58 protein-coding genes and 1 pseudogene (2 of these 59 running past the window's edge) are annotated in these 53,961 nt (G+C 65.9%); 22 read left to right on the forward strand and 37 right to left on the reverse strand.

Annotation, left to right across the window (positions count from 1 at the left end; all coding sequences use genetic code 11):
- Positions 1–314: the 3' portion of a uroporphyrinogen decarboxylase gene (gene hemE / locus NFG58_RS00490; RefSeq protein ID WP_348828108.1), read on the forward strand. It extends 763 nt beyond the left edge of the window; only the last 314 of its 1,077 coding nucleotides appear in the window; its start codon lies off the left edge, out of view; the stop codon is at positions 312–314.
- Entirely contained in the window at positions 292–681 is a 390-nt protein-coding gene (locus NFG58_RS00495; RefSeq protein WP_348827389.1) for a VanZ family protein, read from the forward strand. The genes hemE and NFG58_RS00495 overlap by 23 nt, the downstream gene beginning before the upstream one ends.
- Positions 682–846: 165 nt before the next feature.
- Here NFG58_RS00495 and NFG58_RS00500 read toward each other — a convergent pair whose 3' ends face one another.
- Complete coding sequence (locus NFG58_RS00500; protein ID WP_348827390.1) at positions 847–1,365, reverse strand: hypothetical protein; 519 nt, start codon at positions 1,363–1,365, stop codon at positions 847–849.
- A 290-nt stretch (positions 1,366–1,655) separates the two neighbouring features.
- On the opposite strand from NFG58_RS00500, the gene NFG58_RS00505 reads away from it, so the two are divergent.
- Positions 1,656–2,087, forward strand: coding sequence for a host attachment protein (locus NFG58_RS00505; protein ID WP_045993902.1), 432 nt, complete (start codon positions 1,656–1,658; stop codon positions 2,085–2,087).
- A gap of 58 nt (positions 2,088–2,145) precedes the next feature.
- Here the strand turns inward: NFG58_RS00505 and NFG58_RS00510 are convergent, their stop codons facing one another.
- Positions 2,146–3,072 (reverse strand): LysR family transcriptional regulator, encoded by a 927-nt coding sequence (locus tag NFG58_RS00510; protein ID WP_045993903.1) that lies wholly within the window; start codon positions 3,070–3,072, stop codon positions 2,146–2,148.
- A 187-nt stretch (positions 3,073–3,259) separates the two neighbouring features.
- Here NFG58_RS00510 and NFG58_RS00515 point away from each other — a divergent pair, with 187 nt between their 5' ends.
- The gene (locus NFG58_RS00515; protein WP_348827391.1) at positions 3,260–4,036 is read left to right on the forward strand and encodes a ferredoxin--NADP reductase; all 777 of its coding nucleotides are present in this window, start codon (positions 3,260–3,262) and stop codon (positions 4,034–4,036) included.
- Positions 4,037–4,139: 103 nt separating this feature from the next.
- Here the strand turns inward: NFG58_RS00515 and NFG58_RS00520 are convergent, their stop codons facing one another.
- On the reverse strand, positions 4,140–4,775 hold the full coding sequence (locus NFG58_RS00520; protein ID WP_287163608.1) for an SDR family oxidoreductase: 636 nt from the start codon (positions 4,773–4,775) through the stop codon (positions 4,140–4,142).
- Between the two features lie 156 nt (positions 4,776–4,931).
- On the opposite strand from NFG58_RS00520, the gene NFG58_RS00525 reads away from it, so the two are divergent.
- A complete protein-coding gene (locus NFG58_RS00525) occupies positions 4,932–5,147 on the forward strand; it encodes a DUF3820 family protein (RefSeq protein ID WP_045993906.1) in 216 nt (71 codons plus the stop codon).
- A gap of 88 nt (positions 5,148–5,235) precedes the next feature.
- On the opposite strand, the gene glnK is transcribed toward NFG58_RS00525, so the two are convergent.
- The 3 genes from glnK to NFG58_RS00540 all read right to left on the reverse strand — a co-directional run bounded on the left by glnK (position 5,236) and on the right by NFG58_RS00540 (position 7,403).
- Positions 5,236–5,574, reverse strand: a complete 339-nt coding sequence (gene glnK, locus NFG58_RS00530) for a P-II family nitrogen regulator (RefSeq protein WP_045993907.1) — start codon at positions 5,572–5,574, stop codon at positions 5,236–5,238.
- A gap of 190 nt (positions 5,575–5,764) precedes the next feature.
- Positions 5,765–7,015 carry an ammonium transporter gene (locus NFG58_RS00535; RefSeq protein WP_348827392.1) on the reverse strand — a complete coding sequence of 417 codons (1,251 nt, stop codon included), beginning with the start codon at positions 7,013–7,015 and terminating at the stop codon, positions 5,765–5,767.
- 49 nt (positions 7,016–7,064) lie between these two features.
- Positions 7,065–7,403: a P-II family nitrogen regulator gene (locus tag NFG58_RS00540; RefSeq protein WP_045993909.1), complete on the reverse strand. Its 339-nt coding sequence runs from the start codon at positions 7,401–7,403 to the stop codon at positions 7,065–7,067.
- 385 nt (positions 7,404–7,788) lie between these two features.
- Here NFG58_RS00540 and NFG58_RS00545 point away from each other — a divergent pair, with 385 nt between their 5' ends.
- Together NFG58_RS00545 and NFG58_RS00550 are read left to right on the forward strand one after the other, a co-directional pair.
- Positions 7,789–8,169, forward strand: a complete 381-nt coding sequence (locus tag NFG58_RS00545; protein ID WP_045993910.1) for an accessory factor UbiK family protein — start codon at positions 7,789–7,791, stop codon at positions 8,167–8,169.
- Between the two features lie 119 nt (positions 8,170–8,288).
- Positions 8,289–9,794: a YifB family Mg chelatase-like AAA ATPase gene (locus NFG58_RS00550; protein ID WP_348827393.1), complete on the forward strand. Its 1,506-nt coding sequence runs from the start codon at positions 8,289–8,291 to the stop codon at positions 9,792–9,794.
- A 108-nt stretch (positions 9,795–9,902) separates the two neighbouring features.
- Here NFG58_RS00550 and NFG58_RS00555 read toward each other — a convergent pair whose 3' ends face one another.
- Positions 9,903–10,439, reverse strand: coding sequence for a hypothetical protein (locus NFG58_RS00555; RefSeq protein WP_348815130.1), 537 nt, complete (start codon positions 10,437–10,439; stop codon positions 9,903–9,905).
- Positions 10,424–11,446: an alpha/beta hydrolase gene (locus NFG58_RS00560; RefSeq protein ID WP_052704447.1), complete on the reverse strand. Its 1,023-nt coding sequence runs from the start codon at positions 11,444–11,446 to the stop codon at positions 10,424–10,426. The genes NFG58_RS00555 and NFG58_RS00560 overlap by 16 nt, the downstream gene beginning before the upstream one ends.
- A gap of 473 nt (positions 11,447–11,919) precedes the next feature.
- Between NFG58_RS00560 and NFG58_RS00565 the strand changes: the two genes are divergently transcribed.
- Positions 11,920–14,106, forward strand: a complete 2,187-nt coding sequence (locus NFG58_RS00565) for a malate synthase G (protein ID WP_348827394.1) — start codon at positions 11,920–11,922, stop codon at positions 14,104–14,106.
- A 200-nt stretch (positions 14,107–14,306) separates the two neighbouring features.
- The gene (locus NFG58_RS00570; RefSeq protein WP_045993913.1) at positions 14,307–14,720 is read left to right on the forward strand and encodes a PaaI family thioesterase; all 414 of its coding nucleotides are present in this window, start codon (positions 14,307–14,309) and stop codon (positions 14,718–14,720) included.
- A 9-nt stretch (positions 14,721–14,729) separates the two neighbouring features.
- Here the strand turns inward: NFG58_RS00570 and NFG58_RS00575 are convergent, their stop codons facing one another.
- Positions 14,730–15,122 carry a DUF423 domain-containing protein gene (locus NFG58_RS00575; RefSeq protein WP_222568042.1) on the reverse strand — a complete coding sequence of 131 codons (393 nt, stop codon included), beginning with the start codon at positions 15,120–15,122 and terminating at the stop codon, positions 14,730–14,732.
- A 106-nt stretch (positions 15,123–15,228) separates the two neighbouring features.
- Here NFG58_RS00575 and thiS point away from each other — a divergent pair, with 106 nt between their 5' ends.
- The 3 genes from thiS (at position 15,229) to trmB (ending at position 17,142) form a co-directional block, all read left to right on the forward strand.
- Positions 15,229–15,429, forward strand: coding sequence for a sulfur carrier protein ThiS (thiS, locus tag NFG58_RS00580; RefSeq protein WP_181248714.1), 201 nt, complete (start codon positions 15,229–15,231; stop codon positions 15,427–15,429).
- Positions 15,430–15,515: 86 nt separating this feature from the next.
- Complete coding sequence (locus NFG58_RS00585; protein ID WP_045993915.1) at positions 15,516–16,310, forward strand: thiazole synthase; 795 nt, start codon at positions 15,516–15,518, stop codon at positions 16,308–16,310.
- An 85-nt stretch (positions 16,311–16,395) separates the two neighbouring features.
- On the forward strand, positions 16,396–17,142 hold the full coding sequence (gene trmB, locus NFG58_RS00590; protein ID WP_045993958.1) for a tRNA (guanosine(46)-N7)-methyltransferase TrmB: 747 nt from the start codon (positions 16,396–16,398) through the stop codon (positions 17,140–17,142).
- Between the two features lie 58 nt (positions 17,143–17,200).
- On the opposite strand, the pseudogene NFG58_RS00595 reads toward trmB, so the two are convergent.
- Positions 17,201–18,148, reverse strand: a pseudogene (locus NFG58_RS00595) (DMT family transporter); the annotation flags it as partial.
- A 168-nt stretch (positions 18,149–18,316) separates the two neighbouring features.
- Between NFG58_RS00595 and NFG58_RS00600 the strand changes: the two are divergent.
- Positions 18,317–19,246 (forward strand): LysR substrate-binding domain-containing protein, encoded by a 930-nt coding sequence (locus NFG58_RS00600; RefSeq protein WP_045993916.1) that lies wholly within the window; start codon positions 18,317–18,319, stop codon positions 19,244–19,246.
- 642 nt (positions 19,247–19,888) lie between these two features.
- On the opposite strand, the gene NFG58_RS00605 is transcribed toward NFG58_RS00600, so the two are convergent.
- Complete coding sequence (locus tag NFG58_RS00605) at positions 19,889–20,800, reverse strand: AEC family transporter (RefSeq protein WP_108131876.1); 912 nt, start codon at positions 20,798–20,800, stop codon at positions 19,889–19,891.
- 157 nt (positions 20,801–20,957) lie between these two features.
- On the opposite strand from NFG58_RS00605, the gene NFG58_RS00610 reads away from it, so the two are divergent.
- Positions 20,958–21,479, forward strand: coding sequence for a hypothetical protein (locus NFG58_RS00610; RefSeq protein ID WP_124805042.1), 522 nt, complete (start codon positions 20,958–20,960; stop codon positions 21,477–21,479).
- A complete protein-coding gene (locus tag NFG58_RS00615) occupies positions 21,476–22,102 on the forward strand; it encodes an SCO family protein (RefSeq protein ID WP_260425393.1) in 627 nt (208 codons plus the stop codon). Before NFG58_RS00610 ends, NFG58_RS00615 begins: the two co-directional genes overlap by 4 nt.
- Positions 22,103–22,164: 62 nt before the next feature.
- Here the strand turns inward: NFG58_RS00615 and NFG58_RS00620 are convergent, their stop codons facing one another.
- The 7 genes from NFG58_RS00620 to NFG58_RS00650 all read right to left on the reverse strand — a co-directional run bounded on the left by NFG58_RS00620 (position 22,165) and on the right by NFG58_RS00650 (position 28,413).
- On the reverse strand, positions 22,165–23,211 hold the full coding sequence (locus NFG58_RS00620; protein ID WP_348827395.1) for a PHB depolymerase family esterase: 1,047 nt from the start codon (positions 23,209–23,211) through the stop codon (positions 22,165–22,167).
- Between the two features lie 4 nt (positions 23,212–23,215).
- Positions 23,216–23,932 carry an FKBP-type peptidyl-prolyl cis-trans isomerase gene (locus NFG58_RS00625; RefSeq protein ID WP_045993921.1) on the reverse strand — a complete coding sequence of 239 codons (717 nt, stop codon included), beginning with the start codon at positions 23,930–23,932 and terminating at the stop codon, positions 23,216–23,218.
- A 169-nt stretch (positions 23,933–24,101) separates the two neighbouring features.
- Entirely contained in the window at positions 24,102–24,545 is a 444-nt protein-coding gene (locus NFG58_RS00630) for a universal stress protein (RefSeq protein WP_045993922.1), read from the reverse strand.
- A 45-nt stretch (positions 24,546–24,590) separates the two neighbouring features.
- Complete coding sequence (locus NFG58_RS00635) at positions 24,591–25,874, reverse strand: TRAP transporter large permease (protein ID WP_045993923.1); 1,284 nt, start codon at positions 25,872–25,874, stop codon at positions 24,591–24,593.
- A 34-nt stretch (positions 25,875–25,908) separates the two neighbouring features.
- Positions 25,909–26,487 (reverse strand): TRAP transporter small permease, encoded by a 579-nt coding sequence (locus NFG58_RS00640; RefSeq protein WP_348827396.1) that lies wholly within the window; start codon positions 26,485–26,487, stop codon positions 25,909–25,911.
- 217 nt (positions 26,488–26,704) lie between these two features.
- On the reverse strand, positions 26,705–27,727 hold the full coding sequence (gene dctP, locus NFG58_RS00645) for a TRAP transporter substrate-binding protein DctP (protein WP_108131873.1): 1,023 nt from the start codon (positions 27,725–27,727) through the stop codon (positions 26,705–26,707).
- Between the two features lie 158 nt (positions 27,728–27,885).
- A complete protein-coding gene (locus tag NFG58_RS00650; RefSeq protein ID WP_348827397.1) occupies positions 27,886–28,413 on the reverse strand; it encodes a TIGR02444 family protein in 528 nt (175 codons plus the stop codon).
- 71 nt (positions 28,414–28,484) lie between these two features.
- Between NFG58_RS00650 and NFG58_RS00655 the strand changes: the two genes are divergently transcribed.
- The gene (locus NFG58_RS00655; RefSeq protein ID WP_108131872.1) at positions 28,485–30,431 is read left to right on the forward strand and encodes an ATP-binding cassette domain-containing protein; all 1,947 of its coding nucleotides are present in this window, start codon (positions 28,485–28,487) and stop codon (positions 30,429–30,431) included.
- A gap of 73 nt (positions 30,432–30,504) precedes the next feature.
- On the opposite strand, the gene NFG58_RS00660 is transcribed toward NFG58_RS00655, so the two are convergent.
- From NFG58_RS00660 to thiD, 5 genes are all read right to left on the reverse strand, one after another.
- A complete protein-coding gene (locus tag NFG58_RS00660; protein WP_124805045.1) occupies positions 30,505–31,917 on the reverse strand; it encodes a solute carrier family 23 protein in 1,413 nt (470 codons plus the stop codon).
- A gap of 199 nt (positions 31,918–32,116) precedes the next feature.
- Positions 32,117–32,554, reverse strand: coding sequence for a D-aminoacyl-tRNA deacylase (gene dtd, locus NFG58_RS00665; protein WP_348827398.1), 438 nt, complete (start codon positions 32,552–32,554; stop codon positions 32,117–32,119).
- An 80-nt stretch (positions 32,555–32,634) separates the two neighbouring features.
- Positions 32,635–33,246: a chalcone isomerase family protein gene (locus NFG58_RS00670; RefSeq protein ID WP_348827399.1), complete on the reverse strand. Its 612-nt coding sequence runs from the start codon at positions 33,244–33,246 to the stop codon at positions 32,635–32,637.
- A gap of 86 nt (positions 33,247–33,332) precedes the next feature.
- The gene (locus NFG58_RS00675) at positions 33,333–34,178 is read right to left on the reverse strand and encodes a universal stress protein (protein ID WP_045993929.1); all 846 of its coding nucleotides are present in this window, start codon (positions 34,176–34,178) and stop codon (positions 33,333–33,335) included.
- A gap of 181 nt (positions 34,179–34,359) precedes the next feature.
- Entirely contained in the window at positions 34,360–35,190 is an 831-nt protein-coding gene (thiD, locus tag NFG58_RS00680) for a bifunctional hydroxymethylpyrimidine kinase/phosphomethylpyrimidine kinase (protein WP_124805046.1), read from the reverse strand.
- Positions 35,191–35,264: 74 nt separating this feature from the next.
- Between thiD and NFG58_RS00685 the strand changes: the two genes are divergently transcribed.
- Positions 35,265–35,690, forward strand: a complete 426-nt coding sequence (locus NFG58_RS00685) for a YqaA family protein (protein WP_045993931.1) — start codon at positions 35,265–35,267, stop codon at positions 35,688–35,690.
- Positions 35,691–35,828: 138 nt separating this feature from the next.
- Here the strand turns inward: NFG58_RS00685 and NFG58_RS00690 are convergent, their stop codons facing one another.
- The 6 genes from NFG58_RS00690 to NFG58_RS00715 all read right to left on the reverse strand — a co-directional run bounded on the left by NFG58_RS00690 (position 35,829) and on the right by NFG58_RS00715 (position 41,776).
- Entirely contained in the window at positions 35,829–36,932 is a 1,104-nt protein-coding gene (locus NFG58_RS00690) for a TRAP transporter substrate-binding protein (RefSeq protein WP_045993932.1), read from the reverse strand.
- Between the two features lie 266 nt (positions 36,933–37,198).
- A complete protein-coding gene (locus tag NFG58_RS00695) occupies positions 37,199–38,602 on the reverse strand; it encodes a TRAP transporter large permease subunit (protein ID WP_108131869.1) in 1,404 nt (467 codons plus the stop codon).
- Entirely contained in the window at positions 38,603–39,163 is a 561-nt protein-coding gene (locus NFG58_RS00700; protein ID WP_108131868.1) for a TRAP transporter small permease subunit, read from the reverse strand.
- Positions 39,164–39,478: 315 nt separating this feature from the next.
- Entirely contained in the window at positions 39,479–40,303 is an 825-nt protein-coding gene (locus tag NFG58_RS00705) for an endonuclease/exonuclease/phosphatase family protein (protein ID WP_108131867.1), read from the reverse strand.
- Complete coding sequence (locus NFG58_RS00710) at positions 40,300–40,941, reverse strand: thiol:disulfide interchange protein DsbA/DsbL (protein WP_045993936.1); 642 nt, start codon at positions 40,939–40,941, stop codon at positions 40,300–40,302. The genes NFG58_RS00705 and NFG58_RS00710 overlap by 4 nt, the downstream gene beginning before the upstream one ends.
- Positions 40,942–41,155: 214 nt before the next feature.
- Positions 41,156–41,776: a c-type cytochrome gene (locus tag NFG58_RS00715; RefSeq protein ID WP_045993937.1), complete on the reverse strand. Its 621-nt coding sequence runs from the start codon at positions 41,774–41,776 to the stop codon at positions 41,156–41,158.
- A gap of 232 nt (positions 41,777–42,008) precedes the next feature.
- Here NFG58_RS00715 and yihA point away from each other — a divergent pair, with 232 nt between their 5' ends.
- Positions 42,009–42,617, forward strand: a complete 609-nt coding sequence (gene yihA / locus NFG58_RS00720) for a ribosome biogenesis GTP-binding protein YihA/YsxC (RefSeq protein WP_108131866.1) — start codon at positions 42,009–42,011, stop codon at positions 42,615–42,617.
- Positions 42,618–42,657: 40 nt separating this feature from the next.
- Here the strand turns inward: yihA and NFG58_RS00725 are convergent, their stop codons facing one another.
- The 8 genes from NFG58_RS00725 to argH form a co-directional block, all read right to left on the reverse strand.
- Positions 42,658–43,635 carry a hypothetical protein gene (locus tag NFG58_RS00725; protein ID WP_348827400.1) on the reverse strand — a complete coding sequence of 326 codons (978 nt, stop codon included), beginning with the start codon at positions 43,633–43,635 and terminating at the stop codon, positions 42,658–42,660.
- A gap of 243 nt (positions 43,636–43,878) precedes the next feature.
- On the reverse strand, positions 43,879–44,637 hold the full coding sequence (locus tag NFG58_RS00730) for an HAD family hydrolase (RefSeq protein WP_348827401.1): 759 nt from the start codon (positions 44,635–44,637) through the stop codon (positions 43,879–43,881).
- A complete protein-coding gene (locus NFG58_RS00735; protein ID WP_348827402.1) occupies positions 44,634–45,617 on the reverse strand; it encodes a tyrosine recombinase XerC in 984 nt (327 codons plus the stop codon). The genes NFG58_RS00730 and NFG58_RS00735 overlap by 4 nt, the downstream gene beginning before the upstream one ends.
- The gene (locus NFG58_RS00740) at positions 45,607–46,326 is read right to left on the reverse strand and encodes a DUF484 family protein (protein ID WP_045993941.1); all 720 of its coding nucleotides are present in this window, start codon (positions 46,324–46,326) and stop codon (positions 45,607–45,609) included. The genes NFG58_RS00735 and NFG58_RS00740 overlap by 11 nt, the downstream gene beginning before the upstream one ends.
- Before the next feature lie 115 nt (positions 46,327–46,441).
- Positions 46,442–47,275: a diaminopimelate epimerase gene (dapF, locus tag NFG58_RS00745; RefSeq protein ID WP_045993942.1), complete on the reverse strand. Its 834-nt coding sequence runs from the start codon at positions 47,273–47,275 to the stop codon at positions 46,442–46,444.
- The gene (gene lysA, locus NFG58_RS00750; protein ID WP_045993943.1) at positions 47,275–48,582 is read right to left on the reverse strand and encodes a diaminopimelate decarboxylase; all 1,308 of its coding nucleotides are present in this window, start codon (positions 48,580–48,582) and stop codon (positions 47,275–47,277) included. Before lysA ends, dapF begins: the two co-directional genes overlap by 1 nt.
- 2 nt (positions 48,583–48,584) lie before the next feature.
- Entirely contained in the window at positions 48,585–48,800 is a 216-nt protein-coding gene (locus NFG58_RS00755) for a lipoprotein (protein WP_253028959.1), read from the reverse strand.
- Positions 48,797–50,212, reverse strand: a complete 1,416-nt coding sequence (argH, locus tag NFG58_RS00760; RefSeq protein ID WP_348827403.1) for an argininosuccinate lyase — start codon at positions 50,210–50,212, stop codon at positions 48,797–48,799. The genes NFG58_RS00755 and argH overlap by 4 nt, the downstream gene beginning before the upstream one ends.
- A 321-nt stretch (positions 50,213–50,533) precedes the next feature.
- Here argH and hemC point away from each other — a divergent pair, with 321 nt between their 5' ends.
- The 4 genes in view from hemC to NFG58_RS00780 are tightly spaced (at most 25 nt apart) and all read left to right on the forward strand, a layout consistent with a single transcriptional unit that may run on beyond the window.
- Positions 50,534–51,475: a hydroxymethylbilane synthase gene (gene hemC, locus NFG58_RS00765; protein ID WP_108131862.1), complete on the forward strand. Its 942-nt coding sequence runs from the start codon at positions 50,534–50,536 to the stop codon at positions 51,473–51,475.
- Complete coding sequence (locus NFG58_RS00770) at positions 51,475–52,239, forward strand: uroporphyrinogen-III synthase (protein WP_348827404.1); 765 nt, start codon at positions 51,475–51,477, stop codon at positions 52,237–52,239. The genes hemC and NFG58_RS00770 overlap by 1 nt, the downstream gene beginning before the upstream one ends.
- A 25-nt stretch (positions 52,240–52,264) precedes the next feature.
- Positions 52,265–53,863, forward strand: coding sequence for a uroporphyrinogen-III C-methyltransferase (locus NFG58_RS00775; RefSeq protein WP_348827405.1), 1,599 nt, complete (start codon positions 52,265–52,267; stop codon positions 53,861–53,863).
- A protein-coding gene (locus NFG58_RS00780; RefSeq protein ID WP_045993949.1) for a heme biosynthesis HemY N-terminal domain-containing protein crosses the window boundary here: on the forward strand, positions 53,860–53,961 show its beginning. 1,125 nt of this gene lie beyond the right edge of the window; 102 of the gene's 1,227 nt are visible here — the first part of the coding sequence; the start codon lies at positions 53,860–53,862; its stop codon lies beyond the right edge, outside the window. Before NFG58_RS00775 ends, NFG58_RS00780 begins: the two co-directional genes overlap by 4 nt.

Raw genomic sequence — 53,961 nt, forward strand, 5'->3', positions numbered from 1 at the left:
TCGAGGATCTGGCCGACACCGGCGCCGACGCCCTGGGGCTGGACTGGACCACTGAACTGTCCAGCGCGCGCAGCCGGGTGGGCCGCAAGGTGGCACTGCAGGGCAACATGGACCCCAATGTGCTGTTCGCCAGCCCTTCGGCGATTCGCGCCGAGGTCGGCCGTATCCTCGACAGCTACGGCCACGGCCCCGGCCACATCTTCAATCTCGGCCACGGCATCAGCCAGTTCACCGACCCCGACAACGTCACCGCCTTCATGGAGGCGCTGCACGAGTTGAGCCCGGCCTATCATGCCCAGATCGCCTCAGGCTGAAGTCTCGGGCAGGCGGTCTGCATTCGGGCGGTGGTGGTGGGGACTGGCCGCCACCGCCGCCCTGGTCATCGCCTGGGGCAGTCTGATGCCTGCCAGCGAATTGCCGGAAGACCTGCCCTGGGACAAGGCCAACCATCTGATCGCCTACGCCGGCCTGGCAACACTGCTGGCGTTGGCGAGCGGGCGCAGTGGGCTGTCCATGGGACTGGCGGTGGCCTACGGCGTCGCCATCGAGTTCGCCCAGATCCCGGTACCCGGGCGTCTTGGCGGCGATGTCTGGGACATCGTCGCCAATATCCTGGGGGCCGTACTCGGTGTCGGGGCGGTCTGGCTGTGGTGCCGATGGCGGCAGCGCGCTCGCCGCTGAAGCTCTGTCCTGAAAAAGCTCTGTGCTGGAGGTCGGCTGACTTTCGGCTAGCTCCCTTGAGCCTCAATGACGCCTGGAAAACGCCCTGAAAGCGTCCAGTCGCACAATGTCGGCCATGCCGGGACACCGAGCCGCGGCGTTATCTCGGTCAAGGCGACCACCGCGTCAGAGACTTGGCTCCTGGCGACTCGGCTTCTGGACCCTTTGTGGCTCGGGCTCGCCGGTAGACGAACGGTTCAGGTCGAGGCCGGGCTCGCGATGTCCGCGTTTGCTCAGCGGTTCGGCCTTGCGCGTCACCCGAGCATCGCCGACCACCGCGTCGTCGTCCTCCAGCGGCCGGGCCTGGGAGGTCCAGGCCTTGTCGTCATCATGCACCGCCGGACGACGATCGTAGGAGCGGGTGACCACCGCGCCGGGGGCGAAGCCGGGCCGTTGACTGCCCAGGTGATGGGGCAGCAACCACAGCTCGGCCAGCAGGCGTAGTGCGACCATGGTCAGCAGGGTGAGGCCGGCGCCCAGCGCCAGTGGAGGCCAGCTCTCACTCCAGGTGGTCATGGCGACCCAGGGGGTGCGGGGGATCAGCCACCACAGACCGGCGGTGAGAACGCCGAGCTGTGCAATGAAATGACAGCTCAGCAGGGTGCGCCGGGCCAGTGGGGCGCGGGGAAAGAAGAACTGGCGCATGGTCGAGGTCCTCCAGCAGGGGAACTCGCAGGGCGCCAGGATGGGCGGCCCGCGAGTATCAGCGGTGCGGCGCAGGCAAAGGCGATAACCGGACAGGGCCGCAGGCCGCCGGGGCGTGTAACAGATGCCTGCATGCTACCCCAAAGGAGGCAGGGCTCGTCAGTGTCCGTGGAGGGCGACGCCGGTGTCGCCAATAACCACCAGTTGACGCTGCCGGGGTCCGTTGCCATGGTGACTTTGTACCGGTCATTGTGCCGGGAAGTCTGAACACAGGGAGGCGAGGACCGACCATGACGACGACTTATATCGTGGTAGCCGATGCGTCGCGTGCGCGAATCTTCACTCGGACAGGACGCAAGCTGAATGAAGTCGAGAGCCTGGTGCACGCCGAAGGGCGGCTCCACGAAGGCGATCTGGTGACCGACAAGGGCGGTGACGTACATGAATCCAGTGCTACCGCCTCGCGTCAGGCTGGCGGCGAGGAGGTGGCGACCCAGCACCATGAAGTCATCTTTGCCCGAGAGGTAGCCGATCGACTGTATCGTGCCCGTGTCGACAACAGCATGGAAAAGCTGATCATGGTGGCGCCGCCGCGCTTTCTTGGCCACCTGCGCGACAAGCTCGATGCTCCCACCGCCAAACTGGTCATCCACTCCCTCTCCAAGGATCTGACCAAGGCCGACTGCGACAAGATCACCGACGCCGTCGACGATCTGCGCTGATCTGTGCCGCCCGCCGTCCGCGGCGGGCTCTCTCCTGCATAGCGCTAGTCGTTTCCGTTCAGGGCACCTGCGGCAGATCGATCTCGTCGCTGCGCTGGATCCCCTCCGTCATCTGCCGGCACTGGCGTAGAAATTCGCGCATGCCTGCGGTGAGGTACTTGTGACGGTGCCAGATAAAGGTGAACTGTCGACTCAGGTCCAGTTCCGGCGTGGGCAGTGGGGTCAGGCTGCCACGCCGAAAGGCGTCGCGCAGCGCCAGGCGTGAGACACAGCCGATTCCCAGCCCCGACTCCACCGCACGCTTGATGCCCTCGGTATGCTCCAGTTCGAGCAGGATATTGAAGCGACCACGCCGATGGCGGGCTGCCTGTTCGAGGGTCAGGCGCGTGCCTGAGCCCTCCTCTCGCATGATCCAGTCTTCACGCAGCAGGCGGTCGAGCTCCACCGGCCCGCGGTTGGCCAGCGGGTGACGGGGCGAACAGAACACCACCAGGTCGTCTTCGACCCAGGGCTGGGTGATGACCTCGTCCTCCTCGCACTGCCCCTCGATCAGCCCCAGGTCGAGCTGGTGATGGCGAACCGCATCGATGATCGAGCGAGTGTTGCGGACCTGCAGCCTTACCCGGCTGCCGGGGTGGCGCTGCATGAAGTCGCTGATCAACAGCGTCGCCAGATAGTTGCCGATGGTCAGGGTGGCGCCGACATCCAGATTGCCGATGCCTTGCTGGCCTCTGAGCAGTTCTTCCACTTCTTCGGCCCGATCGAGCAGGGCGACCGCCTTGGGCAGCAGCTGGAAGCCCAGTGCATTGAGCTTGAGGCGCTTGCCGATGCGATCGAGCAGCTGGCAGTCGAACTGGCGCTCGAGTTCGGACAGCGCGGTACTGGCCGCCGACTGCGACAGGGCCAGGGCGCGCGCCGCCTTGGACACGCTCTCGTGCTGGGCGACCGCAACAAAGACTTCCAGCTGTCGAAGGGTGTAGCGCATGGCACGGGCTCTCCGGCGCGATAGGGGTAAAGACGTCGGCGATGGACATCTATATCAATGAATTGGATAAGCGTTATCCATACAATCCATTTAACAGATAATATGGCCGGTCTTAGAATTATCCGCAAGACTTGATATCGGGCTTTATTCACTTCAGGAATAAGCCCACGCATTTTAAGGAGTTGGCATGAGCAAGTTTGCCCTGGAAGAAGTGCTGAGCGTTCATCACTGGAACGACTCCCTGTTCGCCTTCCGCACGACCCGTGAGCGTAGCCTGCGTTTCAAGAACGGCCAGTTCGTGATGATCGGTCTCGAGGTCAACGGCAAGCCGCTGATGCGTGCCTACTCCGTGGCCAGCCCCAACTACGAGGACCACCTCGAGTTCTTCAGCATCAAGGTGCCCGATGGTCCCCTGACCTCTCGCCTGCAGCACCTGCAGGTGGGTGATCAGATCATGGTCAGCCGCAAGCCTACCGGTACCCTGGTATGTGACGACCTGCTGCCTGGGCGCAATCTCTACATGCTGTCCACCGGCACCGGTCTGGCGCCCTTCCTCAGCCTGATCCAGGACCCCGAGGTCTACGAGCGCTTCGAAAAGGTAGTGCTGGTGCACGGCGTGCGCCACGTCAACGAGCTGGCCTACGCCGACTTCATCACCAAGGAGTTGCCGGCGCACGAGTACCTGGGCGAGGAGATCAGCGAGAAGCTGGTCTACTACCCCACCGTGACCCGTGAAGACTTCCACACCATGGGCCGCCTGACCGATCACATCCGCACCGGCAAGCTGACCGACGACAAGGGCCTGCCGCCCATTGATCCCAAGCAGGACCGGGCCATGATCTGCGGCAGCCCGGCCATGCTCGACGACACCAGCGCACTGCTCGACGAGCTCGGCTTCAATATTTCCCCGCGCATGGGCGAGCCCGGCGACTACGTCATCGAGCGTGCCTTCGTGGAGAAGTAAGACCCCACGACAGGACGCCGCAAACGACGACGCCGATGGCCACTTGCCATCGGCGTCGTCGTTGGTGCTGGCGGATTGAGTCGCCTGGCCGGTGTGGCGGTGGTCAGTCGCCGAGAGCCTCGGCGATCTCGCGTTCGCCGTCCAGGAGCACCGTCTCGTGATTACGGATCTTTCGTTGCCCCAATAGATAGACCAGGGCCTGGGCCACGTTGGCTCTGGAGATCTGGTTGTTGCCCCCGGTCTCGTCCAGCGACGTGGCCACACGGCCGGTGGCGTCGTCGTCGGTGAGCCGGCCTGGCTTGACGATGACATGGTCCACCTTGCTGCTGCGCAGGTAGGCATCGGCAGCGAACTTGGCGGCCATGTAGGGCCTGAGCTTCTCCGGCGCCTGCAGCGGCTGCTCGGCGCGCATGGCGCTGACCATCAGCATGCGATCCAGCCCCTGGCGGCTGGCCTCGTCCGCCACCCGCGTAGCGGCGTAGAGGTCGATCAACAGCGTCTTGTCGGGCCCGGTGTTCGGGCCGGAGCCGGCGGTGAACAGCACCTGTTCGCAACCTTCGAAGGCGGAGGCGAAGTCGCCCTCCAGGTCGGCGACGACCGTCTCGATACCTTGTTGCTCGAACCAGTCGCGTTGCTCGGCGCTACGGATCATGGCGCGAATCGGATGTCCCTGGCGGTGGGCGATGGCGCAGACCTGGCGGCCGATCTGGCCGTTGGCACCTATCACGAGTGTGGTCATGTCGGCCTCCTTGTCGATACCTGGAAATAACCATGGCGTCGATGGGGAAGACTTTCAACGGGGGAGACTTTCAATGGGGAGGCGAATCGATGGCGACGCCGCCCGCAGGCCAGTACCCTGTGCGTCTTTCCCTCACCCACCCGCTCAGGAGCAGCGATGAATCCTCAGGACCTGGAACGCCTGGTTACCTTGCCGATGCCTTTCGGCAAGCATCAAGGCACCTTGATCGCCGATCTGCCCGGGCCTTACCTGGCGTGGTTTGCCCGGGTCGGGTTTCCCCCCGGAGAGATCGGACGCCTGCTGGCGCTGATGCACGAGATCGACCACAACGGCCTGAGCGACCTGCTGGAGCCGTTGCGACGCCGCGGCTGAGCGGCGCCACCTGGCGGGGAGAACCGGTCGCCGTCGTCAGACAGCGTCCTTGTCGGTCGAGGTCAGACAGCATCCTTGTCGGTCGAGGTCAGACAGCATCCTTGTCGGTCTCGCCGGTACGGATACGAATGACTTGTTCAAGGGGAGTGACGAAGATCTTGCCATCACCGATCTTGCCAGTGTTGGCGACCTGGACGATGGCTTCGATGACCTGCTCGGTCATGCCGTCGTCGACCGCCACCTCAAGCTTCACCTTGGGCAGAAAGTCGACCACGTACTCGGCTCCCCGGTACAGCTCGGTGTGGCCCTTCTGACGGCCAAAGCCCTTCACTTCAGTGACGGTGATGCCCTGAACACCGATCTCGGAGAGCGACTCGCGGACGTCGTCGAGCTTGAATGGCTTGATAATCGCGGTCACCAGTTTCATGGCGGGTTCCTCATCCTGTCCGTGTGGGGGCGGCGTCGGTCGTGCCTGGCGCCAACCCGTTGGCGGCGCGCCGTTGCGCCTGTCCTGACTAGTGTGACAAAGCATACCCCTGGCGAACAGCAATAAAAAAGGCCCCCGAAGGGGCCAGGAGGAGCACGCCAGCTCACTGGTGTCGCGGGTAAGCTCAGGCTTACTTCTTGGCGACGTTAAACTCGGGGTAGGCTTCGAGACCACATTCGGCCAGGTCGACGCCTTCGTATTCTTCTTCTTCGCTGACACGCACACCCATGATTGCCTTGATGATCAGCCACACGACCAGGCTAGCGATGAAGACCCAGGCGAAGATGCCGATGATGCCGAGCATCTGGGCGCCGAAGGTGGCGTCGGCGTTGTTCAGCGGGACCGCCAGGACACCCCAGATACCGGCCACACCGTGGGCGGAGATGGCACCGACCGGATCGTCCAGGCGCAGCTTGTCGAGGACCACGATGGCGACCACCACCAGGACACCGCCGACTGCACCGATCAGGGTGGCGCCGAGGGCCGTGGAGGACAGCGGGTCGGCGGTGATGGAGACCAGGCCAGCGATGGCGCCGTTCAGGGCCATGGTCAGGTCAGCCTTGCGGAACCAGATCTTGGCCAGGATCAGCGCGGCGATGACACCCCCGGCGGCGGCAGCGTTGGTGTTCACCAGCACCTGGGCCATGTTGTTGGCGGAAGACACGTCGGAGAGCTTGAGCTCGGAGCCGCCGTTGAAGCCGAACCATCCCAGCCACAGGACGAAGGTACCCAGGGTCGCCAGCGGCATGTTGGCACCGGGAATGGCGTAGATGGCGCCGTTCTTGCCGTACTTGCCCTTGCGCGGACCGAGCACCAGCACACCGGCCAGGGCTGCAGCGGCACCCGCCATGTGGACAATGCCGGAACCTGCGTAGTCGGAGAAGCCTGCTTCGGACAACCAGCCGCCGCCCCAGGTCCAGTAGCCGGAGACCGGATAGATCACGGCGGTCATGACCACGGCGAAGGCCAGGAAGGCCCACAGCTTCATGCGCTCGGCGACAGCGCCGGAGACGATCGACATGGCGGTGGCCACGAACACGACCTGGAAGAAGAAGTCGGCGCGGGCCGAGTAGTAGGGTGCGTCTTCACCACCTGCCAGCACCGCATCGACGCTGTTTTCGGCGCCGATCAAGAAGCCGAGGTTGGGGATGAAGCCGCCGGCGTCGGAGGAGTACATCAGGGCGTAGCCCACCAGCAGATACATGGTGCAGGCGACCGCGAACAGCACGATGTTCTTGGTCAGAATCTCGGCGGTGTTCTTGGCCCGGACCAGGCCGGCCTCGAGCATGGCAAAACCGGCGGCCATCCACATGACCAGGGCGCCGCAGATAAGGAAGTAGAAGGTGTCCAGCGCGTAGCTGAGTTCACTGATATCGACCATGGAAGTGTCTCGCTATATTTTTATCGGAAGTCGGGTCAGGGGACGGGGATCAGACCGCGTCGGAGCCGCGCTCGCCGGTGCGAATGCGGATGACGTCTTCCAGCGGCGTGACGAACACCTTGCCGTCACCGATCTTGCCGCTGTTGGCCGCGTTGCAGATGGCTTCCAGCACGCTGTCCAGTCGGGCCTCGTCGATCGCAACCTCGACTTTCACCTTGGGCAGAAAGTCGACGACATACTCGGCGCCGCGGTATAGCTCGGTGTGGCCCTTCTGGCGGCCGAAGCCCTTGACCTCGGTCACGGTGATGCCCTGGACGCCGTTGTCGGCCAGCGCCTCGCGGACGTCGTCCAGCTTGAAGGGCTTGATGATGGCGGTGATCAGTTTCATGGCATGGCTCCCTACGTGCATAAGGTGGCGGCTTGTTTCCGCTCGGTGCATGGATATCTATGCATAGCGATATACGTGCCATAAATTTGGCAAAAGCTTTGTTTACAATGGCTTGTGGTTGTTTTGGAAAGCAAGAGACGAAAAACACCCGCGAGTTTGCGGCACTGCATCAAAGTTAATGCACTGTTTTGGTGCTGGCGCGCATTGGTGGTGCGTCATTGGCGAGCATGCTGTGTCGGGTCGCGTGCCGGGGCGCGTGTAGGTATCAGGGAGTCGCCAATGCGCCGGGCGCCAATGGGCAAGGGCCACGAAGCATGCGTTGGGCGCCCGGCTTGCGTATCCTGTCGGCAACGGAGTTCCCATCGACGTTTCAAGGAGAGCCATCATGGTCAGTCAGGATCGCATCAGCCGTTTGGCACAGCAGATCGGCGAGCGCTTGCAGGGCGCCTCCCAGGCCCCGGAAGACATCCAGAAGGGGGTCCAGCAGGTGGTGCGTGGCGCCTTCGATCGTCTCGAACTGGTGTCACGCGAGGATTTCGACATCCTCATGGACGTATTGCAGCGCACCCGCTCCCGGGTCGAGGCGCTGGAAAAGCAGGTAGCGGCGCTGGAGAGCCTGGTCGAGGAACGTGCAGCGCCCGCTGGCGAAGCGACCGCGGCGCCTGCCGTGGCCGAGGAAGCCGCCGAGGTACCGGTGCCGCCGGTGCCGGAACAGGGCAAGCAGGACGAGGCGTCGAGCGGTTCAGCCGACAAGCCCTCCGCCTGAGGCTTCGGACGCAGAGCGTCACAAGATATGCCGGCCCGCCCTGGCGGGGGGCTGGCATGGGGCGCCGGTGAGGTGGGCGTGCTCTACTGGTCATGAGCCTTCCGTCAGGCAGGGAGCCCATGACGCTTGCCATCATTGCCACCCGTGCGGGACTGGGGCTGGACGCCCCCGAGGTGCAGGTCGAGGTACACCTGGCCAACGGCCTGCCGGGCATGACCCTGGTCGGCCTGCCCGAGACCGCAGTGCGCGAAAGCCGCGAACGGGTGCGCAGCGCCCTCGCCACCTGCGGCCTCGACTACCCGCTACGCCGCATTACCCTGAATCTTGCTCCCGCCGATCTGCCCAAGGAGGGTGGACGCTTCGATTTGCCCATCGCGTTGGGTCTGCTGGTGGCTTCCGGCCAGTTGCCCGCCGCCGCACTGGAGGGTGTCGAGTGTGCCGGCGAACTGGCCCTCGATGGCCGGTTGCGGCCGGTAGCCGGCATGCTGCCCTTCGCCATGGCCACCCGTCAGGCTGGGCGGCGCCTGATCCTGCCCGAGGCCAACGCCGATGAGGCGGCCCTGGTCAATGGACTGGAGGTGCTGCCGGCGGCGCACCTGCTCGACGTCGTCGCCCACCTGGTCGGGCGCATTCCCCTCGTTGCTCACCTACCCGTCGCACCGCCGCAAGACGGGCCTGCGGCGCTGGATCTGTGCGATGTGCGTGGCCAGTATCAGGCCCGGCGAGCGCTGGAGGTGGCGGCGGCGGGTGGGCACAACCTGCTGTTTGCCGGGCCGCCCGGCACCGGCAAGACGTTGCTGGCCAGCCGACTGCCCGGGCTCTTGCCGCCGCTTGGCGATGACGAGGCGCTGGAGGTAGCGGCGATTCGCTCGGTGTGCGCGCTTCCCCTGTCCGATGGCTTTGGCCGTCGTCCGTTTCGCTCGCCTCACCACACCGCCAGCGCGGTCTCGCTGGTCGGTGGCGGCTCGCGTCCGCGGCCCGGCGAGATCTCGCTGGCCCATCGCGGCGTGCTGTTTCTCGACGAGCTGCCGGAGTTCAGTCGCCAGGTGCTGGAGGTGTTGCGCGAGCCGCTGGAAAGCGGCGAGATCCATATCGCCAGGGCCAGCCACGAGCGACGATTTCCTGCTCGTTTTCAACTCGTTGCCGCAATGAATCCTTGCCCCTGCGGCCATCTGGGGGATCCGCGTCAGGACTGTGTATGCACCGCGTCCCAGATCCAGCGCTATCAGGCGCGCCTGTCCGGCCCCCTGCTCGATCGCATCGACCTGCAGGTGGAGGTGCCGGCGCTGCCGGTGGAACAGTTGACGTCGCATCAGCCGGGGGAAAGCACCGAGATGGTGCGCCGACGCGTGATGGCGGCGCGTCAGCGTCAGCAGCAGAGGGGAGTGCTCAACGCCCAGCTCGCCGGGGCCGCGCTGGAGCGAGCCTGCGCCCTGGAGGTGGCCGAGCGCACCTGGCTGGCGCAGTCGCTTGAGCGCCTGCGGCTGTCCGCCCGGGCCTACCACCGGGTACTGCGGGTGGCGCTGACCCTGGCCGACCTGGCCGGGCGCGAGCGTCCGTGCCGTGACGACCTGATCGAGGCCATCGGCTATCGACAGCTGGATCGGCTGTTGCGCAAGGGCTGACGGGCGCCGCACGGTCGCTCCATGCACCCGTTATCGCCAGGCATAGCGCCTGCCCGGGTCCAGGCTTCGCCCGAGAAGTTGACGAGCGCAGGCACTTTTCAGCAAGCCCTAGAGCGCGTCGGCGTCGAAGGCGCCGCTGATGACCGTGGACCACAGCGCGGCACCGTCGCCGGGGCGGCGCAGGCGGAGTTCGAAGCGGTAGGGCAGAAGCTCCCGGTCAGACAGCGTCAGGCGTGGGCCATCGGCGATCAGTCGGCTGTCGACCAGCCATTGATTGGTATCGGCGGCGGGGGTATCACCGGGCTGCCAGTCCAGCACCTGGGGGCCGTCGTCGATCGCCAGCAGGCCACGGGTCAGGCTCTCCTGGACGCGGCCGACGCCAAGCTCCAGCCTTTCGTCGACCTTGGGCGGGGACAGCAGCAGCACCTGATCGGCCAGGGTTTCCCCTGCCAGGGCCGGCGCCTCGGCGACCCGCTCGGCCGCCTGTTGGCCAAGGCCCAGCAGCGCCTGGCGCAGCGTCTCGGGGCGCTCGGGGGCGCTGGCACAGCCGGCCAGCCAGACCAGCAGCACCAGCGCCAGCCAGGGCAGCAAGGAGGAGTGGCTGCCGGCGCGGTGTACCGTCTGTCGGGTCAAGCGTCTGGGCATTGAGATGACATCCTTTTCGGTAGAGGCCCTTCACTGAGCTGTTGTTCCAGAAATTGGCGCACTTCGGCGAAAAGGTCCAGGCGGATGGCCTCGGCCTCGTTGACCAGATGGTGGCGGGCTTGCGGGTGACAGCAGATGTGCGCGCCGGGAAACTTCTTGCCGAGTACCGCCAGATTCCAGGGCCCGTCCACCGTCAGGTCCTTCTCGCCTTGCAGGATCAGGGTCGGTAGCTGGCACGGGGGCAGCTGCATCAGGCGGGGCATCCAGCGGCGCATGGCGCTGACCCAGCCGGTGGGCAGGCGCACGGGCTGGAGCGGGTCCTGTTCGCGCAGAAAGGTGGCGAAGTCGTCATCATTGGTGTTCGCCCGAAACTTGCGCGGCACGCTGGAGACAAAGGGGCTGACCAGGCGATGGACCCAGGCTGCTCGGGTCCAGCCCCAGGGTCTGACCAGGGGCGCCAGCAACACCAGCGCCGACCAGTGGCCGTCATCGCCCCGGCTCAGGGCATCGGTGGCCAGGATGGCGCCGCCGGTGCTCTGACCGACGCCGACCCAAGGTCCCTGGGCCAGGCCGGCTTCGCTCAGGTGCTGCTGCAGCGTACGCAGGCAGTCGCCGTAGTCGGCAAAGTCGTCGATGTCGGCACGATCCCCACTGGACAGCCCGTGTCCCGGCAGATCCCACAGCACCACCGTGAGCTCGAGTTCCAGCAGCAGCTCGAGCAGGTGGCGGTACAGGCCCAGGTGGTCGTAGTAGCCGTGAACCACCACCGCGGTGCCCCGAGGGCGGGGCGGGCGCCATACCTGAGTCCACAGGCGGAAGCGTGGCGTCTCGATATTACCCGCGTGCAGCGTTACCCCTTCGGTGAGCAGGACATCGAGCCGATAGTGCGCCAGATAGCGTTCAAGGGTCGTTGCCATGGCCGGGGCGGCTGTCGCCACCAAGCCTTCGCCTTGTCTTGCCACCGGGGTCAGCCGTTCGATGGTCTCAAGGGGCGTGTAGTCGGTCATAGCGTCCTCCGCTGGGAAGGGGCGGTGGCGTGCGTTGCTCGGCACTCGGTTGTGCTGGGACGGCCAGATGGCGTGGAGGGTAGCGTCATCACCCTGCGCCTGGTTGCACCCTGACCGATCGTTGGCCACCTGCTTCTTCTGACACCGTCCGGAGGCCGTCGTTGCTCACCTGTGCCATGGAGGTATGGCCTTCGGCGTCAGATGAGGGAGTCGCCAGCACACGTCAACACCTTCCTGTCTGGGCTTCCTTGCCTGTTCCATGCTAGCGACCCAGCGAGTTCGGCACCACTGTTTCCCAATCGACAAGGCCCTCGACAGCTCATCATTTGGTCTAGCCTTGAGCGGTAGAGCGGGGTTTTCGGTTTACAAATGGAATGATTTTCCACAAAATAATTCTGGAGCAGTCACCTTTTCCCCTGTCCGGCTGGAAGGTGCCAGGGGGGCACCCAAGGCCCAACGAGGAGCTAGACCCAATGACGCAACGCATTTCTCGCCATCGCCTGCAGGTGGCCGCCGAGCTGGACCAGTTCATCACCGAACAGGCGCTGCCTGGCACGGGGATCGATGCCGATGCCTTCTGGAAGGGCGTCGATGCCATCTTCCACGACCTGACGCCGACCAACCAGGCCCTGCTGGCCGAGCGCGACGCGCTGCAGCAGAAACTCTCGGCCTGGCACAGTGAGCACCCGGGGCCGGTCAACGACATGGCCGCTTACCAGGCCTTCCTCAAGGAAATCGGCTATCTGGTCGATCCGCCGGCCAAGGTCGAGGTGACCACCGAAAACGTGGATCGCGAGATCGCTTCCCAGGCGGGCCCCCAGCTGGTGGTGCCGGTGAACAACGCACGCTACTCGCTGAACGCCGCCAACGCGCGTTGGGGTAGCCTCTACGACGCTCTGTACGGTACCGACGTGATCAGCGAAGAGGATGGCTGCGAGAAGGGCTCGAGCTTCAACCCCAAGCGCGGCGAGAAGGTCGTGGCCTACGCCCGCAATGTGCTGGACCAGGCGGCACCGCTGGCGACCGGCTCCCACCGTGACGCGGTCAAGTACTTCCTGCGCGATGGCCACCTGGTGGTGTCTCTGGACGGCGGCCGCGAGACCGGCCTGAAGGATCCGGGCAAGCTGGTGGGCTACCAGGGCGACGCCTCCGCGCCGAGTGCCGTGCTGCTGTCCCACCATGGCCTGCATCTGGAAATCCAGGTCGATGACAGCCACCCCATCGGCAAGACCGACCCGGCCCACGTCAAGGACGTGGTGGTGGAAGCCGCGCTGACCTCCATCATGGACTGCGAAGACTCCGTGGCGGCGGTGGATGCCGAGGACAAGGTGGGCGTCTACGCCAGCTGGCTGGGCCTGATGAAGGGTGACCTCACCGCCGAGGTGGCCAAGGGCGGCAGTTCCTTCACCCGTCGCCTGAATCCGGATCGTGACTACGTCACGCCGGATGGTTCCGAGTTGACCCTGCCGGGACGCTCGTTGCTGTTCGTGCGCAACGTGGGTCACCTGATGACCAACCCGGCGGTGCTCGACGCCGACGGCAACGAAATGCCCGAGGGCATTCTCGACGCCATCATGACGTCGCTGATCGCCCTGCATGACCTCAACAAGGGTGACGATCAGCCGCGTAACTCTCGCACCGGCTCCGTCTATATCGTCAAGCCGAAGATGCACGGTCCCAAGGAAGTGGCCTTCGCCAACACCCTGTTCGGGCGTGTCGAAGACCTGCTGGGCATGGCCCGCAATACCCTCAAGATGGGCATCATGGACGAGGAGCGCCGCACCTCGGTCAACCTCAAGGCCTGCATCAACGAGGCCACCAGCCGGGTGGTGTTCATCAACACCGGCTTCCTCGATCGCACCGGTGACGAGATGCACACCGCCATGGAGGCGGGCCCCATGCTGCGCAAGGGCGACATGAAGGGTGCCGACTGGATTCAGGCCTACGAGCGCAGCAACGTGCTGGTCGGACTGGCCTGTGGCCTGCGCGGACGCGCCCAGATCGGCAAGGGCATGTGGGCCATGCCGGACCTGATGGCGGCGATGATCGAGCAGAAGATCGGCCACCCCAAGTCGGGCGCCAACACCGCCTGGGTGCCGTCTCCCACCGCTGCAGCGCTGCATGCCCTGCACTACCACCAGATCGACGTGGCCCAGGTCCAGCGCGAACTCGAGGAGCTGGACGAAAGCGAGCAGCGCGATGATCTGCTCAAGGCGCTGCTGACCGTGCCGGTGGTCGCCTCCGCCGACTGGAGCGACGACGAGATCCAGCAGGAGCTCGACAACAACTGTCAGGGCATCCTCGGCTACGTGGTGCGCTGGGTCGAGCAGGGCGTCGGCGCCTCCAAGGTGCCTGACATCCACGACGTGGGCCTGATGGAAGACCGCGCTACCCTGCGGATCTCCAGCCAGCACATTGCCAACTGGCTGTACCACGGCGTAGTCGACGCGGCGCGTGTGGAAGAGACGCTCAAGCGCATGGCCAAGGTGGTGGACGGTCAGAACGAAGGCGACCCGGCCTACACCCCGATGAGCCCTGACTTCGACAAGTCCACCGCCTTCCAGGCGGCCAGCGACCTGATCTTCAAGGGGCGTGAGCAGCCGGCCGGCTACACTGAGCCGCTGCTGCACCACTGGCGTCAGGTCCACAAGGCGAAGTAACACACTCGGGACGCCACCGAGTACGCCAAGCAAACGCCGCGATCCAGGCGGCGTTTCCCTGGACACACCCCCGGGACTCCCCGGGGGTGTGTCGTTGTGTCGAGGGGAAAGCCCACAGCAGCGAGGGCGTTGAGGCGTCGTATCCGGGCTTGAGTTATGGTGAAGCTATCACGAGCCGGATTGCCTTCAGGGAGAGAACCATGACCGTGATGACCGCCGCCGCCATCGAGGATTTTCTGGACGACGTCTTTCCCCAGCGCATGGGCACCATCGAAGCCGTCTCGGAGATGCGGGCCACCATGAGCCTGGCCATCGAGGATGAACACTTGCGGCCCGGCGCCAGCGTCTCCGGCCCGACCATGATGGGACTGGCGGACGTCTGCCTGTACGTGGCCATCCTGGCCCAGATCGGGCCGGAGCCCATGGCGGTCACCAGCAACCTCAACTGCCACTTTCTACGGCGCGCCCGGGGTGATCGCGATCTGATCGCCAACGCCCGCTTGATCAAGCTGGGACGCCGCCTGGCGGTGGGTGAGGTGGAGCTGTTCTCCGACGGAGACGAAGCGCCGGTGGCGCACGTGACGGCGACCTACGTACTGCCCGATAACGACTGAGAGGCTATCTCACACGCGGGCTCGCCATAGTCCCCAGGCTAGCGCCAGCCAGCCAAGCAGCAACAGCACGCCGCCGAGCGGTGTGATCAGCCCCAGTGGGCCGAGCCCGACGCCGTAGAGCCCGGCCAGGGCCATGGCGTACAGCGAACCCGAGAACAGCAGGATACCTGCCGACCACAGCCTCAGTGCCGTCAGCTGGGCGGCCAGCGGCTGCTGGGCCCGCCAGGCCAGCAGCGCCAGGCCTGCCAGGGTGTGCCAGGCCTGGTAGCGTACCCCGGTGGTAAAGGCGGCGGTCAGACGCTCAGGCAGGCGTCCGTCGAGGCCATGGGCGGCGAAGGCGCCGAGCGCCACCACCATGGCGCCGGACAGGGCGAGGGTGATCCACCAGTGACGATCCGGCATCGAGGCTCCTTGACGACGAGAGAGAGGAATCTGCCCTCAACCGTACCCCGCGGCGGCCCGAGCCGCTACAATGTTGCCCCCGCGACATCTTGATAATGAGGTGGCCATGCAGATTCAGCTAAATGGTGAGCCCCACGCCCTCGACCGTGAGCAGACCGTGGCGGAGTTGATCGACGCCCTGGGTCTGGGCGGGCGCCGCATCGCCGTCGAGCTCAACGAGGACATCCTGCCGCGCAGCCAGCACGGCGAGACCCGCCTGGCGGATGGCGATCGCATCGAGATCGTCCATGCCATCGGCGGCGGCTGAGGCGAACCACCCGCCAGTAGATACCGACGACTTTAGAGGTGCCGCTCGATGGCGGCCTGGTTCCGTTTCGTGAGAAGGACTTGAGCATGACCGACATCTTTCAGGACAGCCCGCTGCGGGTCGCCGACCACGCCTTTTCCTCGCGTCTCTTGGTGGGCACCGGCAAGTACAAGGACTTCGACGAGACCGGCGAGGCGATCGCCGCCAGTGGCGCCGATGTCGTGACCTTCGCGGTGCGTCGCACCAACCTGGGTCAGGAGGCCGGTGAGCCCAACCTGCTCGACGTGGTGCCGCCGGAGCGCTATACCCTGCTGCCCAATACCGCCGGTTGCTACAACGCCAAGGATGCCGTGCGCACCTGTCGGCTGGCGCGGGAACTGCTCGACGGCCACAAGCTGGTCAAGCTCGAGGTGCTGGGGGACGACAACACCCTCTATCCCAATGTGGTGGAGACCCTCAAGGCCGCCGAGACGCTGGTCGCCGATGGCTTCGACGTGATGGTCTACACCAGTGATGACCCCATCGTCGCCAGGGAACTCGAGGCCATCGGCTGCTGCGCGGTGATGCCGCTGGGCTCGCTGATCGGCTCCGGCCACGGCATCCAGAATCCGCACAATGTGCGCCTGATCATCGAGCAGGCCAAGGTCCCGGTGCTGATCGATGCCGGGATCGGCACCGCCTCCGAGGCAGCCCTGGCCATGGAGCTCGGTTGTGACGGCGTGCTGATGAACTCCGCCATCGCCCACGCGCGCCAGCCGGTGCTGATGGCCGAGGCCATGAAGCATGCCGTGCAGGCGGGACGCCAGGCGTTTCTCGCCGGTCGCATGCCGCGTCGCGGCGCCGAGGCGTCATCGCCGTTCGCCGGCCGCATCAACGCCTGAAGCCCGCAGGAGCGGCAAGGCCCAGCCTGCCGCTCCTGCTCAGCTTCCTCGCCCTGACACTTTCACCACGCCCCCAGACATCATCATGACCGACCAAGATCGCCCCGACGAGGGCAAGACCACCGGCCCGGAAGGACCGGACGCACCGCTGCATCGCCGTGGTATCAAGAGCTATGTGCTGCGGGCCGGGCGCATGACCCAGGCGCAGACCCGTGGGCTCGAGGAAGTCTGGCCGCGGCTGGGACTGACCCTCGCCCAGGGGCGCCAGGACCTCGATGCGCTGTTCGGCCGCCAGGCGCCCAGGGTGGTCGAGATCGGCTTCGGCATGGGAGCCTCGCTGATCGAGCAGGCCGAGACCCACCCGGACACCGACTTCATCGGGATCGAGGTACACGCCCCGGGCGTCGGCAAGTTGCTCGACGAAGCCGACAAGCGTGGGCTGACCAACCTGCGGGTCTACCGCGAGGATGCCCTGGCGGTGCTGGAGCAGTGCCTGCCCGAGGGCAGCCTGACCACCCTGCAGCTGTTCTTCCCCGACCCCTGGCCGAAGAAGAAGCATCACAAGCGGCGCATCGTCCAGCCGGCGTTCGTCGAGCTGGTGCGGACTCGCCTGGCCAGCGGTGGAACCCTGCACATGGCCACCGACTGGGAAGCCTACGCCGAATGGATGGCCGAGGTGATGGAGGCAGCCCCGGGCTACCTCAATACCGCGACCCCGGAGACGGCGCCCTATGTGCCGCGTCCCGACTTTCGTCCGCTGACCAAGTTCGAGGCGCGGGGCGAACGGCTCGGTCACGGTGTCTGGGACCTGATCTTCCGCCGCGTCGACTGACGCCGGCATCGGCGGCGCGGCCCTGGCCGCGTCGCCCGGCCGCCAGCGCCCACAGGGCGCCACCCAGCGACAGCACCAGTCCCGCCAGGCCCAGCCCATCCGGGCGCTCGCCGAACAGCGAAAGCGTCATCAACAGCGTCACCGCCGGGGTCAGCGCGATCAGCGCCGAGGTCGGGGTCACCCCGAAGCGCCCCAGACACGCCACGAAGAAGCCGTAGCCACCGAAGGTGGCCAGCACCACCAGCCAGCCAATGGTCAGCCAGGCGTCCAGCGTCGCCGGAGGTAGCGCCGGCAGGCCTGGTTCGAGCATCACCGCCGCCAGCATGAACACCAGCGTTGCCGCGCTCAGCTGCAGCGCCAGGCGGGTGATCAGTGACAGCGACACCACACCGCCATTCTCCTCGCCGGGCCTGGCGGTCGCCGGCGGCGTCAGGATGCTGCCGATCGATACCGCGGCGACCGCGACCAGCGGCAGCAGGTAGGCCCACCAGGGGGCGCCGCCGACGCTGCGCATGTCGCCAGCGATCATCGCCATGGCGCCGAGCGTCGCTACCCCCATGCCCCACCATTGTGCGCTGTCGCTGCGCTCCTTGAGCAGGTGCCGTGCCAGTAGCGCCGCCGCCAGCGGCTGCAGCGCGCCGATCAGCGCCGCCACCGAGGCGCTCACACCTTCGGCCACCGCCACCAGCATCGTCAGCAGGTAGACGCCCACGGTCAAACCACCGGTGAGCAACTCGTGGCCTGCCTGGCGCCAGCTCGGGCGATGCCCCGGATGGCCCAGACGACAGACCACCAGCATCCAGGCCAGCAGGGTTGCCAGGGCAAAGCGCCAGGCATAGAGCCCCATCACCGGCACGTCCAGGTCCACCGCCATGCGACTGCCGACGAAACCGCTGCTCCAGCAGACCACGAAGCCCGTGGCGACCATCAGGGCACCCGAGTGCTTGCCCAGCTGCCGGGGAAGCTGGTGGAGCAGGGGGATCAGGCGGGGTAGCAGCGTCTGCATGGGGCCTCCTTGAGCACGGGTGGATGACGGCAGCGCTGGATAGATGAAGCGCTGGATGAGCAGTCTGCCGTGGTGCTAGCCTTTCGAGTAGCGAAACGTTTTTCACGCTGACTTCAATAATGTTGAAGTCTTCGGGTAGGGTGGTCTGGCGCCATAGGGGGAGCAACGATGACCGAGAACACGGGAGCGGCGCTGGATCTGGAGGCGCTGCGCAGCTTTGTGACGGTGGCCCAGCAGGGCAGTCTGGCGGCGGCGGCGGAGTTGCGACACCGAACCGTCAGTGCCTTGAGCATGCAGATCAAGCGCCTCGAGCAGCGTCTCGATGCGCGCCTGCTGATCCGTGGGCCGCGCGGAGTGTCGCCGTCGCCGGCCGGCGAGGCCTTGCTGCAGGAGGCGCGTGAGCTGCTGCGCCAGCACGACGGCCTGGTGGCGCGACTGACCGGACAGGGACTCAGCGGGCGGGTGCGCTTCGGCATGCCGGAGGGCTACGCCCCGCATCTGGTCGAGCAGGTGCTGCCTGACTTTCTGGCCAGCCACCCCAATGTGCTGCTCGAGGCGGTCACGGCGCCCAGCGGAGAGCTGGCCCGGCGCCTGGAGCGCGGTGAGCTGTCGCTGGCGGTGGCGCTGGACCGTCCGCATCAGCTGACCAATGGCGAAACGCTGTGGCAGACCTCGCCGGTGTGGGCGGCGTCCCGTGAGTTTCGCGTCGCCGACGAGGCGCCGTTACCGCTGGCGCTCCATCCGCTGGACTGCCCATTCCGCTCTCTCGGGGTCGAGGCCCTGGAGAGTCAGGGGCGCGACTGGTACGCGGTCTTCACCAGTACCAGCATCCATGCGGTGGAAAAGGCCGTGGAAGTCGGCCTGGCCGTGAGCATCCTCGATCGACAACGGCTGACGCCGCGCATGCGCGTGCTGGATGAGGCCGAGGGCCTGCCCCACCTGGGTACCAGTGACGCCTGCCTGTACTTCAGCCGGCGCATCGCCGCCGCCTCATGGCCGGCGGTGGAAGCCCTGGCTGGGCTCTTGCGCCAGCGTCTGAGCGGTGCAGGCCCCTGGGCTGCGAATAGCCGCGAGGCCAGGCCGCTGGCACTGGGGTGAGATGAACGAGAGCGGTGAGACGCAGGGAGCGGTGCGACGAACAGGAGCCAACGCCTTGGGGCAAGGTTGACCAGAAGCCTCGATGGCCAGAAAAAAGAAAACCGCTCCCGGGGGAGCGGTGAAAGGACCGTGACTAGCAATGAGGAGGAGAAACCAGATAGCGACTGGCAATGTCTGGTATCTGGCGCCGGCGACTCATCAACGCCGACAACCTCAGCGTAAATCATTCTCATTTTCTTCGTCAAGCGTAACGAGAATATTTTTTATTAAGGCAGTGTGTCCGCTCACACTCGCTGGCTTTCTGCCAAGGGAGACGCATGCGAGGGGCGGCGCCAAGACAGCAGGCGAAACCGGGCAGAGGCTCGGGATGGCGGAATCAAGCGGTGGTAGGACGTCTTGAGCAACGAGGCGAAGGAGCGCTGGCCGCGGGACTGAACCAAGCGGCCATGAAAAAGCCGCTTCCAGAGGGAAGCGGCGCAAGGACCGTGACTAGCAATGAGGAGGAGAAACCAGATAGCGACTGGCAATGTCTGGTATCTGGCGCCGGCGACTCATCAACGCCGACAACCTCAGCGTAAATCATTCTCATTTGTTTCGTCAACACAAACGAGAATCTTTTTTAATAAAGCCTCGCCTGGCCCCTCAGGTCAGCTGCATCCACAGCGGCAGGCTGATCATCGCCGCCAGGGTCTGGGCGGTGATCAGTCCGGCCATCAGCTCAGCGTCACCGCCCAGCTGGCGTGCCAGAATATAGGCGGAGGTGGCGGTGGGCAGGGCGGCGTACAGCAGCGCCACATCCTGGCTGACAGGGTCGAGGCCCAGCAACCACGCCAGCACCAGCACCAGCGCCGGCATCAGCACCAGCTTGACCAGGCTCGAGACCCACAGGCCAAGATCGCGCCTCAGCAGGGCCTGGGGTCGCAGTGCCACCCCTACGGCCACCAGCCCCAGCGGCAGCGCCGCGCGTCCCAGCAGCTCCAGGGTTCCCGCCGACCAGCCCGGCAGGCCGATACCCGAGAGATTGAGCCCGATGCCGATCAGGCAGGCGAGGATCAGCGGGTTCTGGGCCAGGGCGAGCAGTGAGCGCCATAGACCCGAGCGACCTAGGGTGCCCGCGGCGATAAAGGTCAGCACGCACAGCACATTGACCGTGGGAATCATCAGCGCCAGGGCCACCGCTGCCACCGTGGCGCCCTGGGGACCGTGCAGCGCAGCGGCGCCGGCGACGCCGACATAGGTGTTGAAGCGCACCGCGCCCTGGAAGACAGAGGTAAAGGCGGCGGCGTCGAGATTCAGGCGGGGCTTGAGCCACCACAGCAGAGCGGAGAGCACCAGCATGGTGCCCAGCAGCACCAGGGCGAGCCTGGCCACCGGTACCTGGCTGATGTCCGCCCTGGCCAGGGTCGCCACCAGCATGGCGGGAAACAGCAGAAAGTAGATCAGGCGCTCCATGCGCGCCCAGAAGTCCCCGCCTGGGATGCGTCCGACACCCAGCACGGCGCCAAGCAGGATAAGCAGAAAAAGCGGGCCCAGGGCCGCAGTGATGGAGGCCATGTACGTTCCTTGTCCGGGCGAGGCCGGTGGCAGAATAGTGCGCCGTCGAGCGTGAGTAAGCGCGCGTTGACGGCTGCGACATTGTCGCGCAGGGGGCGTCGGAGTTTTGCTGATAAGCTTACCCTACGCCCATTCCCTTTGGAGGCAGCCCTCCGACATGCATTCGCGCCAGTCCCCAGCCTCGCGCGGCGCCCGTCGTCCTCGGCTTCGCCTGCTGATCACGGTGACCGTGGTCACCTTGCTGATCGCCCTATGGTACCTGCTGCGCTACGAGCTTGGCGATCACCAGGAGACGACCTGGTATCCGGCCGCGCCCGGCTGCGATCTGCACCAGGGGCCCTGCGGCGTCGGCCTCGAGGAGGATGAGCGGCTGACCCTGGCGATCCCGGTGGAGGGTGACATTCGCCCGCTGGAGTCGTTGCCCCTCGAAGTGCGCGTCGACGGCGTGGAAGCGCAGAACGTACGGGTGGTGTTCGAAGGGGTCGGCATGGACATGGGCGAGCATCGCTTCCACCTCGACGCCGTGCAAGGCGGCGAACCGGGCCGCTTTCAGGGGGTGGGACAGCTCGGCATCTGCACCCGTGAGCGCATGACCTGGCGTGCCCGGGTCAGCTTCGATGCGCCGCGTGGGCGTCTCGGAAGTACCTTCGATCTGGACGTGGAGCGAAGCCTGCCATGACTCGACGGCAACGACAGCAGCAACGACGACACGGCTTCGATCGACGGACCCTGGGGCTGGTCCTGGCGGCGGTGGTGATGCTGGCGGCGGCCCTGTTGTGGACCTTCAAGCCCTGGCAGCCCGCCGAGCAGGACGGGCTGGTCGCTGGTGAGATACGCCTGGCGTCGACCGTGGGCGACTTTGCGCTGAGTGATCTCGATGATGACCAGCTGGCGGTGATCTTCTTCGGCTACACCTGGTGTCCCGACGTCTGCCCCATGAGCCTGGCGGTGGTGCGCCAGGCGCGCCAGGCACTGCCCGAAGAGCAGCGTCGGCGGGTGGTGCCGTTGATGATTTCGGTGGACCCCGAGCGTGACACCCTGGAGCGGTTGTCGGAGTACCTTGAGGCCTTCGGCGACGACTTCATCGGCGCCACCGGTAGCCAGGCCGAGCTTGCCGATATCGGCGAGCGCTACGGCGTCGTCTGGCGCAAGGTCGAGACGCCGGAATCCGCCGTGGAGTATCTGGTGGATCACTCGGCCTCGCTCTATCTGGTGGACGCCAGCGGCGAAATCATCGAACGGGTATTGCACGCGCCGACCCCGGGGCCGCTTTCGGCGGCGCTGGATCGGGCGTTGAACTAACTTCCTGCAGTCTGTCGACCATTTGCCTCAGGGCGCTTCCTGCAGTCTGTCGACCATTTGCCTCAGGGCGCTTCCTGCAGTCTATCGACCATTTGCATCAGGGCGCTGACCTGACGGCCGTCCCGGCTGTCGTGCAAAGGGTCGCGCTGCCACGTGCTCTCGCTGAACCCCCACCAGTCCCAGCATCCCTTGGGATTGGCCAGGCTTGCCTCGGCCTGGGGGTAGAGCACCACCAGGTCGTTGCTCTTGGCGTAACGGTTCAGGCCGCTTGCCCGGGTGAATGGCGTCGCTGCGCCTTCATCGTCGTCCACGCCCATCTGGCAGCCATGCAGCGCCACCACCAGTGCGCAGTCGCCGCTTTCGCACTGCTTCGGCAGATAGACAAAGCCGGTGTCGGCGAGTCCCTTGGCGTCGAACTCGCTCTGGTCGAAGGCCAGCAGGCACTGGTCGTCGGCCTCGCCGGCAGGCGCCAGATCGTCCCACCACCAGCGCAGCGCCTCGCCGGCAAGGTCCAGGCCGCAGTCGAGCAGGAAAGGCGCACCGCCCTCTTCGCAGTCGGCCAGGCCCGCCTCGCCAGCGGCGTCCAGCGCCGGCCAGCCGTGCCCCGCGCCGTCCTGAAACACCGTCTTCAGTTGATCATCGTCGGCGAGCCAGTCACGCCATTGTCGAGCGGCGGCGTGTCCGACGTCGGGATCGATGGTGCCATCGTCCTCACCGTGCCAGAGATACACCTTGAGGTCGTCGAGCGATTCAGCGCTACCCGCGCGATCGAGCTCGCGGTAGTCCGCAAGGCGGCTGTCGATCGCCGCCAGGTCGGGGTCGCCAAGGCGAGTGAACATGCACTGACCCAGCGCCACTCCCAGCTCGCCCCGGGCACAGCCCCAGGGGCCGGCGGCGACCAGCCCGAGTGCATCGAAGCGCTCGGGCCAGGCCACCGCCAGCTGCGCGGCCATGTAGCCGCCGGACGAGACGCCGATGGTGGCCAGACGGTCCTTCGAGAGACCCAGCGCGGGCAGGGCGTCGGGGGAGTCGGCCGTGGCCTGAGGTGCCAGCACGAAAAACGCCAGCCCCGCGAGGAGGCTGGCGTTGGCACGACTAAGGTGAGTCATCGACTCAGCCTTCGTCGCTGGGGTTCACGTCAAGCAGCTCGACCTTGAAGATCAGGGTCTCGTTGGGGCCGATGGGGCCCTGGCCACGCGCGCCGTAGCCCAGCTCCGGCGGAATCACGACTTCCCAGGTGTCGCCCACGTTCATCATCTTCAGGGCTTCCTGCCAGCCCTCGATGACCTGGCCCACCTGGAAGGATACCGGCTCGCCGCGCTCGTAGGAGCTGTCGAACACGGTGCCGTCGATCAGCTTGCCTTCGTAGTTGACCTGCACGGTGTCGCCGGCCTCGGGGGAGGCGCCGTCACCTTCCTCGAGCTCCTTGTACTGCAGTCCGGAGTCGGTAGTGGTAACGCCGTCCTTGTCGGCGTTTTCGGCCATGTAGGCCTCGCCTTCCTGCTTGTTGGCGTCCGCCTGCTGGGCCATCTCTTCGGCACGTTGCTGCTGTTCTTCAGCGCGCTTGGCCATGGCCTCTTCCTGGAACTTGGTCAGGGCGGCGGCGATCTCCTCGTCGGTCATGTCGAGGCCGTCGTCGGCGAACACGTCCTTGATCGCCTCGCTGAAGGCATCCGTGTCGAGGTCTTCCACGTCTTGCTTGATGCTCTGGCCCAGGGTCACACCCAGGCTGTAGCTAAGCTTTTCCTGGTCGCTCTCGGGGGCGGAGAAGGCCATGGGAGCGGCGCCCAGCAGGGCGATCAGGGAGGCGGAAGTCAGCAGTGTCTTCATGGAAATCCTTGGCTGGCGCGTTGGCCGTAGTGTGAGTGTCGTTGTTGTGACTGTAACAGGGGCAAAAGGGTTCCGCACCCGCCGCGCGTTACCCCCTACGAGGCAGGCCCGGGCATGACCCGGGCCTGTGGTTGCGGCTGCGTCTGTGCTAGCCGTGATGAATGTGGCGCTAGACCACCAGGGTCGGACACTGCGCCGACCCCGACACCCGCTGGGCGACACTGCCCAGGATCAGGCTGGCGTCGCCGTTGGTGCCCTGGGCGCCGATCACGATCAGGTCGCACTCGCGCTTGCGGGCGAAGCGTACGATAGTGCGCGAGGGGCGGCCTCCCTTGACGAAGGCGCGCACCTTTTCCAGCGGTACCCCCAGTTCCACCGCGTGGTTCTTGGCATGCACGGCGATCTCCGAGGCGTACTCCTTGAGGGCATCGTCGGGCAGGTCCAGCTTGTCCGGGCGAACCATCGACAGGGAGGCCTCGAGCAGACTGTGGTGTTTGAACACGCACAGGATGTAGAGCTCGGCGCCGGTCAGGTACTGCAGCCCAACGGCCTTCTCCAGCGCCTTGAGGGCGCCCTTGGAGCCGTCCACCGCCACCAGGATTCGATTGAACATCGGTCTCTCCTCAAGCTTGGTCTCCGCGCATCCGATAGACGCCGCCTAGCGGAAGGCGACGTCGCGCAGGAACAACGCAATCTGCGGGAACATGATCAGCAGGGCCGCGGCCAGGATCAGCAGGAACACGAACGGAGGTGTGCCCTTGATCACGTCCAGATAGGGCCGCTTGAAGATCGCGATGGCGGTGAAGATGTCGCAGCCGAAGGGTGGCGTCGCCGAGCCGATGGCCACTTGCAGAGTGATCAGGATACCCACCAGCACCGGGTCGAGTCCGGTGGCCTCGATGGCCGGCGCGAAGATCGGCGTCAGCACCAGGATGACCACGATCGGGTCGACGAACATGCAGGCGACGAAGAAGGCGATGCAGATGGCGATCAGCACACCCGTGGGACCCGCTTCGTTGATCCCGGCCGCCTCGAGCATGGCCTGCGGAATCTGGGCGAAGGAGATGATCCACGAGAAGCCGTTGCCCACGGCGACCAGGATGAACACCACCGCGGTGATCAGGCCGGTGGACTTGGCGATGGCGTAGATGTCGTTCATCTTCAGCGATCGGAACACCACGAACTCCAGCAGCACCGCGTACAGCACGCAGGCCGCGGCGGCCTCGGTGGGGCTGAAGATGCCGCCGTAGATGCCGCCGACGATGATCACCGGGAAGCCCAGCGGCCACAGCGCCTGACGCACCGCGGAGAGACGCTCGCTCCAGGACGCCTTGGGCTCGGTGGGGACGTCGCGGATCACCGCGTAGAGCACGCAGTAGATGGAGAACATCAGCAGGATCAGCAGGCCTGGCCCGATGCCGGCGATGAACAGCTCGCCGATGGAGGTGCCCGAGATCACGCCATAGATGATCATGCCGATGCTGGGCGGGATCAGAAAGGCGATGTCACTCGAGTTGATGATCAACGCCAGGGTGAAGGAGTCGGAGTAGCCGGCCTTGAGCATGCGCGGGCGCAGCGGCGAGCCCACCGCTACCACGGTGGCCTGGGTCGAGCCGGACACGGCGCCGAACAGGGTGCAGGAGGCCGCGGTGGATACCGCCAGGCCGCCCTTCACGTGGCCGATGAAGGCCATGACCATGTTGATCAGGCGCTCTGCCGACTGGCCGCGGGTCATGATGTCGGCGGCGAGGATGAACATCGGCACGGCGATCAGCGAGGCCGGCCGGATGCCCGCCATCATCTGCTGGATCAGCGTGTCCATCTGGTCCAGGCCGTTGAACATCATGAAGAAACCGATGACCGCCGCGGTGATCAACGGGATCATCATGGGGAAGCCCAGCAACAGCAGGGCGATCATGGTGGTGACCATTATGGTTGTCATTGGGGCTGTCCTCCTGCTGCCGCCGTCGCGTCACTCATACTTCAGTCTCCGTATCCTTGTAGCCATCCAGCACGCCGGTCGACAGGTAGACGTCGCGGGAGGTCAGGTTCTTGATGGCGGTGAGCAGGTACTGGATACCGGTGATCAGAAAGCCCAGCGGTACCCACAGGTAGATCCAGAAGATCGGGATGCCAAGGGCGGGCAGAATGCGCCCCTTGTCATACAGGTCGACGATGTAGATCACCGAGTAGTACAGCAGGAAGAACATCACCAGAGAGGTAAACAGGGAAATGAAGATCATCAATGCCTTGCGGCCACCCACCGGCAGGGCATCGTAGATCGCCGACATGCGAATATGGCGCCCGTGGCGCGCCGCATAGCCGATACCGGCAAAGGTGATCATGATGATCAGAATGCGGTTGATCTCGCCGCTGAAGAAGATGCTCTCGCCGAGCACGAAGCGGCCAATGACGTTGGCGATGGTATTGGCCGCCATCAGCAGCACGCCCACGGCAAGAATGATGGCTTCCAGCTTGCTGATCCACGTATCGATGGTGCCCAGAAAACCAGGCAACCCCGAGTGGTAGTGCTGTTCGGATTCTTCTTCGGTCATGATGGGATCCTTGGTCGGGAATTCCGGGAGAAACGCACGTACCTGTATCGCAGCGTACGCCCTCTGGGTCGCGGTTCGCAGCCATCTGGTCAACGCTGGATGCACGCAGCGCGCCTGGCGTGGCGGCGACTGTCGGGTCGCTATTCAGGGCTCTGGAAACACAAAAGGGGCAGCCGGGTAGGGCTGCCCCTTTCGGGAGCGATGGCTCAGACGAGGATTACTCCTCGCCGGACTGAACCGCTTCCAGGTCAGCCTTGAACTGGTCGAGCAGTTCCTGACCGCCTTCACCGGTCATCTCGATGAACTTCTCCTCGACCTGCGGAGCGCGATCCTTGAAGGCCTGGATCTGTTCGTCGTCCAGGCGAGTCACGGTGACCTCGTCAGACGCTTCCTGGATCTTGCCGAGGGCTTCTTCGGCGAGGCCCTGGATGTGCTCGATGGTGGTGTCGTAGGCGGAGTCGGTGGCGTCCTGGACGAGTTGCTTGTCCTCGTCGGACAGGCCGTCATAGAAGTCCTGGTTGGCCATCATGGCGGTGGTGAACCAGCCGTGGCCGGTGAAGGTCAGGTTCGGGGAGACCTCGTACAGACCGCCGGACTCGATCCAGAAGATCGGGTTTTCCTGACCGTCGATGATGCCGGTCTGCAGACCGCCGTAGACCTCGCCCCAGGGCAGCGGCGTGGGGGTCGCGCCGAAGGCGTCGTAGGTCTCCGCCAGCAGCGGGTTGGTCATGGTGCGGATCTTCTTGTTGTCGAAGTCCTCCGGCGAGGTGATCGGCTCGTCGGCGGTGACCACCATTTCCCCTTCCGGGTACATCTGCATCAGCTTCAGCCCGTGCTCGGCGTAGAGCTCGGGGAACATCTCGTTGATCGCCTTGCTCTCGTCGAAGAACTTCAGCACGGTTTCTTCGTCGGTGGGCAGCAGGTAGGGAATGAAGAAGATCTGGGCTTCGGGAATCAGCGCGCCGGTGAAGCCGGGAGACTGGTTGACGAACTGCAGGATGCCGTTCTGGGTCTGCTCCATGATGTCGTCGGATTCGCCCAGTTCGCCGAAGCGGTAGACCTGGACGGAATGGTCGGAATTCTCCTCGACGTACTGCTTGAACGCCTGGGCAAAGACGTCCTGGACATCGCCCTCGTACTCTTCGTGGGCGTAGCGCCAGTTGTCGGCCATGGCGGTGGAGGAAAGACCCAGCATCAGGGCGCCGATGCTGGCGGTGGTCAGCAGCTGTGTTGCCTTCATTCTTGTGGTTCCTCTGCAGGTGTTGGAGCTATGGGCGGATCGCGCTCGCCTGTTGTATTGCTTCGTGTCTCGCTTCGGAATCTCGGACCTTGTGCTATTGGCGTGAACAAGATCGATCATGCAAAAAATGCAGGAATTCTCATGCAGTTAACGTCAGGCTAGCGCGCTGCCGGAAGAGGGTCAAGCTGGCTTTCCACGCTTCTTATGGCCATAAGTTGCGTTTTTTTCTGCCGTTGTTGGCTAGAAAGCAGCACATTTTCTAGACCTTGGAGTCTGGCGGGTATCGGCGAGAAAGCCAGTTCGTTCAGGCTAATTTTCATGAGCATCTGCAGGCATTGTTGCTCGGCTTCGAGCTCCGCCTGCTTGATCCGCGAGCGAACGCTCGCCACCTGCGAGTCGGCTTGCGCCTGGGGCTTCAGATCCCTGCGCAGTCGGCGCAGCGGTTGGGTGACCTCGCGCTGCCAGGCGGTGACCTGCGACGGCAGTGCACCAGCCTGGGCGCCCTGTTGATACAGCCAGCAACGCCACAGCAGTTCACACACGTCCCAGCCGTGCTCATCCTGCAGCGTCAGGCAGGCTTGCTCGACGCCTGGCCGGGCATAGATTGCCAGGGCGAAGTCCCATAGCGGTGACGCTGCCAGGCGAGGGCGCAGGCGGGCGGTGAATTCGGTAGAATCGGGGTCCAAGACGATATCCTTCTTTTATTAGAGAAGCTCGCGGGTGCCCGGCCCGGCGGGCTCATCCCGATGGAGCCGTGATGATTGCACTGCGCCAAGTAACCCTGCAACGCGGCGCCGAGCCGTTGTTCGAGGGTGCCGACCTGACCCTGCACGCCGGCCACAAGGCCGGTATCGTGGGCCCCAATGGCGCCGGCAAGTCCAGTCTGTTCGGCCTGATCCTCGGCGAGATCGGCGCCGACAAGGGCGCGGTCGAGATGAGTGGCGGCCAGCGCATTGCCCATATGGCGCAGGAAGTCGAGGCGCTGTCTCGCCCCATCATCGAGTACGTGCTCGACGGGGACGCGGAACTAAGGCGCACCGAGGCAGCCCTCGCCTCTGCCCAGGCCGACGGCGACCACCACCGCGAGGCCGAACTTCACGGCGCCATCGAGGCGCTGGACGGCTACAGCGCGCCAGCCCGCGCGGCCCAGTTGCTGGTCGGGCTGGGCTTCGCCCAGCACGATCTGGACAAGCCGCTGTCGGCGTTCTCCGGTGGTTGGCGCATGCGAGCCAACCTGGCGCGTACCCTGTTCATGCCCTCCGACGTGCTGCTGCTCGACGAGCCGACCAACCACCTGGATCTGGACGCGCTGCTGTGGCTAGAGCAGTGGCTGACGCGCTATCCCGGCACCCTGTTGCTGATCTCCCACGACCGCGACTTTCTCGATGCGGTGTGTGACCACATCGTGCACTTCGATCGTCGCAGCCTGGTGCTCTATCGGGGCAACTACACCACCTTCGAGCGGACCCGCGCCGAGAAGCTGGCGCTGCAGCAGGCCCAGGCCGAGAAGCAGCAGGCGCGTCGCGAGGAAATCGAGAAGTTTGTCGCCCGCTTTCGCTACAAGGCGACCAAGGCGCGCCAGGCCCAGAGCCGACTGAAGATGCTCGAGCGCATGGGCGACATCGCCCTGGCCCACGTCGATTCCCCCTTTCACTTTACCTTGCCGGCGGCGGACAAGACGTCTCATCCGCTGCTGGTGATCGATGATGCCAGCCTGGGCTATCGTCGTGAGGACGGCAGCGAGCGCACCCAGCTGTCCGACGTGAAGCTGACCCTGCTGCCGGGACAGCGCATCGGACTGCTCGGTCCCAATGGCGCGGGCAAGTCGACCCTGATCAAGTCGCTCACCGGCGATCTGCCGTTGCTCTCTGGCCGTCGGGTGCCCGGCGAGCACCTGGCGGTGGGCTACTTCGCCCAGCACCAGCTCGAAGGGCTCGATCTCAAGGCGACCCCCTTCACCCATGTTCAACGCCTGTCGCCCCAGGCCGCCGACAGCGATATCCGCAACTTCCTGGGTGGCTTCGGCTTTCCGGGAGACGACGTGTTTGCCCGGGTCGAGCTGTTCTCCGGCGGCGAGAAGGCACGCCTGGCGCTGGCCCTGATTGCCTGGCAGAAGCCCAACCTGCTGCTGCTCGACGAGCCGACCAACCACCTGGACCTGGAGATGCGCGAGGCGCTGACCGAGGCGTTGGCGTCGTTCGAAGGAACGGTGATCGTGGTATCCCACGACCGCCACCTGCTCAAGGCCACCGTGGACGAGTTCTGGAAGGTCGCCGACCATCGGGTCGAACCCTTCGATGGCGATCTGGAGGATTACCGGGCCTGGCTCAAGTCACGCCTGGAAAGCGACCGTCGCGCGGCCAGGGAAGACAAGGCCGACAGGGCCGAGGCTGGCCAGGCCGCCCCGCGGGAGGATCGCAAGGCCTCGCGCCGCGCCGCCGCCGAGCTGCGCGAGAAGCTCAGGCCCTTGAAGCGCGAGCGGGACAAGGCCGAAAAGGCCATGGAGAAGGTCCAGGCTGAACTCGGCGAGGTGGAAGCGCAGCTCGGCGACGCCGAGCTCTACACCGACGCGGCGCGCAAGCAGGAACTGACCGACTGTCTGGCGCGCCAGGGCGAGCTCAAGGCGCGCCTCGAGGAGCTGGAGGCCGACTGGCTCGCCGCCGAAGAGGCGCTCGAGGAAATGAACGAGGCGCTCTCGGGCTGAGCCACGCTCGGTTCGATAGCGCCTCGGGTCGCCGGGTCGCCCGATAGCCGGGGCGAGTGGGCGTGGCGAACGGCTATTGCGAGTCGCACCGGGATGAGGCGGGCACGCTTGCGGGAGCCGTGTCGCTGGCTTCCATGCGCGCGGCCAGCCGCTCGCGCTCGGCCTGCTCATCGGCCAGGCTCTTGTGAGGCAGCAGCAGATTGAGCAGCACGGCGGTGAGCGCCGCCACCACCACGGGTGATCCACCGATCGCCATCTCGATCGTGTCCGGCAGCGCGGCGATGGCCTGCGGCGCCGCGGCGAGCCCGAGGCCCAGCGCCAGCGCCAGGCTGGCGATGGTCATGTTGCGCCCGGACAGCTCGTCGCGGGTCAGCAGCTGGATACCGGTCATGGTGATCATGCCGAACACCGTGATGGTGGCGCCACCGAGCACCGGATAGGGAATGGTGGTCATCAGCGCGCCGAACTTCGGCATCAGTCCCGCCGCCAGCAGAAACAGCGCCGCCAGTGCCAGCACCGAACGACTGATGACCTTGGTCATGGCGACGATACCGACGTTCTGGCTGAACGACGCCGTCGGCAGTGCCGCGAACAGGGCACCGACCAGAGTGCACAGGCCGTTGCCCAGCAAGCCCCCGGACAGCTCCCGATGGCCCAGCTCGCGATTCATGCCACCGATGGTGGTAGCGGATAGATCACCGATGGTCTGCACCGAATTGACCACGCAGATGATCACCATGGACAGGATCGCCACCGGCGCGAATTCGAGCGTCACGGGGAGCGGGCGCGGCGCACTGAACCAGGCAGCCTGATGCACCGCAGTGAAGTCCACCATGCCCAGCGCGAGTGCCAGCGCGTAGCCCACCACGATGCCGCAGATGATCGCGGCGAGCTTGATGAAGCCCCGCCCGAACTGGGAAATCGCCAGCACCACGGCCAGAGTGACCAGCGCCACCAGCCACTGCCTGCCGCCACCGTAGTCGGCGCTCCCCTTGCCCCCGGCCATGTAGTGGATGGCGATGTCGTAGAGCGACAGGCCGATCACCAACACTACCACCCCCGCCACCACCGGCGGAAACAGATGACGCAGCGGGCGGATACCGAACCCGACCAGCAGCATCGCCATGCCGCCGATCAACTGGGCGCCGAGGATGCCGCCGAGGCCATACTGGGCGCCCACGGCGGTCAGGGTGGGCACGTAGGCAAAGCCGACACCGAAGATGGTCGGCAGGCGGGCACCGAAGCGCCAGACACCGAACAGCTGGATCAGCGTCGACAGCGCCGAGGCCACCAGCGAAATCTGGATCAGCAGCAGGGTTTCGGCGGTGGAGGCGCCGATGGCACCGGAGACGATGATCGGCACCGTGATGGTACCCATGATCATGGCGAGGATGTGTTGCAGCGACAGTGGCAGGGCACGGCTCAGTGGTGGCCGGCCGTGGAAGTCGAAGACCGAGACGCTGACGGGGTAGCGGGCGTTGCTCATGGATACGATCACCGGTTGTTTTTGTATACAGGTGATTGTGGTAAATGTTTCCATAAACATCAAGGCGAGACGGGATGAGACGAGACAGCCTGGTTTACCGCCCCGCCGACATCGCGTTGCGATCGGGCTTTTGAAGATCACAAAGGTGGCACGACGCCGCGTTCGCTGCCTATTGGCGCTCGGCGCCAGGAGGGGGCTCTCAGCTCTCCAGGAGAAAGGTCACCGGCCCGTCGTTGATCAATGCCACCTGCATATTGGCGCCGAACTCGCCGCTGGCCAACGGCGCATGGCGCTGGCGGGCCTGGTCGAGCAGGTAGTGAAACAGACGATCGCCTTCGGCCGGTGGCGCCGCGCTGGAGAAGCTGGGACGCAGCCCCTTGCGGGTATCCGCGGCCAGGGTGAACTGGGACACCAGCAAGAGGCCACCGCCGGCCTGCTGCACATTGAGATTCATCTTGTCCTGGTCGTCGGCGAACACGCGATAGTGCAGCAGCTTGTGCAGCAGGCGGTCGGCCGAGGCCTCGTCATCGCCTTTTTCCACCCCGACCAGGGCCAGCAGGCCGTGGTCGATGGCGCCGACGGTGCGATCTTCGACCTCGACACTGGCACGGCGGACACGTTGGATCAGGGCTTTCATGCAGGGCTTCCTCTGGCAACAGGTGGGGGATTGCACACAGCAGGGCCCGCTAGCCTAGCACGGGCCTGCCTGGCCAGGCGTCAGCGCCCCAGCAGAGCGTCGCGGAAGTCGCGGTCCAGGGGATCTTCACCGAGCCAGATGGCGAACATGGCGTTGGCAAGCGCCTTGTCGTTGGAGCGGTACAGCGGGGCACCATTGAGCGCCAGGATCAGGCTCTCGCCATCCCAGGTCAGCGAATAGCGGTCGCCCGGCGCGACCGAGCGATAGCTGTCGACCAGCGCGGTCAGCGGGCGGCGAATCGACGGAAAGTCCACGGCACCGACCTGCTCGCGCACGGCCTCGAGGGTGGTGCTGGCGAAGTCGTCGGCCTCGATGGCATGGAAGTAGTGCAGCACCAGCCGGCGCGGGACGTCGGACTCGGGAGCGGGGCGCGGGTACCCCGCGGCCTGGTAGTAGGCGCCGGCGTAGGCGTCCCACACCAGATAGGTGAAGAGCCCGTGGCCGATCATCTCGTAGCGCCGGCCATCGTCGATCTGGGTGGCAAAGCTAGCGCTCTTGACGCTGACCTGCTGCGTCGACGTCTGGGCGTTGGCCTCGGGGGGCGCGGCCATGGTCAGGGTCAGACAGGTGATCAGGCTGACCGCGGCAAGCAGCCGAACCAGCGGGTGCTGTCGGGGTTGTCGCGAAGGCATGATGAAACTCCCGTGACATGATGTTGTACACATCATGGCGCGAGATATGACTTATGTACAGTTTTTGTAGAGCGTTCTTCCCGTGACTACCAGGCGCGGCACAGCATGATGTCGCAACGGGGCTCCGCCAGAAGACGCTTGGTAATCTGACTGCGTCGGCCCGCCTGACTGCGGTTGCCCAGTGCCAGCAGATCGGGAGGCTGACGGCGCAGATGGGCGATCAACACGTCCAGGGGGTCGCCCTGTTCCAGCACCAGTTCCAGCTCCGGCACCCGATCGAATTCCGCCATCAGGTGGTCGATCTCCTGTTCGAGCTGCTGTCTAAGTCGGATGACCTCACGATCGCGCCACTGCGCGAAGTCAGTATCGGAGCCGAGTTCGCGCTCGCCCGGCACGTCCCAGGCGTGGAGCAACTCGAGGCGGGATTCCGGAAAGTGTCGCAGGGTCTCGCGCAGGGTGCGACGGCAGGTCAGGGAGAAATCCACCGGGACCAGGATGTCGTTCCACGGCTCTGCGGGGGGCTGGCTGACGGTCAGCACCGGACAGGGGGCGCTCAACAGCACCCGGGCCAGGGTGGTACCGCCGATCAGGTCAGGGTGTCCGCGCTTGCGATGGGTGCCGAGGATGATCATCTCGGCGTTGCGATCGTGGGCCTCACGGATGATCTCGGCGTAGGGGGCGCCGGTCACCGTCTGCACCAGCAGCGGCGGTTCGGCCAGTGCGTAGTCCTCGCGCAGGTCGGTGGCGATGGCGTGGATGTCATCTACTACCGCACCTTCCAGGTCGCGCAGCACCCGGTGGGGCAGATAGGGATCCAGCACGTGCAGTACGTCGAGACGGGCGCCCATCTCGTTGGCCAGGCGGATGGCGCGGCCGAAGGCGGAACGGTTTTCTGCCGACAGGTCACAGGCAAACAGCAGGGTGCGAGTCATGGCTCTGCCCTCACGACGCCAGTGGGTGAACCTTCAGCATGGGCGGACGTGCCGATTCGCGCAAGCGACGGTGTCGTCACTCCCTGTCAGTGCACGATAGCGCTGTCCTGCGCTCGGATCAGATCAGACTGGGCGTGGCGTGGCTTTCACGGCCAGCCATCGCCCGCCACTGCTCCTGCCGCTACCACCAGGCGTGGAAGTGATGCACCGGGCCGCGCCCCTGGCCCACCGACAGCCGCCGGCTGGCGTCGAGCGCCTGGTGCAGCCAGCGCTTGGCGTCGCCGATGGCGTCGATGACCTGCGCCTCGTCGGCGTCCTGTGGCAGATGGGCCAGCTTGGCGGCGATCGCCGAGGACAGGGCACAACCGGTACCATGCAGGTTCTGGGTATCGATGCGCGGCGCCGGCAGCCAGCGATCGCCACCGGGCGAGGCCAGCAGGTCGGGACAGCTGTCACCATCGAGATGGCCACCCTTGAGTAGCACATAGGGGGCGGACAGTTGCTTGAGCGCGGGCAGCATCGCCTCCATGGCATCGGCGCTGGTGGGCGGCTCGACCCCCAGCAGTACCGCCGCCTCGGGCAGGTTGGGGGTGATCACGTCGGCCAGCGGCACCAGCACATCGCGTACCGCACTGATCCCGGCCTCATCCACCAGGATGTCGCCGCTCTTGGCTACCATCACCGGATCGAGCACGATCCAGCGGGGACGCCTGGCCTCGAGCGCTTCTCGCAGGGTCTCGGCGACCTCGCGGCTGGCGACCATGCCGATCTTCACCGCGTCGATGCGCACGTCGTCGAGCAGGTGATCGAGCTGCACCCGGATGCTCTCTGCAGCCACCGGGTGCACCTCGCGTACCCCACAGGTATTCTGCGCGATCACCGCGGTGATGACGTTGGTGGCGTAGGTGCCCAGGGCCGACAGCGTCTTGAGGTCGCCCTGGAGGCCGGCGCCGCCAGAAGGGTCGGAGCCGGCGATGGTCAGCGTGTGAGGGATGGATACGGCGTGGGACATGAAAGACACCCGAAAGTCAGCAGAAGACACAGAATACAAGAGGCGGCGCTGAGAGAGCCAATGTCGAGCGCATCATGCTGAGTCTGTTTGTCATGGCGTTCGCCAGCGCCACCCTGCTGCCCGGAGGGTCCGAGCTATGGCTGGCCGGGCTGTGGTGCCGGGGCGAAGCGCCGCTGGCGCTGTGGCTGGTGGCCACCCTGGGCAATACCCTGGGCAGTCTGGTCAATGTCGCCCTGGGCCGCTACGCCACCCAGTATGTCGATCGTCGCTGGTTTCCCGCCTCCCGGGCGGGACTGGCACGAGCCCAGCGCTGGTATCGCAAGGGCGGAGAAGCGAGTCTGCTGCTGGCCTGGCTGCCGGTGGTGGGGGATCCGCTGACGGTGCTCGCGGGAATCGCCCGGCTGCCGTGGTGGCGTGCCACGCTGTGGATCGTCGTCAGCAAGGGCGGGCGCTACGCGGTGCTGCTGTGGTTTGCCGAACGCTATTTCAGCTGCGGCTGATCACTGCTCGAGAGCGAGCGCTTTGAGCAAGGCTCGAGAGTCGACACGATGTCCGCCCGTGCCCCGAAAACGGACAGGGGCCGCGCGAGGCGGCCCCTGGGTGCTTGTGTCGGCAATGCTCGACACCTTCTGGATGGGTTACTCCTGGCCGAAGTCGGTGCCGCCGTCCGGGTTGCGGGCGTTGTAGTAGGCCTGCTCGGAGATGGCGTGGTAGTTCACCACCTTGTCCTGGAAGTCGCGGTACGACTCGTAGATGCGACCGGCGATATCGCTGGAGTCAGCCAGTTCCTGCACCACCTCGGCGGAGATCTCCTGAGCCTGGGCGAGCACGTCGTCGGGCAGCTTGCGCAGCTGGACGTCGTGTTCGTTGATCAGGGTGGCCAGGGCATCGTTGTTGCGCGCGGTGTACTCGTCCAGCACGTCCTGGTTCACGTCGCGCACCGCGGTGCGCAGGATCGCCTGAAGGTCGGCGGGCAGCTCGGCCAGGGCCTCATCGTTGACGATGGCCTCGAACATCACCGTCGGCTCATGCCAGCCCGGGTAGTAGTAGTACTCGGCGGCCTGATGCAGGCCGAAGGCCAGGTCGTTGTACGGGCCGATCCACTCGGTGGCATCGATGGCGCCGGACTGCAGCGAGGTGAAGATCTCGCCGCCGGGCATGTTGACGATGGCCACGCCCATGCGATTCATGACCTCACCACCGAGGCCCGGCATGCGCATCTTGAGGCCGTCCAGGTCGTCGACCGAATTGATTTCCTGGTTGTACCAGCCGCCCATCTGTACGCCGGAGGCGCCGGCGGTCATGACCTCGACGCCGAAGTCATCGTAGAGCTCGTTCCACAGCTCCAGGCCGCCACCATAGTGCAGCCAGGCGTTCATTTCCTGGGCGTTCATGCCGAAGGGCACGGCGGCGAAGAACTGGGCGGCGGGCGCCTTGCCCTTCCAGTAGTAGGAGGCAGAGTGGCCCATCTGGGCGGTGCCTTCGGCGACGGCGTCGAAGACCTCGAAGCCCGGTACCAGCTGGCCGGCACCGAACACCTCGATCGTCAGGCGGCCGTCGGACATTTCCTCGACCAGCTTGGCCAGACGCTCGGGACCCTGGCCGACACCGGGGAAGTTCTTCGGCCAGGAGGTGACCAGCTTCCACTCGAAGGTGTCCTGGGCCTGGGCCTGGGCTCCGACCAGCAGTAGACCGGAGGCACCGGCGAGGGTAATGGCCTTGGCGATTGAGCTGCGTTGCATGTAAGTCCCCTTTGTATGGTATTGGCGTTGTCGGGACCTGCCGGCCAGGGTAGGGCCGGCGGGTAGTTGGCGTCTCGCGGGATGGCCCGAGACGCCGTGAAGCGGGCGATGGCTCGTCGGGCAACTATAGACGCCGGGGCCCCCCCCCGGCGTGGGCTGCCGTCCACGCATCGCCAACGCGCCGGATCAGAACGGCTCCGGCAGCCAGGTGGCGAGCTGCGGGCCAGCATCGAGAGTGAAAGGGCCCGGCGCTGAGGTTTTCGGCATCAGAACTGCTCCGGCAGCCAGGTGGCCAGTTCCGGGAAGAACGAAAGGGCCAGCAGCATGCCGAGCTGCAGCACGATGAATGGAATGACGCCTCGGTAGATCGCGGACGTCGGTACCGACTCCGGGGCCACCCCGCGCAGGTAGAACAGGGCGAAGCCGAAGGGAGGTGTCAGGAAGGACGTCTGCAGGTTGATCGCGATCATGATGCCCAGCCAGATTGGATCCAGGCCCATGGCCAGCAGGATCGGACCGACGATCGGCACCACCACGAAGGTGATCTCGATGAAGTCGAGGATAAAGCCGAGCAGGAAGATCACCAGCATCACGATGATGGTGGCGCCGACTACCCCGCCAGGCATGTTCTCGAACAGATGGGTGACCAGCTCTTCACCGCCGTAGGCGCGGAATACCAGTGAAAACAGTGCCGCGCCGATCAGGATCAGGAACACCATGGTGGTGACGTGGGTGGTGGAGCGCAGCACGTCCTTGAGCGTGGCCAGATCGAGGCGACGATAGGCCAGGGCCAGCACCAGGGCGCCGAAGGCACCCACCGCGGAAGCCTCGGTGGGGGTGGCCAGTCCGGCCAGGATCGAGCCGAGCACCGCGACGATCAGCACGATGGGCGGCACCAGGCCCTTTAGCAGCAACAGGCCGATGCCCGAGGTGTGGCCCAGCTCGGCCATCAGTTCCTGGCGATCGGCGGCAGGGGCGGCGCTGGGCTTGAACAGCGCCACCAGGCTGACGTAGACGATATACACCAGCACCAGGATCAGGCCCGGGACCAGCGCCCCCATGAACAGATCGCCCACCGACACCGTCTTGGGACTGAAGATGCCCATGGACAGCTGGGCCTGCTGGTAGGCGCTGGACAGCACGTCACCAAGCAGCACCAGAGCGATGGACGGCGGAATGATCTGACCCAGGGTGCCGGTGGCGCAGATGGTGCCGGTGGCCAGCGACTGGCTGTAGCCGCGCTTGAGCATGGTCGGCAGCGACATCAGGCCCATGGTGACCACGGTGGCGCCGACGATGCCGGTGGAAGCGGCCAGCATCATGCCGACCAGGGTCACCGAGATGCCGAGTCCGCCGCGCAGCGAGCCGAACAGCAGGGCCATGGCGTCGAGCAGGGTTTCGGCGACCTTGGACTTCTCGAGCAGCACCCCCATCAACACGAACAAGGGTACCGCCAGCAGGGTGGTGTTGGTCATGATGCCGTAGAGGCGATTGGGGAAGGCGTTGAGGTAGCTGCCGTCGAAGTTGGCATCGATGCCGAGGGACTCCAGGCCGTAGCCGAGCCCGGCAAAGGCCAGGGCGGTACCGGCCAGCGACAGCGCGACCGGAAAACCGAACATCAAGACCGTACAGATGACACCGAACAGCACCAGGGGCATGAACTCCAGCATTTACAGGTGCTCCTCGTCGGCGTCATGGGGAAGGGCGTTGGGGTCGAGACGTCCCTTTAAAATCAGGATGTTGCGATAGATCTCGACGATGCCCTGGACAATCATCAGCACGGCGAAGGCCGGTATCAGCGTCTTCAGCAGGAACACCCCGGGGATGCCGCCGGCGTCGGGCGAGCCCTCGAAGATGGCCCAGGACTTGCCGACGTAGCCGAGGCTGGTGGCGATCACGAAGCCCATCACCGGCAGCAGCAGCAGCAGGGTACCGAGCAGGTCGACCAGCGCCTTGCGCCTGGGCGACATCGCCCGATAGAAGATGTCGACGCGCACGTGTCCGCCGTGCTTCAGGGTGTAGGCCGCCGCCAGCATGAACACGGCGGCGTGCATGTACATCACCGATTCCTGCATGGGGATGCTGTTGACGCTGAAGGCATAGCGCAGCACCACGATCAGGAACTGGATGATCATCATCGCCAGGATCAGCCAGGAAAGGCCCCTGCCAAGGCGTTCGGAGAAGGCGTCCAGGGCCGCCAGTGGCCCCGGCAAGCCGGAAGATGTAGACATTAGGAACTCGCTGGTGGTGTCAGGGCGATCATTGTCCAGGCTGGCGCCCGGGCACGCCGTCGCCAGGGCAGGACGTCGGCTTGCCGGGGGGACCTGGCGTCATGGATAGTGTGGCACGCGGAGACATTAGCGAATCTCGGTGCACGTCAACGCTGACTATACGGCAGTCGAGGTAGCACTGTCATGACACCAAAAGTCGAGGTCCGCTGGCGTGTCGTCCGCCGCCGACAGGATGGCTCTGGCGGGTGGGTCGGGCGTGCGGCTCAGACGGGTAGCTCAGGTGGGAAGCTCAGGTGGGAAATTCAGGCGAGCGGTTCAGGCAGGTTGCTCGGGCTGATCGGCCTGGATAGCGGCGAGGCAGGGCTGGGGCAGGCGAATATCGACGGCCACCGGCAGGTGGTCCGAAAACAGTCGGTCGAGGACTTCGGCCTCATCGGCCTCCAGCGACGACGACAGCAGGATATGGTCCAGCGCTCGGCTGGGGCGCCAGGAAGGGTAGCTCAGTGCCGGTCGCACCGGATGCAGCGGCAACGAGGCGCAGAAGCGGTCGTGGGCGTGCAGGCGATCCGGGGTGCAGTTCAGGTCTCCCATCACCACCACGTGCTTGAGTGGCTGGATCAGCTCGCTGAGGTAGTCGAGCTGCAGGTTCTGGGTGCGCTGGCCCAGGGCCAGGTGGGCGACGAACAGGTGCAGGGCCTCGGGGCCCTGGCCGAAGCGTGCATGGATGGCGCCCCGGCCGGGCAGGGTCCCCGGCAGGCGGTGCTCCTCGATGCGGCTGGGTGCCAGCCGGGAGAGCAGGCCATTGCTGTGCTGGGCAAGTCGACCGAGGTTGCGGTTGAGCTGCTGATAGTGGTGGGGGAAGCCGCCTTGCCCCGCCAGGTACTCGAGCTGATTGACCTGGTTCGAGCGAAAGCTGCCGCCGTCCACCTCCTGTAGCCCCACCATGTCGAAGTGCGACAGCACCTCGGCGATCATGTCCAGACGTCGTTGCCGACGCGGGTGAGGCAACAGGTGCTGCCAGCTACGGGTGAGGTAGTGGTGGTAGGCCGAGGTCTGGATACCCACCTGCAGGTTGAAGGTCACCAGCCTCAGGTGACCTCTGTCCAGCGTGGGGTGGCGTTCCTCGGCCAGTGACGTCATTGGGCTCCAGACTCCTGTTCGCTGCGGATCTGCTCCACCAGCGCCTCGGCGATGCGCGGCATGTTGTCGAGGCTGCCGGCGGTGCTCGGCGAGACGATGTAGCGACCATCGACGATCAGCGCGGGGACGCCCATCAGTTCGAGGTTGCGCATGGTGGCGCTGGCGCGATTGATCTGGGACTTCACGCCGAAGCCGTCCAGCGCCTTGAGCGCCTGCTCTTCGCTGACACCGTAGTCGCTGAAGAAGGCGGCGATGTCTGCTGGCTCGGTAAGCTGCTCGCCTTCCTGGTGGATGGCGTCGAAGAAGTCCTCGTGCACCTCGTCGAGGATCTCGAGCTGCTGGGCGGCATAGAAGGCCTTGGCGTGCTTGACCCAGGTCTCGCCCAGGGTGGCCGGCATGCGTTCGAACTCGACGTCATCGGGCAGCTCGGCGACCCAGGCATTGAGCGGATCTTCCAGCGAGTAGCAGTGCGGGCAGCCATACCAGAACACTTCGGTCACGTTGATCTTGCCATCGTCGCTGCCCAGCTCGACCTGATTGGGGGCGACGGTGTAGTCCTCGCCCTCGGTGATCGAGGCGGCGACCGCCATGGTCGACAGGCTAAGGCCAGCGAGGCCCATCATCAGTGACTTCAGCATAGAATGTTTTCTCCTTGATTGAGGCGGGCATGCCATGGCGGCGCGAGGGCGCGACGAACCTGGAGCCGCAAAGCGAACGCTGTTTTGAGTCTACAACGTTCGAAGGGTTCCCGAATATCCCGATTGGGCAGGCGTCGCATGTCTATCTTTGCTGGTAAACGCAACGGGGCGGCCACAAGGGCCGCCCCGCGGGACGCATCGAAAGGTGAATCGATCAGTGCAGGCCCTGGACGTAGTTGGCCACGGCTTCCATGTCGGCATCGCTCATCTTGGCGGCGATGTCGGCCATCACGCCACCGGGGCTGTTGGCGCGGGCGCCGGAGGCGAATGCCTGGAGAGTGCTGACCACATAGCCGGCGTGCTGGCCGGAAAGCCCCGGATAGACCGCCGAGCCGATGCCGCTGCCGGTCGGGCCATGGCAGGCGCTGCAGGCCGGGATGCCCTTGGCCAGGTCGCCAGCGCGGTAGAGCGCCTCGCCGCGCTCGAGCAACGCCTCGTCATCCTTGGCCTGCCCCACCACCGGGTCCTGGCCGGCGAAGAAGGCGGCCACGTCCCAGGCGTCCTGGTCGCTGAAGTTGTCCACCTGCCCCGCCATCTGCGGCACCGGACGGGTGCCGTCACGGATGTCGATGATCTGCTTGGCCAGGTAGGAGGCCTGCTGGCCGGCCAGGTTGGGGAAGGTCGGCGCGATACTGGCGCCGGTCTGGCCGTGGCAGGCGGCGCAGGCGGTAGCCTTGTCGCGTCCTGCGGCGGCGTCTGCGTCACTCTGGAGGTCGGCATGGGCGGCGCCGACGACGCCGATGGAGATTGCCAGGCTTGCCAGTAACTGTCTCATCGCTAGTTCACTTATGCCGTTTTAATGTTTTCACGGTCCCGCGGAAGGCGTGGCCTTCACTGCAGGGGGAAGCGCCCGCGCTGAGGCCGGTCGCTGGCGACAGCGGCACAATGTTATGATGATTCCCCGGGTCGCAGCCGCCTCAAAGCTTACTATAACCAAACACCCCGGGGGCGGGAATGCCAGGGCCCTCGACCCTACCTTTGATCACCGTCAGGATTTCTTCCATCTCATGGCTTTCAACTACTCCTTGGCCCGATTCCTCACCAGTGCGCCGACGCTGGCCCGATGCCCCGAAGACAGTGGTGTCGAGGTCGCCTTTGCCGGACGTTCCAATGCCGGAAAGTCCAGCGCGATCAACACCATCACCCAACAGAAGGCGCTCGCGCGCACCTCCAAGACGCCGGGTCGCACCCAGCTCATCAACGTCTTTTCGCTGGGCGAGGACAGCGAGCGCCGGCTGGTGGACCTGCCCGGCTACGGCTACGCCAAGGTGCCCGAAAAGGTCAAATTGGAGTGGCAGCGCCACCTGGCCGAATACCTCCAGAAGCGAGCTTCGCTCAAGGGGCTGGTGCTGGTGATGGACGTGCGTCACCCATTGACCGAGTTCGACCTGGCGCTGCTGGATGTGGCCGATGAGCGCGACCTGCCGGTGCATATCCTGCTGACCAAGGCCGACAAGCTGAAGCAGGGCGCGGCCAAGAATGCCTTGCAGCAGGTGCGCTCGCGGCTGCGTGAGTGGGAGGACCTGGTCAGCGTGCAGCTTTTCTCGGCGCTCAAGCGCCAGGGCGTCGACGAGGCCCATCGGCGCCTGGACGGCTGGCTTGCGCACGAAGGCTAGCCAGCCTGACGAGCCCTAGCCAGCCTGACGAGCCCGCCGGCTACTTGTACGTGGCGGTGACCTCCAGCAGCCCCTTGACGCGCCCCCCGGATGCCTGTTCGGCATAGCGGTAGTAGCTGACGCGTAACGGAACCTTGGGCGCCTCCCCCATCAGGCCAATCGCTCGCGAGCCAGACAGGTCCACGGGATCGAAGTCGTGGGCTGAAAAAGCGTCGATTTCCAGCGCCAGCCCGATGCCCTTGGCGCCGCCGCCTGAGGTGTCGGCGTTGCCGAGGATGCCTTGGCGGGCGTTGATGACGCTGGCGCCGCCCGAGCGTATGGACAAATCCGCCATGTTGACCTCATCGCAGTTGTTGAAGCTCAGGTAGGCGGTGGTGGTGCCGCCCCGAGATCCTGCTCCCGGCAGCTCGCTGAGGTCGATATCGGGCAGGGTGATGTAGGGGGTCCACATCTTGCAGGTGCTCTCGATCACGGTGACGTAAGCGCCGCCAACTCCGACTACCGTGCCGGTATAGTTGTCGCTGGCGCCGGTGCTGGTCGCCACGTGGGTATGAGGCCAGTAGGTAAACTGGTTGTAGTTGCCCGGTTCGGTGTCGCCATGGCGTACGATCGGTATCTCGGTCACGACGCTTCCGGAGACACAGCCAGATGCGTGGTTGGCGGTGCGCAGGGAGGCGACCAGGGTCTGGTGGTGATGGCCGCCCATGCTGGTGTCGGCCTTGTCGAAGTAGAAGCCTTGCACTGAGCTTTCGGCGTCACCGGTGGCGCTGTCGTAGGAACCCTGGGTATCGAGCAGGATATAGACGCGGCCGTCGCTGCCGGTCTGGCAGGCGTAGGTGGTGTGGAAGGAGGCTATCCCCGCGGTGTTGCCTTCCGGCGTGGTGCCGGACAAGGTCGAGGGGTAGGACATGCCGGTGCTGTAGAGGCCGCAGGTACCGGGCGGACGCACGGTATCGCAGGTAGGGCGTGCCGCCAGGGCTGGCGCGATGCCCAGGGGCAGGGAGAGAGCGGGCCCCATTCCTGAAACACGCCCCGAAAGTAGTCCCGAAGACAGTCCCGAAGACAGCCCCGAAACAAGCCCCAGTCCCGAAACCAGGGCAAACGCCAGCCCGAGCTTGAGCACTCGTCGCAGGTGACGCCGGGTCGGCGGTGATGAAGCGAGGGGGCGATAGAGCGGGCGGGGCATGGCGGCAGGCACTCAGGGAACAGGTGCCTGCCGGTTTACCACGTGGCGCCGGCGGTCGCCGGGGTTTTTCTCGCTTTATTGATCCTGATGCTCACCGAGCAGGGCTGGCAGTTCGGTGACCCGAGACAGTCGGGTCACGCCGCGTGGCAAGGGAGCCGTCTCGGCCTCTGGCGGCGCGATCCAGATCGCCCGCAAGCCCAGGCGAATCGCCGGCAGCACGTCTTCCTCCCAGGAATCGCCCACGTGCAGGGTCTCGCAGGCCTTGACCTCAAGCCGTGCCAGCATCGCCAGAAAGGGCCGTGGATCGGGCTTGGGTGCGAACATCTCGCCGGCGGCGATACGCGCCTGGAAGTGTCGGGCCAGCGGCAGACGGTGGAAGGCCACGTTGCCGTTGGTGATGCTGCCGAGACGATAGCGGCCCTTCAGTCTTTCCAGCATGGCGTCGGTGTCGGGGAAGGGCGTGACCAGGATGCGCAGCGAGTGAAAACGTTGCATCGCCAGCGCCGCCCACCAGTGAGCCGCCGCCCGGTTGACGCCGCTTTCCTCCAGCAGTTGGATCAGGGTGCGCTCACGCAGCCAGCTGAAGTCGCCGCGCCGCGACCAGCTGCGCCTGGCCAGAGCCTGGCGTTCACGCAGGTAGTCCGAAAGCTCGATGGGGGGCGTCAACGGCTCCTCGCGGCCGCGCTGCCAGGCGCCGAGCTGTTCGGTCAGCCAGTCGACGTGGCCCTGCTCGGTGCGCTGCATGACGCCGCTGTTGTCCCACAGGGTGTCGTCCAGATCGAAGGTGATGGCCTTGAGTCGGCTGAAGTCGTCCGCTGCCGCGTGGTCGATCAAGGGGTGTCTCCGGGATGGCTGTCGTCGCTCCGGCTGCGCCGCGCGCGGGGGTGGGCCTTGTCGTAGCTCTCGGCCAGGTGCTGCCAGTCCAGCCGGGTATAGACCTGGGTGGTGGACAGGTTGGCGTGGCCCAGCAGCTCCTGGACGGCGCGCAGGTCCTGGCTCGATTCCAGCAGGTGGCTGGCGAAGGAGTGGCGCAGGCGGTGGGGATGCAGGTGCTCCGGCAGGCCGCGCCGGCGGGCCTGGGTGACCAGGCGTGCCTGGATGGCACGATGGCCGAGCCGGTGGCCCTGCTGGCCGACGAACAGCGCTGTTTCGCCGTCGGCGGCCAGCACCGAGCGCACGCCGAGCCACTGGTCGATGGCCTGGCGCGCACGCGAGCCCACCGGCACCTGGCGCGGCTTGTTGCCCTTGCCGAGGACCCGCACCCGGCCGCCGTGGAGGTCGGGGAGATCCAGCGCCGCCAGCTCCGCCAGCCGTAGCCCGCTGGAATAGAGCAGCTCCAGCATCGCCTGGTCGCGTACCGACAGCGGCGAGCCATCGTGGGGGGTGTCGAGAAAGCGCGCCAGCAGGTCCACGTCCACCGGCCGCGGTAGATCCTTCGGCGCCCGGGGGCCGCGGCTCAAGCCGACCGGGTTGTAGTCGAGTCGGCCAGCCGCCACCAAGTGTTCACACAGTCGCGACAGGGCGGCGCGGCGGCGCTTCAGGCTGCGCGGTGCCATGCCTCGGCTGCGTTCGGCGGCCAGAAAACGCCGGAGCGTGTGGGACGTCAGGGCCTGATCATCCGGCGGCCTGGCGTCGGTGTCATTGGCCTGGGCGTGCCACCAGTTCTCGAAGGTGGCCAGGTCACGCCGGTAGGCGTCGACGGTGGCAGCACTGGCGGTGCGACCCAGCTCATCGAGAAAGTCCGCTACCGCGCCGGCAAGCTGCCACTTGGCCGTCGTCTCAGCCGTCGTCTCAGCCGCCTTTTCAGCCATCATCACGCTCGCACAGCCGCACGCTCAGGCGCACCAGCACCTCGGCCAGGTACTCGGTAAACAGGGTGTCCATGCTGGCACGGAAGTGGTCGGGATCAGGACTTGCCAGCACCACAAAGCCCTGGGGCTCGCCCAGGGTCATGCGGGCGATGGCGCAGGAGCCCGACTTGGTCGGCGCCTTTGCGTGGGGCAGCAGGCGCTTCCAGTCGGTGGGAGTAAGACGGGTACAGCGGCTGGCGCGCCCATCGAGTAGCGCGGTCAGGCGCTGGCCGGTGTGGTCGTCGAGCACGTGACGCGGGGCCTGGGGCGGTCTGGGGTCGCGATCGGTCAGGCTGGCGGGGCACCACAGCGACACCGCTGGCGTCTGGAAGCGCTCGCTTAGCTGGGTGGCCAGGGCCTGGCCCAGGGCGTCGTTGTCCTGGGCTTCCAGCAGTGCCAGCACCAGCTCGCGGGTGCGCCGATACTGCGCCTCGTTGTGGCGGGCCGAGTCGAGCAGTTGCTCGAGCCGCAGTTCCGCGCCTTCGGCGCGCTTGCGCAGGTCATGGACCAGCCGTTCCAGCAGCGAGGTGGCGCCCTGGGTCTCCGGGTGGGGAATCGTGAGGCTCTGCAGCAGGCCTTCGCGACCGACGAAGAAGTCCGGGTGGCGTGCCAGCCATTCGGCGACGCGGTCCGGGTCGAGCGTCTTGCGGGGCTCTGGGGCGGCTTGAGGCATGCGCGTCTTCCTGTTGGAGTTCAATGTCTAGGCTGGATCGATTTTCCGGGAAAGCGAGGGACCGATACCTTGCTGGCAGCTTAGCCCAGTCCCGTCGAGTCCTGTGCGCCTGGGGTCAACGCAGCGGAATTCGTCCATCGAACACCCGCTCGGCGGGGCCGGTCATGATCAAGGGGCGCTCGCCACCTTCCCAGCGGATCGTCAGGCTGCCGCCGGGCAGGTGGACGGTCACCGGGCTTTCGAGCAGGCCCTGGCGAATGCCGCAGGCCACCGCAGCGCAGGCGCCGGTACCACAGGCCAGGGTCTCGCCGCTGCCGCGCTCGAACACCCGCAGGCGAATCTCGTGGCTGGAGACCACCTGCATGAAGCCCACGTTGACCCGCTTGGGAAAGCGCGGGTGGTGTTCGACCAGCGGTCCCAGGCGCTCCACCGGCGCCTGGTCGACGCTGTCCACCTTGATCACCGCGTGGGGGTTGCCCATGGAGGCGACGGCGATCTCGAGGGTCTCGCCGTCGACCTCGAGGGTGTGACGCAGGCGGTCCTCGTCGGCCTCGAAGGGCAGGCTCGGCGGGGCGAAGCGCGGGGCACCCATGTCGACGCTGACCTGCTCGTCGTCATGCACGTCCAGCACCAGCGGGCCGCCGGCGGTCTCGACCCGGATCTGGCGCTTGTGGGTCAGCCGCTTGTCGCGTACGAAGCGGGCAAAGCAGCGCGCACCATTGCCGCAATTCTCGACCTCGCTGCCGTCGGCGTTGTAGATCCGGTAGCGAAAGTCCATGTCCGGGTCCCGCGGCGGTTCCACCACCAGTAGCTGATCGAAACCGATGCCGAAGCGCCGGTCGGCCAGACGGCGGATTTCCTCGGCCTCGATGCGGGCCCGCTGGGTGACCAGATCGACCACCATGAAGTCGTTGCCCAGGCCATGCATCTTGGTGAAGTGCAGAAGCATCAGCGCGGTGCTCCTGACGTCGATCCCGATGCCGATCCCGGTTGCGATTCGCCGGGCAGCGACTCACCGGCCCAGAGGTCCTCGAGGGTCTCGCGTCGGCGAACCACCTGATAGCTGTCGCCGTCCACCAGTACCTCCGCCGGACGCGGGCGGCTGTTGTAGTTGGAGGCCATCACGAAGCCGTAGGCGCCGGCCGAGCGCACCGCCAGCAGGTCGCCCGGCGCCACCGCCAGTTGGCGCTCCTTGCCGAGGAAGTCGCCGGTCTCGCACACCGGGCCGACCACGTCATAGACGTCGCTTGCGCGGTCCAGGCGAGTGTCGACTTCGATGATCGCCTGCCAGGCCTGGTACAGCGAGGGCCGAATCAGGTCGTTCATGGCCGCGTCGACGATGGCGAAGTTCTTGGTTTCGCCGGGCTTCACGTAGGTCAGCCGGGTCAGCATGACGCCGGCGTTGGCGGCGATCGAGCGGCCCGGCTCGAACAGCAGCGTCAGGCGCTCTCCGCCGTCCCAGCGCGACAGGCGCTCGAGCAGCTTCGAGGCGTAGTCGAACGGGGCCGGCGGCGTCTCGTCCCTGTAGGGCACGCCGAGGCCGCCGCCCAGGTCGAGGTGCGAGACCTCGATGTTCTCCTCGCGCAGGCGGTCGAGCAGCACCAGCAGACGCTCCAGGGCGTCGAGGAAGGGAGCGATCTCGGTGAGCTGCGAGCCGATATGGCAGTCGAGTCCGGTGACCTTGAGGTGCGGCAGTTCGGCGGCCAGGCGGTAGACCTCCAGCGCCTCATCCACCGGGATACCGAACTTGTTGTCCTTGAGCCCGGTGGAGATATACGGATGGGTGCCCGCGTCGACGTCGGGATTGACCCGCAATGACACCGGCGCCACCTTGCCCAGGCGGCCTGCCACTTCATTGAGCACTTCAAGCTCTGGGCGCGACTCCACGTTGAAGCACTTGATGCCGACCTCGAGCGCGCGCGCCATCTCGTCGGGGCGCTTGGCGACGCCGGAGAACACCACCTTGGCCGGGTCACCACCGGCGGCCAGTACCCGCTCGAGCTCGCCCCGGGAAACGATGTCGAAACCGGCACCCTGGCGCGCCAGTACGTTGAGCACCGCCAGGTTGCTGTTGGCCTTGACCGCGTAGCAGATCAGATGCGGGTGGCTACCCAGCGCCTCGCGGTAGGCCTGGAAGTGACGCTCCAGGGTGGCACGTGAATAGACGTAGCAGGGGGTGCCCACCGCCTCGGCGATGCGGGCCAGAGGCACTTCTTCGGCGTACAGCTCGCCGTCTCGGTAGTTGAAGTGATCCATGCTCAGCTCTCGTCCTCGGTCGCGCTCTGGTCGCTTTCCTGGCTGTCCTCTTCGCCCTGTTCGTCCTCGACGGTTTCGCGGGGGCCGTAGCGCTCCGCCGCTTCTTCGTCACCGGGCAGGTACAGGGGGCCTTTCTGGCCGCAGCCCGCCAGGGCCATCAGGGCCAGCAGCAGGGCCGGCAACAGGGCGGGTCGCAGCACCTTGACGAGGCGGTTCATTGGGCGCCTCCCTGGCCGGTCGCAAGGGTCTTGAGGGCCTCACGGGCGCGCTGGGCAGCGGCGCGCACCTGGTCGGGGGCGGTGCCACCGATATGGTTGCGGGCGGCCACCGAGCCTTCCAGGGTCAGCACCTCGAACACGTCCTCGCCGATGACGTCGGAGAACTGGCGCAGTTCGTCGAGGCTCATGTCCGACAGATCCTTGCCGCTCTCGATGCCGTAGGCCACGGACTGACCGACGATTTCATGGGCGTCACGGAAGGCCACGCCCGTGCGTACCAGATAGTCGGCAAGGTCGGTGGCGGTGGAGAAGCCCTTGCGAGCGGCCTCGCGCATGGAATCGCCCTTGGAGACGATGGCCGGGACCATGTCGGCGAAGGCGCGCAGGCACCCCTTGACGGTATCCAGGGTGTCGAGCAGCGGTTCCTTGTCTTCCTGGTTGTCCTTGTTGTAGGCCAGCGGCTGCGACTTCATCAGCGTCAGCAGGCCCATCAGGTGACCGTAGACGCGGCCGGTCTTGCCGCGTACCAGCTCGGGCACGTCCGGGTTCTTCTTCTGCGGCATGATCGAGGAGCCGGTGCAGAAGCGGTCGGGCAGGTCGATGAAGTCGAACTGGGCGCTGGTCCACAGCACCAGCTCCTCGCTCATCCGCGACAGGTGCATAAGCAGCAGGCTCGCGAAGGCGGTGAACTCGATCGCGAAGTCCCGATCGCTGACCGCGTCGAGGCTGTTCTCGGCGGGGCGCTCGAAGCCGAGCAGCTCGGCGGTCAGGTGACGATCGATGGGGTAGGTGGTGCCGGCCAGGGCGGCGGCGCCCAGCGGCAGCACGTTGACCCGCTTGCGGCAGTCCAGCAGGCGTTCATGGTCGCGGGCCAGCATCTCCTGCCAGGCCAGCAGGTGGTGGCCGAAGGTCACCGGTTGAGCGGTCTGCAGGTGGGTGAAGCCCGGCATGATGGTGTCGGCCTCGCCCTCGGCCAGCTCGATCAGCCCGGCACGCAGCCGCGCCAGCTCGCTGGCGACCAGGTCGATCTCCTCGCGCAGGTAGAGGCGAATATCGGTGGCCACCTGGTCGTTGCGCGAGCGCCCGGTGTGCAGCTTCTTGCCGGTGATGCCGATCTTCTGGGTCAGCCGTGCCTCGATGTTCATGTGCACGTCTTCCAGCGCCACCGACCACTCGAAACGCCCTTCGGCGATCTCCGTCTCGATCTCCTTGAGCCCGGTCAGGATGGCGTCACGTTCCTCTTCGCTCAGCACGCCAACCTGGGCGAGCATGGTGGCATGCGCGATGGAGCCCTGGATGTCATGGCGGGCCAGGCGCTGGTCGAAATCGACCGAGGCGGTGAAACGAGCGACGAAGGCGTCGGTGGGTTCGCTGAAGCGGCCGCCCCAGGACTGGTTGGTGGTCTGGCTCATTGAATGGACTTCCTGAATGACGATGCGATGGCGACGTGATCGGTGGCCGGCGCCGAGGGCGCTGACGGAGCCGGCAGCCGTTGTCGTTGGTATGCCCAAAGTGTACCAGAGTCGGCCCTTGAGGCGAGGGTGCAGCGGGCCGGCAAGGACGGTGCGGCATCAGCCCCTGAAACGAGGGTGGCAGCAGGCGCTTCTGGCAGGCGCGGCAACGGGTCCCGTCGCCGTCGATTTTACTGACGGAGACCGTGCTTTATGATGACGTCATTCATTTAACATGGCGGACGCGGCGATTTGGTCGCAAGCCCGACCAGGGAGAGCAACGTGCAACAGATGTCCAGGCTGCGTATCGCGACGCGCAAGAGCCAGTTGGCCCTATGGCAGGCCGAACATGTTCGCGATCGCCTGATGGCGATTCACCCCGGGCTCGAGGTCGAGCTGGTACCGATGTCGACCCGCGGCGACAAGATTCTCGACACGCCCTTGGCCAAGGTTGGCGGCAAGGGGCTGTTCGTCAAGGAACTCGAGGAGGCGATGCTCGACGGCCGCGCCGATATCGCGGTGCACTCCATGAAGGATGTGCCGATGCAGTTTCCCGAGAGCCTGGGGCTTTCGGTGATCCTGGAAGGCGCCGAGCCCACCGATGCCTTCGTCTCCAATGACTATGCTCGCTTCGAGGACCTGCCCGAGGGCGCCCGTCTGGGCACCTCCAGCCTGCGCCGCGGATTGCAGATGCGCGAGGCCCGCCCTGACCTCGAGGTCATCAGCCTGCGTGGCAATGTCCAGACTCGCCTGGCCAAGCTCGACGCTGGCGAATTCGACGCCATCCTGCTGGCTACCTCCGGGCTCAAGCGGCTGGGGCTGGGTGAACGTATCGCCCAGGAGCTGCCGCCGGAGATCTGCCTGCCGGCCTGTGGTCAGGGCGCGCTTGGCATCGAATGCCGCATGCACGACACCGAGCTGGTGTCGCTGCTGGCACCGCTCGACGATATCGAGACGGCGACCAGAGTGCGTGCCGAACGGGCCATGAATACACGTCTGGAAGGCGGCTGCCAGGTGCCCATCGGTGGGCACGCCATCTATCAGGACGATGGCAGAACCCTGTGGTTGAGAGCCCTTGTCGGCACGCCCGACGGTTCCCGCGTGCTGCGTGCCGAGGGGCGTGGTTCGGTGGACGAACCCGAGGCGCTGGGGATCCGCGTCGCCGAGCAGCTGCTCGAGCAGGGCGCCGGGGATATCCTGGCCGAGGTCTACGGGCCGCGTTGATGGGCACTCCGGTACTGATCACCCGGCCCGGCGAACGCGCCCAGGCGCTGGCCGAGGCCATCGAAAGCAAGGGGCTCAGCACCGAGCGGCTCGAGGTGATGCGGCAGGAAACAGTGCCAGAGACGGCAGATGTGCGCTCGGCCTGGCTCGACATCGACCACTTTCATAAGGTGGTAGTCATCAGTCCCGCCGCCGCCGAGCGGTTGGTCGAGGCGCTGGATCGCTACTGGCCACAGCTGCCCCAGGGGCTTGAACTGTACGCCGTCGGGCAGGCCACGGCGATGGTCTTGCACCAGGCGCTGGGGCTAAAGGTGAGGGTGCCTGCCCCCGCCGCCGGAGAAGAGACCAGCGAGGCCTTGCTGGCGCTGGCCTCGCTGCAGCGCCTGGAGCACCAGCGAGTGCTGCTGGTGGCGGGCGAAGGTGGCCGCCCGCTGCTGGGCGACACCCTGGGGCAGAGGGGCGCGCGTGTCACGCGTCTCGAGGTGTATCGGCGCCGCCTGATCACTCCCGATGCCGGGGCCAGAACATGGCTCGAACAAGGGGGCTATCAGGCGTTGGTGGTCAGTAGCGGAGAAATCCTTGAACATCTGGCAAGATGGTGTTCAGAGGCCGCCTTTCAACAACCGCTTGTCGTATCCAGCCAGCGGTTGGCTACACTGGCGAAAACGCTGGGATTTCGCATCCCGGTCGTGGCGTCTGGCGCGTCTCCTGCGGCGCTGGCGGCCGCGGTGGCAAGGACCTGCGACCCAGAGGATGGCGAATGAAGATCTCTAAAAGGGCTAGCGACAGATGAGCAACCAACAGCACGATCAGGACGAGCAGCAGACCCCGTCCGCTTCCGGCCAGCAGGGCACAGGAAGCGCGACCTCAGGCACGGACGCCTCGAAGGGCGGCGCGGGCAAGGGGGGCTCCCAGCGGCGGTCGCGGCGTCGCGACAAGAGTGGCAGCAGCTCGACCGGATCCACCTCGTCCAGTGCCAGCGCGGCATCCTCCACACCCGCTGCGGCGACGGGCGGCTCATCGCCTGCCGGCGCCACGGCGTCGAGCGCAGGCACCGCCAAGGCCACGCCGAGTGACGCCGCTCCGGTTGCAGCGAAGGGCGCCGCCGGGGACAGTGCCAGCAAGCCAAGTGCCAGCAAGCCCAGCGACAGCAAGCCCAGCGCTAGCAAGCCCGACAACAGCGGCAAGGCCAGTGCCGGAAAACCCGGCGATGGCAAGTCCAGTGACACCAAGGCCAGTGGCGCCAAAGCTAGTGACAACAAGCCCAGCCCAGCGGCAGGCAAGGGTGGTAACGGTGGGGCTTCTGCCGGCGGTGCCGCGACTTCGTCTTCCGGTGGCTCTGGTAGCAGCTCTGGTGGCGGCAAGGCCGGCGTCGTGGCCCTGGTGCTGGTGCTGATCCTGATCGCCGGTGTGGCCTTTGTCGGCTGGAAGGGCTGGCAGCTGCAGCAGGCCATGTCCGCGCGCATCGACCAGCTCAAGCAGAACAGCCCCAGCGTGGCCGAGGTCCAGGAGCTGTCGTCCCAGCTGGAAAGCGGCCTTGCCGAGCGTCGCGAGACCATGGGCCAGGCGGTGGACGGCATCAAGAGCGACTTCGACGCCTACAAGTCCGACGTCAACCAGACCCTGGATCGGGTACTGGCCGAGCTGTCCAAGGAACAGAACGCCGACGAGCGTGACTGGCTGCACGCCGAGGCCGCCTACCTGCTGCGTCTGGCCAATCAGCGCCTGCAGCTCGAGCGTGATGTCGAAGGTGCTGCGGCGCTGCTGCGCACCGCCGACGCTCGCCTGGAAGAGGCCAACAATCCGGCACTGGTCCCGGTACGCCGCGCCATCGCCGAGGAGCTTGCCGCCCTGCAGACGGTGTCCAAGGTTGACCGGACTGGCCTCTACCTGGCCCTGAACGCCCAGCAGGAGCAGATCGCCGGCCTGCCGCTGGCCCAGGACATCGAGCAGTTCACCGCCGATACCACCATCGAGGAGGCTCCTTCCGGTGCCTGGCAGGAGCAGCTGGCACGGGTCGGTGAAGAGCTCAAGGAGCTGGTGACGGTACGCCACCACGACCAGGCGCTGGAAGCCCTGATCACCCCGGAGCAGGAGTCGTACCTGCGCCAGAGCCTGCGTCTGGTGCTGGAGCAGTCCCAGCTGGCCCTGCTCAAGGAAGAGACCGGCCTGTACGAGGCCAGCCTCGACAAGGCCATCACCCTGCTCGAAGGCTACTACGACGTCGACGACGAGTCGGTGCAGTCGGTGATCGCTCGTCTGGGCGAGCTCAAGGGCAAGTCCATCCGCCCGGAGCTTCCCGATATCAGCGCTTCCCAGCAGGCGCTGGCCCGGTTCATCGAGCAGCGCTTCGAAGCGGGCGCTTCCGGCCAGGGAGATAACGCATGAGAAAGCTGATCCTGCTCATTGTCGTTGGCCTCGCGCTCGGGGCGCTGTTCGGTCAGCTGATGATGTCGGTGCCCGGCTACTGGCTGGTGCGGGTGGGC

It is taken from the genome of Halomonas sp. RT37, from assembly GCF_040070525.1.
Taxonomy (GTDB): domain Bacteria; phylum Pseudomonadota; class Gammaproteobacteria; order Pseudomonadales; family Halomonadaceae; genus Halomonas; species Halomonas litopenaei.

What these genes read in the sequence shown, in the direction of transcription:
- NFG58_RS00495 (WP_348827389.1), top strand. Translation starts at nt 292, where the DNA reads ATGCCCAGATCGCCTCAGGCTGAAGTCTCGGGCAGGCGGTCTGCATTC.
- NFG58_RS00500 (WP_348827390.1), bottom strand. Translation starts at nt 1,365, where the DNA reads ATGCGCCAGTTCTTCTTTCCCCGCGCCCCACTGGCCCGGCGCACCCTG.
- NFG58_RS00505 (WP_045993902.1), top strand. Translation starts at nt 1,656, where the DNA reads ATGACGACGACTTATATCGTGGTAGCCGATGCGTCGCGTGCGCGAATC.
- NFG58_RS00510 (WP_045993903.1), bottom strand. Translation starts at nt 3,072, where the DNA reads ATGCGCTACACCCTTCGACAGCTGGAAGTCTTTGTTGCGGTCGCCCAG.
- NFG58_RS00515 (WP_348827391.1), top strand. Translation starts at nt 3,260, where the DNA reads ATGAGCAAGTTTGCCCTGGAAGAAGTGCTGAGCGTTCATCACTGGAAC.
- NFG58_RS00520 (WP_287163608.1), bottom strand. Translation starts at nt 4,775, where the DNA reads ATGACCACACTCGTGATAGGTGCCAACGGCCAGATCGGCCGCCAGGTC.
- NFG58_RS00525 (WP_045993906.1), top strand. Translation starts at nt 4,932, where the DNA reads ATGAATCCTCAGGACCTGGAACGCCTGGTTACCTTGCCGATGCCTTTC.
- glnK (WP_045993907.1), bottom strand. Translation starts at nt 5,574, where the DNA reads ATGAAACTGGTGACCGCGATTATCAAGCCATTCAAGCTCGACGACGTC.
- NFG58_RS00535 (WP_348827392.1), bottom strand. Translation starts at nt 7,015, where the DNA reads ATGGTCGATATCAGTGAACTCAGCTACGCGCTGGACACCTTCTACTTC.
- NFG58_RS00540 (WP_045993909.1), bottom strand. Translation starts at nt 7,403, where the DNA reads ATGAAACTGATCACCGCCATCATCAAGCCCTTCAAGCTGGACGACGTC.
- NFG58_RS00545 (WP_045993910.1), top strand. Translation starts at nt 7,789, where the DNA reads ATGGTCAGTCAGGATCGCATCAGCCGTTTGGCACAGCAGATCGGCGAG.
- NFG58_RS00550 (WP_348827393.1), top strand. Translation starts at nt 8,289, where the DNA reads ATGACGCTTGCCATCATTGCCACCCGTGCGGGACTGGGGCTGGACGCC.
- NFG58_RS00555 (WP_348815130.1), bottom strand. Translation starts at nt 10,439, where the DNA reads ATGCCCAGACGCTTGACCCGACAGACGGTACACCGCGCCGGCAGCCAC.
- NFG58_RS00560 (WP_052704447.1), bottom strand. Translation starts at nt 11,446, where the DNA reads ATGACCGACTACACGCCCCTTGAGACCATCGAACGGCTGACCCCGGTG.
- NFG58_RS00565 (WP_348827394.1), top strand. Translation starts at nt 11,920, where the DNA reads ATGACGCAACGCATTTCTCGCCATCGCCTGCAGGTGGCCGCCGAGCTG.
- NFG58_RS00570 (WP_045993913.1), top strand. Translation starts at nt 14,307, where the DNA reads ATGACCGTGATGACCGCCGCCGCCATCGAGGATTTTCTGGACGACGTC.
- NFG58_RS00575 (WP_222568042.1), bottom strand. Translation starts at nt 15,122, where the DNA reads ATGCCGGATCGTCACTGGTGGATCACCCTCGCCCTGTCCGGCGCCATG.
- thiS (WP_181248714.1), top strand. Translation starts at nt 15,229, where the DNA reads ATGCAGATTCAGCTAAATGGTGAGCCCCACGCCCTCGACCGTGAGCAG.
- NFG58_RS00585 (WP_045993915.1), top strand. Translation starts at nt 15,516, where the DNA reads ATGACCGACATCTTTCAGGACAGCCCGCTGCGGGTCGCCGACCACGCC.
- trmB (WP_045993958.1), top strand. Translation starts at nt 16,396, where the DNA reads ATGACCGACCAAGATCGCCCCGACGAGGGCAAGACCACCGGCCCGGAA.
- NFG58_RS00600 (WP_045993916.1), top strand. Translation starts at nt 18,317, where the DNA reads ATGACCGAGAACACGGGAGCGGCGCTGGATCTGGAGGCGCTGCGCAGC.
- NFG58_RS00605 (WP_108131876.1), bottom strand. Translation starts at nt 20,800, where the DNA reads ATGGCCTCCATCACTGCGGCCCTGGGCCCGCTTTTTCTGCTTATCCTG.
- NFG58_RS00610 (WP_124805042.1), top strand. Translation starts at nt 20,958, where the DNA reads ATGCATTCGCGCCAGTCCCCAGCCTCGCGCGGCGCCCGTCGTCCTCGG.
- NFG58_RS00615 (WP_260425393.1), top strand. Translation starts at nt 21,476, where the DNA reads ATGACTCGACGGCAACGACAGCAGCAACGACGACACGGCTTCGATCGA.
- NFG58_RS00620 (WP_348827395.1), bottom strand. Translation starts at nt 23,211, where the DNA reads ATGACTCACCTTAGTCGTGCCAACGCCAGCCTCCTCGCGGGGCTGGCG.
- NFG58_RS00625 (WP_045993921.1), bottom strand. Translation starts at nt 23,932, where the DNA reads ATGAAGACACTGCTGACTTCCGCCTCCCTGATCGCCCTGCTGGGCGCC.
- NFG58_RS00630 (WP_045993922.1), bottom strand. Translation starts at nt 24,545, where the DNA reads ATGTTCAATCGAATCCTGGTGGCGGTGGACGGCTCCAAGGGCGCCCTC.
- NFG58_RS00635 (WP_045993923.1), bottom strand. Translation starts at nt 25,874, where the DNA reads ATGACAACCATAATGGTCACCACCATGATCGCCCTGCTGTTGCTGGGC.
- NFG58_RS00640 (WP_348827396.1), bottom strand. Translation starts at nt 26,487, where the DNA reads ATGACCGAAGAAGAATCCGAACAGCACTACCACTCGGGGTTGCCTGGT.
- dctP (WP_108131873.1), bottom strand. Translation starts at nt 27,727, where the DNA reads ATGAAGGCAACACAGCTGCTGACCACCGCCAGCATCGGCGCCCTGATG.
- NFG58_RS00655 (WP_108131872.1), top strand. Translation starts at nt 28,485, where the DNA reads ATGATTGCACTGCGCCAAGTAACCCTGCAACGCGGCGCCGAGCCGTTG.
- NFG58_RS00660 (WP_124805045.1), bottom strand. Translation starts at nt 31,917, where the DNA reads ATGAGCAACGCCCGCTACCCCGTCAGCGTCTCGGTCTTCGACTTCCAC.
- dtd (WP_348827398.1), bottom strand. Translation starts at nt 32,554, where the DNA reads ATGAAAGCCCTGATCCAACGTGTCCGCCGTGCCAGTGTCGAGGTCGAA.
- NFG58_RS00670 (WP_348827399.1), bottom strand. Translation starts at nt 33,246, where the DNA reads ATGCCTTCGCGACAACCCCGACAGCACCCGCTGGTTCGGCTGCTTGCC.
- NFG58_RS00675 (WP_045993929.1), bottom strand. Translation starts at nt 34,178, where the DNA reads ATGACTCGCACCCTGCTGTTTGCCTGTGACCTGTCGGCAGAAAACCGT.
- thiD (WP_124805046.1), bottom strand. Translation starts at nt 35,190, where the DNA reads ATGTCCCACGCCGTATCCATCCCTCACACGCTGACCATCGCCGGCTCC.
- NFG58_RS00685 (WP_045993931.1), top strand. Translation starts at nt 35,265, where the DNA reads ATGCTGAGTCTGTTTGTCATGGCGTTCGCCAGCGCCACCCTGCTGCCC.
- NFG58_RS00690 (WP_045993932.1), bottom strand. Translation starts at nt 36,932, where the DNA reads ATGCAACGCAGCTCAATCGCCAAGGCCATTACCCTCGCCGGTGCCTCC.
- NFG58_RS00695 (WP_108131869.1), bottom strand. Translation starts at nt 38,602, where the DNA reads ATGCTGGAGTTCATGCCCCTGGTGCTGTTCGGTGTCATCTGTACGGTC.
- NFG58_RS00700 (WP_108131868.1), bottom strand. Translation starts at nt 39,163, where the DNA reads ATGTCTACATCTTCCGGCTTGCCGGGGCCACTGGCGGCCCTGGACGCC.
- NFG58_RS00705 (WP_108131867.1), bottom strand. Translation starts at nt 40,303, where the DNA reads ATGACGTCACTGGCCGAGGAACGCCACCCCACGCTGGACAGAGGTCAC.
- NFG58_RS00710 (WP_045993936.1), bottom strand. Translation starts at nt 40,941, where the DNA reads ATGCTGAAGTCACTGATGATGGGCCTCGCTGGCCTTAGCCTGTCGACC.
- NFG58_RS00715 (WP_045993937.1), bottom strand. Translation starts at nt 41,776, where the DNA reads ATGAGACAGTTACTGGCAAGCCTGGCAATCTCCATCGGCGTCGTCGGC.
- yihA (WP_108131866.1), top strand. Translation starts at nt 42,009, where the DNA reads ATGGCTTTCAACTACTCCTTGGCCCGATTCCTCACCAGTGCGCCGACG.
- NFG58_RS00725 (WP_348827400.1), bottom strand. Translation starts at nt 43,635, where the DNA reads ATGGGGCCCGCTCTCTCCCTGCCCCTGGGCATCGCGCCAGCCCTGGCG.
- NFG58_RS00735 (WP_348827402.1), bottom strand. Translation starts at nt 45,617, where the DNA reads ATGATGGCTGAAAAGGCGGCTGAGACGACGGCTGAGACGACGGCCAAG.
- NFG58_RS00740 (WP_045993941.1), bottom strand. Translation starts at nt 46,326, where the DNA reads ATGCCTCAAGCCGCCCCAGAGCCCCGCAAGACGCTCGACCCGGACCGC.
- dapF (WP_045993942.1), bottom strand. Translation starts at nt 47,275, where the DNA reads ATGCTTCTGCACTTCACCAAGATGCATGGCCTGGGCAACGACTTCATG.
- lysA (WP_045993943.1), bottom strand. Translation starts at nt 48,582, where the DNA reads ATGGATCACTTCAACTACCGAGACGGCGAGCTGTACGCCGAAGAAGTG.
- NFG58_RS00755 (WP_253028959.1), bottom strand. Translation starts at nt 48,800, where the DNA reads ATGAACCGCCTCGTCAAGGTGCTGCGACCCGCCCTGTTGCCGGCCCTG.
- argH (WP_348827403.1), bottom strand. Translation starts at nt 50,212, where the DNA reads ATGAGCCAGACCACCAACCAGTCCTGGGGCGGCCGCTTCAGCGAACCC.
- NFG58_RS00770 (WP_348827404.1), top strand. Translation starts at nt 51,475, where the DNA reads ATGGGCACTCCGGTACTGATCACCCGGCCCGGCGAACGCGCCCAGGCG.
- NFG58_RS00775 (WP_348827405.1), top strand. Translation starts at nt 52,265, where the DNA reads ATGAGCAACCAACAGCACGATCAGGACGAGCAGCAGACCCCGTCCGCT.